Raw genomic sequence first — 56,832 nt, 5'->3', positions numbered from 1 at the left:
CCTTCAGCAGGTCGCTGTATTTGGTCTTCTGGGTGGCGTCGGAGGCGACGATGCCGGACCGGCCGAAGGCGTAGCCGCCGTTCGAGGTGAATGTGATGGCCGGGACGCCGACGACGCTCATCGAACCCGAGGAGACGAACCGCACGCCGTGGCCGGCGACGAACTGCTTGCGCAGCGCCGCCACCGGGTCGGCGGCGGGGGCCTGCGCCTGGGTCGATGTCTGAGCCTGCGCGGGGGCGGCGACAGCGGGCGCCACGAGCGCGGCCGTCGCGGCGCACGCCAGCGCCATGAGTGCTCGCTTCAAAGTGATTCCTCCCGTAAGTGCCCTCAAGATCATGAGGGCAGCCCAGAAATCATTGCGGCTCATGATCACAGGAAAGTAACGAAAATCCAGATTTCCTGTGAGTTTTCAGGTGGTAGCGCGGTATGCGAGCTGATTATCATTTCGCCACGAAAAGTTCGGACCTGAAAGGACGCCATGGAGGAGAAGGCGGCGGTCGAGGAGATTTCACGGCTCTATCCCGCCGTCCACCGGCGTCTGCGCGCGTCCGGCCGCCTCCTGCCGGGCGGTGACGTGACCGCCCGCATGCTGTCGGTCCTGCGTCATCTGGTGGCGTACGGGCCGCTCACGGTGGGCGACCTGGCCGAGCGCCTGCGGCTGTCGCGGGCGGCGACCACCGAACTGCTCGACCGCGTCGAGAGCCGGGGACTCGTCGCGCGGACGCGCGACCAGGGCGACCGGCGGCGCGTGTACGTCGGGATCACCGAGGCGGGCCGGGCCGCGACCGTGAGCGCGGGCCGCGACGACGCCGAGCGCGACGACGACCCGTTGGCGGCGGCCGTGCGCACGATGACCCCGCAGGAGAGGCAGGGGCTCGTGGACGGCCTGCGCGCGCTGCTGCGGGAACGGCCGGCGGGCGGCTGACGCGGGGCCGTTCCACGGGAGATCCGCGGGCGGCGGTTACGCTTCGGGCAGCGGGCACCGTAGGGAGGTCTTCATGGGAGGCAGGATTCGGGTCGTCGTCGCGAAGCCGGGGCTCGACGGGCACGACCGCGGGGTCAAGGTGGTGGCGCGGGCGCTGCGCGACGCCGGCATGGAGGTCATCTACACCGGACTGCACCAGACGCCGGAGCAGATCGTCCGCACGGCGATCCAGGAGGACGCGGCGGCGATCGGGCTGTCCATCCTGTCCGGCGCCCACATGACGCTGTTCGCCCGGCTCTTCGAGGTCCTGCGCGAGGAGGGCGCCGACGACATCGTCGTGTTCGGCGGCGGCATCATCCCCGAGGCCGACATCCCCGAACTGCGGAAGATGGGGGTCGCCAGGATTTTCACGCCCGGGTCCACCACGCAGGAGATCGTGGAATGGGTCCGTTCGGCGGTTCCCGCCATCGTTTAGGCATTTTGCCCAACCTTGCCGTACTCAAGAGTCATTGGCAAGGCTCCAGTGGGACCCGACGACGCGCCCACGCTCGTACGGGGACTAGGCTTCATGCGCGGAAACGCCGGGCGGGACGACGGCGCCCGGCCTCGGACATCAAAAGGGACGGACCCTCGTGGACCTGTTCGAACATCAGGCGAAGGAGCTCTTCGCGGAGTACGGCATCCCGGTGCCGCGCGGAATCGTCGCGCACACCGTGGAGGAGGCGCGGGCGGCTGCCGAGCAGCTCACCGGACGCGTTGTCGTCAAGGCCCAGGTCAAGACCGGCGGACGCGGCAAGGCCGGCGGCGTGAAGGTGGCCGACGACGCCGCCGACGCGCAGGCGAAGGCGACGCAGATCCTCGGCATGGACATCAAGGGCCACACGGTCCACAAGGTCCTGATCGAGGAGGCCAGCCAGATCGCGGAGGAGTACTACTTCTCCTTCCTTCTCGACCGTGCCAACCGCACCTTCCTCGCCATCTGCTCCGCCTCCGGCGGCATGGACATCGAGGAGGTGGCGCACACCGCGCCGGAGAAGGTGGCGAAGGTGCCGGTCAGCCCGCTGACGGGCGTCGACCGCGCCAAGGCCCGTGAGATCGCGGTGGCGGGCGGCCTGCCGCAGCAGGCGCTGGACGGCGCCGCCGAGCTGATCGAGAAGCTCTGGGCCGTCTTCGTCGACGAGGACGCCTCGCTCGTCGAGGTCAACCCCATGATCCTTTCGGCCGACGGCCAGGTGAAGGCGCTCGACGGCAAGGTCACCCTCGACGACAACGCGAACTTCCGCCAGGCGGAGCACGCCGCGTACGTCGACAAGGCCGCGGAGGACCCGCTGGAGGCCCGGGCCAAGGAGAAGCACCTCAACTACGTCAAGCTGGACGGCAACGTCGGCATCATCGGCAACGGCGCGGGCCTGGTCATGTCCACGCTCGACGTCGTGGCGTACGCGGGTGAGGAGTTCCCCGGCCAGCCCAAGCCGGCCAACTTCCTCGACATCGGCGGCGGCGCGTCGGCCGAGGTCATGGCGAACGGCCTGGAGATCATCCTGTCCGACCCGTCGGTGAAGTCGGTCTTCGTGAACGTCTTCGGCGGCATCACCGCCTGCGACGCCGTCGCGAACGGCATCGTCTCGGCCTTCAAGCTCCTGGAGAGCCGGGGCGAGGAAGTGACCCACCCGCTGGTCGTCCGTCTGGACGGCAACAACGCCGCCCTGGGGCGGCAGATCCTGGCCGACGCCGCGCTGCCGCGGGTCGAGCTGGTCGACACCATGGACGAAGCGGCCAAGCGCGCCGCCGAGCTCGCCGCGGTAGGTGCGTAATGGCTATCTGGCTCACCGAGAACAGCAAGATCATCGTGCAGGGCATGACCGGTGGTGAGGGCACCAAGCACACCCGCCGCATGCTCGCCGCCGGCGTCAAGGTCGTGGGCGGCGTGAACGCCCGCAAGGCCGGCATCACGCACGAGGGCCTGCCGGTCTTCGGCACGGTCAAGGAGGCCATGGAGCAGACGGGCGCCGACGTGTCCGTCGTCTTCGTGCCCCCGGCCGCCACCAAGGCCGCCGTCCGCGAGGCCATCGACGCCGAGATCCCGCTGTGCGTGGTCATCACCGAGGGCGTGCCGGTCCACGACACGACCGAGTTCTGGGCGTACGCCGTCTCCAAGGGCAACAAGACCCGCATCATCGGGCCGAACTGCCCCGGCATCGCCTCGCCCGGCGCCTCCAACGCGGGCATCATCCCGGCCGACATCACCACCAAGGGCCGCGTCGGCCTGGTGTCGAAGTCCGGCACGCTGACCTACCAGCTCATGTACGAGCTGCGCGACATCGGCTTCTCCACCTGCGTCGGCATCGGCGGCGACCCGGTCATCGGCACGACGCACATCGACGCCCTCCAGGCGTTCCAGGAGGACCCGGAGACCGACGCGATCGTGATGATCGGCGAGATCGGCGGCGACGCCGAGGAGCGCGCCGCGGCCTACATCGACGAGCACGTGACCAAGCCGGTCGTCGCCTACGTCGCCGGGTTCACCGCGCCCGAGGGCAAGACCATGGGTCACGCCGGCGCGATCGTGTCCGGCTCCGCCGGCACCGCCCAGGCCAAGAAGGAGGCCCTGGAGAAGGTCGGCGTCCGCGTCGGCCGCACTCCCAGTGAGACCGCCCGCCTGATGCGCGAGATCATGTCCGGCCGCTGATCGCGCGTACATCCGACCGTCGTCCGCGACCTTGCGCTGCCACCGCCTTGGTGGTGCGAGCGCAAGGTCGCGGACGTTTCCGGCCCGGCCGGTACGCGTGCCGATGCGTCCGGATTGCGTACTCCTCGGCGTGGCGACGTGGAGGGAGGCCGCGGGGCTGGGATGATGCGGTAGCGTGACGGGCCTTCTCGACCAGTTCAGGACCGCTCCCCGCGCCGTGCTCGGCCGCATGGGCGCCGGCGACGACGAGGAGACCCGCCGTCCGCTCCCCGTCTCCGGCATGCTGGCCGCGGTCGGGACGCTCGGTGTCGGCCTCGCCGTGCTCACCACGCTCACGCTCATCGGCTGGATGGCCGCGCCCCGCGGGCCGTTCGGCGAGGGCCTGCCCGGCGTCTTCCGTACGGCCTGCCAGCTCTGGCTCGCCGCCCACCACGCCGGTTTCGCGATCCCCGGCGGCCGGGTGGGCCTGCTGCCCATCGGGCTGATGATCCTGCCGGGGGTGCTGCTCTACCGGGCCGGCCTGTGGATGGCCCGGGACGCCGACCTGCGGGTGCGGATGCCGGCCCGGCTGCCGAAGGGCACGCCACGCGACGTCGAGAACGCCCGGCGCCGCGCCCAGCTCGCGCTGATCGCCCAGGCCGGCATCTCGCTGGCCGCGCCGTACGCGCTGCTCGCCGGGGTGATCGCCCTGGTCTCCAGCAACGAGATCATGCAGCCGTTCCTGGGGGAGGCGCTGGTCAGCCACCTGCTGCTGGCCTTCGTCACCGGGTCGGTGGCCACCGCCCGCACGATCGGGCCGTGGCGGTCGATGCTGCGCCTGCTGCCCGAGCGGCCCCGGGCACTCGTCTCCGGTACGGCCGTCGCGATCTCGCTGATGCTCGTGGCCGGGGCCGTACTGGTCCTCGGGGCCGTGGTGGTCAACTTCGCCCGGATCCAGCAGATGTCGGAGGTCCTCAGCCCCGGAGTGGTCGGCGGCCTGCTGCTTCTGCTCCTGGAGGTCCTCTACTTCTTCAACGCCGTGATCTGGGGCATGGCGTACATCTCGGGGCCCGGGTTCGCGGTGGGGGCGGGGACGCTGGTCGCGCCCACCGGGGTCAAGCTGAGCGCGGTGCCCATGCTGCCGCTGCTGGGCGCCCTGCCGTCGTCCGGCGCCGCGCCTCCCTGGGTCATGGGCGTGATCGCGGTGCCGTTCGCGGCCGGGGCGGTCGCCGGCGTGGTGACGGCCCGCGTCGCGCCGACCCCGTCGATCGAGGCCGCGCCGCTGTGGGGGTTCGTCTGCGGGATCACCTCCGGCCTCGTCGCGGGAACGCTCGCCGCGCTGTCGGGCGGCCCGCTCGGCGGGGCGGGCCTGGCCGCGGTGGGGCCGTCTCCCTGGGAGGTGGCGCTGTCGGTCACGCTGGAGGTCGGTGTGGCCGCCGGCATCTCGGCCGGCATCGCCAACTGGTGGCTGATCTCCCGCCGGCCGGCCACCCCGCCCGAGCCGGTGCGGAGGGCCGGAGCGGTGATCGCCAAGGCGGCCGGGCGGGTGCGGCCCGCCCGCGGCGCCCACCTGCCCGGCCACTGGCTGGACGCCACCGAGGCGGACACCCAGCCGATCCCGGTGATCAGGGACGACTGGACCGACGAGCACGCCGCGGCGGCGGCGGAGACCTTCGACGACATGGGCGCGCGGCGGGCCGGGGCCACCCCCCGGACTCCCGGCGACCCGCCTCCCGGCGACTCGCTTCCCGGCGTCCCACGCAAACCGGCCGCGAAGCGCGCCCCGAGCCCCCCGCCGAAGCCGCGCAAGGACATCGTGGACGAGACCGACGACCGCGGAGGGCACATCATCTACGTCGATCCCTACGCCTGGGACCGCGACTGATCCTCCCCGGGCCGCTCGGCGACGGCCGAGGCGAGGCGGTCCCGCAGGTCCGTCAGGCGGGCGATCTCGGCCTCCAGGGTGGCGATCCGGCGTTGCACGACACCGCTGCCGCCGGAGCAGCCGGGGCTGCCGTACGGCGGCAGCGTGTCGCCCTCAAGCAGGTCCAGGCGGTCGGCGCAGCGGGCGACGTCCTCGATGGTCAGGCCGAGGGCGAGCAACCGGCGCACCAGGCGGACGCGGGCGACGTCCCGTGGGCCGTACTCCCGTTGGCCTGACGACGTGCGCGGGGGCGGCAGGAGCAACCCGCGCTGCTCGTACAGGCGCAACGCGCGTGGCGTGGTCCCGGCCGCCGCCGCGGCGTCGCCGATCCGCATGAGACCTCCCGGCTGTGCTCAGACTTCTATGACGACCGTTCCCACGTGCCGTCCCTCGAACAACTCACGCAACGCCCGCGGCGCGCTTTCGATGCCCGTGATCCGGGTGTGCGGGAAGGTGACGGCGCCCGAGCGGAGCCAGGCGCCGAAGCGCTCCGTCCACTCCGCGCGGGTCTCGTCGTCGACGCCGGTGAGGCCGCGCAGCGTGATGTTCCTGGCGATGAGCTGGAAGGCGTCCAGCTCCACCGGGGCCGTCGTGCCGTCGGCCGCGGCCGACAGCTGCGTGGACAGGGTGCCGACCACGACGAGGCGGGCACCGGGCCGGGCCGCGGCGACCGCGGCCTGGAGTTGCTCGCCGCCGACGGTGTCGACGACCACGTCCACGCCGCCGGGCGCCGCCTCGGCCAGCCGCCCGCCGATCGGGGTCCCGTCGCGGAGCACCACCGCGTCGTAGCCGAGCTCGGCGGTCATGCGCTCGGCCTTTGCCGGCGAGCCCGTTGTGCCGATCACGCGTGCCGCGCCCAGCCGCCGGGCGATCTGGCCGGCGAGCGACCCGACGCCTCCTGCGCCGCCGGTGACGAGCACCGTCTCACCGCGGCGCAGGCGGGCGATCCGGGTCAGGGCGGCGTACGCGGTGACGCCCTGCGCCAGGTGCGCGGCCGGGTCGGGCAGGGCGTCGCCCAGCGGCGCGGACGCGGGGACCGCGGCGTACTCCCGCCAGCCCCGGAAGTGCGCGACCAGGTCGCCCGGCCGCAGATCGCCGCCGTCCGGGGCTGCGACGACCTCGCCGACGGCCGGGCCGAACAGCGTGTCCCCGGGCCGAAGCGGAGGGAAGGGCGTGCCCGGCACGCCTCCGGCGATCAGCGTGCGCAGCGAGGGGAAGACCTGGAACCAGCGGTTGCGCACCAGGACCTCACCGGCCCCCGGCACCGGCAGCGGGACCTCGGCGACGGTCAGATGCTCGGGGCCGGGAAGGCCGGACGGAACCTCGGCGAGCCGGATCTCCCGTGCGGCGCGGGGCAGGGGCTGGGACATGGGGACTCCCACGGTGTCGGAAGGGGACCGCTCGTGCGGCACACCCGCACGGCCCCGCGACGCTAACCCCTGACCCGCGCGTCAAAGGCAAGCGGGCACGGCGTGGTCGTCAGGCCATTTCGGCGAAGTCGGTCTCGGTCGTGCCGATGGTCTGGGCGACCGACGGCCGGGCCGCGCGGAGGTAGCCGTACCAGACGAGGGCCACGGCGACGGTGACGAGGAAGGCGAGGACCACGAAGTTCAGCGGCCAGGCCGGCCACGGCACGACGTTGACGTAGAAGACGTACGCCATGCCGACCACCGAGACGATCACGCACGGCCAGATGAGCGGGATCCGCACACGCTCCCGGCGCAGGAAGATCGGCGCGGCGAGCGCGACGACGGCGTAGGCCACCATGTAGCCGTACGTGCCGTAGGTGTCGACGTTGACGACGATCTCCATGCCGTCCACGCCGAGCGCGAAGAGCAGCGCGGTCAGTGCGACGGCGATCGGCGCCACCGCGAGGATCGCCCGATGCGGGGTCTGCTGGGTCCGGTGGGTCTGGCCGAGGGCGCCGGGCAGCACGCCCTCCTTGCCCATGACGAAGACGATGCGGCCGATCACGTTGATCGGGGCGACCACGACGGCGAAGAACGACGCCGTGACGCCGAGACTGAGCACCGGGCGGAACCAGCCGGGCATGCCGACGGCCACCGCGAGCTCGTCCAGAGGGTTGCCGCTGGTGCCGAGGTCGCCCAGCGCGCGGTAGCCCGCGACCTGGGTGTAGGAGGCGAAGATGTACAGCAGGCCGACGCCCGCGGCGCTCCACATGATGGCCCTGGGGATCGCCTTGAACGGGTTGCGCGCCTCGCGGCCGAGGGCGTCGGAGCTGGAGAAGCCGACGAACCCGAGGATCGCCAGCACCATGCCGACCGCGATGCCGTGCGGCGTGGCGCCGTCGAGGCTGAGCTGGCTGCTGTCGAAGACCGGCCCGTCCCCGGCGAGCAGCACGATGACCAGCATCGCCGTGATGATCGTGATGGAGATGACCTCCAGGACGAGCGAGATGCGCGCCGACATCCGGATGCCCCACACGGTGAACAGCGTGGCGAGGCCGCCGATCACCACCGCGAGCACGACGTTCCACAGCGTGTTGTGGATCGTCAGCCCGATCCCGTCCAGGAAGGCGTTGAAGTGGTAGACGGCGCCGGCGAGGGAGCCGGACGCGATGCCGAAACAGCCGATGATCAGCGTGATGCCGGTGACGTACGCGCCGAGCGGGCCGAGCCCCTGGGCGGCGTAGTTGTACAGCGAGCCGGCCGAGGCCCGGCGCTTGGCGAACTGGGAGATGCAGTAGCCGACGGCCAGGATGACCACGGTGGCGAGGGTGAACGACAGCCAGGACGCGTTGCCGGCACTGGCGAAGATTCCGGCCACGGAGAAGGCGATGACGGCGCTCGGGGCGATGTTGGCGATGGCCTGGGCGACGACCTCGCCGCCCGACATCGCCCCGCGCCGCAGCCCGTGCCCGTGGTGCGGGTGGGGGGCGGTGGTGTGTGTCATTGCGGGGTTTTCCTTGTACGAACGGGGCCTCGGCGGTCCGGGGCCAAGGCGCGAACGGGCGGCGGGGGCCCGGATCCGCGGCGGCGGATCCGGGCAGGGAAGCGTCGCAGGGAGACGCGTGACGGGGGACGCGGCCCGGGGAGGGTGTCAGGGGACGAGCAGCGTGCGCAGCGCCTCGCCGCTGGCCAGGGCGTCCAGGGCGTGGCCGGCCTCGTCGAGCGTCGTGCGCCTGCTGACGAGCTGGTCGAGCTGCAGGTGGCCGTCCATGTAGCGGTCGACCAGCGCCGGGATGTCGATCGCCGGGCGGACGCTTCCGTAGTTGGATCCGAGGATCCGCTGGTCGGCCTCCGCGAGGACCAGCGGGTCGAAGCGCGCGAGCGTGCCCTTGGGCGGCAGGCCCACGGCCACGGCCGCACCGCCCAGGCCGAGCATCTGGATGGCCGACTCCAGCGTGGCCTGGTGGCCGACCGCGTCGAAGGCGTAGTCGACGCCGTCCGGCAGGAGGTCGCGCAGCGCCTCGGGAGCGGTCGCGTCGGCGCCGGAGAGCTGGTCGGTGGCCCCGAGCGTCATGGCGAGCGCCGTCTTCTCGGCGCGGGTGTCGATCGCGACGATCCGTTCGGCTCCGGCCAGCTTGGCGCCCTGGACGACGGAGAGCCCGACCCCGCCGCAGCCGATGACCGCGACCGTGCTGCCGGGCAGGACGGCGGCCGTGTTGGTCACCGCGCCGACGCCGGTGGCCACCGCGCAGCCGACCAGGGCCACGGTGTCCAGCGGGGCGTCCTCGCGGATCTTGACGGCCCCGGACGCCGGGACCACGGCCTCCTCGGCGAAGGAGGAGACGCCGAGGTAGTGGTAGAGCGTCTCTCCGTTCCGGGTCAGCCTGCTGGTGCCGTCCTGGAGGACCCCTCCGGGCGCGACCACGGTCGCCGCGAGCTGGCAGCGTGCCTCGTGCCCGGACCGGCAGTACCGGCACCGCCCGCACGGGGCGACCCAGGACAGGACCACGTGGTCGCCCTCCGCGAGGCTGGTCACCCCCGGACCGAGCTCGGTCACCACGCCGGAGCCCTCGTGCCCCATCACCAGGGGGAGCGGGACGTCCCATTCGCCGCGGCGTACGTGCAGGTCCGAGCCGCAGACCCCGGCGGCGGCGATCCTCACGCGGACCTCGCCGGGGCCCGGAGGGGCGAGCTCCACCTGCTCGACCCGGACGGGCCGGTCGGCGGATTCGAATACCGCGGCGCGCATACTGCTCCCTTCCTCAGCCCGGGAACAGCCCTGCCGTCACCCGGTGTTACTGAAACAGGGTTCAGGCTAGGGACGCGGGCGTCGCCGCGGCAGCTGGCCAAATGTCCATCCACCTGCGCTCGGTGCGCCGATCCGATACTTCGCGCCCCTGGCGGGGCCGTGTCACGGTGACACTGCGTCAGTTCCGCGACGGCATGTCGCGATATCCGGAGAGGGGAGACACCGGGTGCTGGAGACGGCGGGCGACGTCGCGCAGCGGTTCCGGCTGCGCGTGCCGACCGGGACGACGGGCCTGGACCGCCCCATCCGCTGGACGCACATATCCGAGCTGGCCGATCCGACCCCCTGGCTGCGCGGCGGTGAGATGCTCCTCACCCTCGGCCTGGAGCTGGACAGGCCCGACGACCTGGCGGCGTACGCCGCGAGGCTGGCCGGGGCGGGGGTGGCCGTGCTCGGCTTCGGCATCGGGGTGCGCCACCCGTCCGTCCCGCCGGCGCTGGTCGAAGCCGCCGGGGAGCACGGCCTGGCCGTGCTGGAGATCCCCAGCGCCGTGGCGTTCCAGGACATCACCTACCACGTCAACGCCGACCTGCTGCGCACCGGAGCCGCGGAGGCGCGGCTGATCGCCGAGGGCGTGTCCAGCATGACGATGGTGGCGCGCAGCGCCGGGGCCCAGGGGGTCGTGGCGACGCTCGCCGCGCGCATCGAGAGCTGGGCCGTACTCATGGACCGGCACGGGAAGATCCACGCGGCCGTGGGCGCCGCCCGGGTGCACATCGACGACGCCCGGGCCGCGGCGCTCGGCCAGCGCTCCCGCATCCGGCATCCCGCCCTGACCGTGTACGGCGTGGGCGACCCGGTCCGGCCCCGAGCCCACCTCGTGGTCGCGCCCCGCCCGGACCGGATCACGCTGACCCGGGAGCTGGCGCAGCACGCCGCGCTCCTGCTCGACCTCGCCCTCAATCCCTTGAGCGGCGGCGACACCTGGGGCCTGGCCCGGGCCGACGCGGTGGACGCGCTGATGTCGGGCGACCCGGCGCTCGTCGCCCGGGTGTCGGCCCGGTGGAACCTGCTCGCCGGGAACGTCGCCGTCGCGCTGCTGCGCTCGCGGTCGCGTGCCGTCCCGCTGGAGGACAACGTGCTGGAGTGGTGCGCGGAGCTGGATCTGCCCCCGCTGGTCAGCTCGGAGTCGTCGCTGGTCACGGTGCTGCTGCCGGAGGACGAGCTGGGCCGGTGGACCGCGCGGGTGTCCGACGCGGTCGAGCGGGAAGGCGTTCCGGCCCGGTGCGGCATCGGCACTCCGCAGCCGCCGGTCTCCGGACTGCTCAGCCGGCGGCAGGCCGAGCAGGCGCTCGCGGTGGCCGTCGCGGACGCCCGTCCCGTGGTCGAGTTCGCCGGGCTGCCGACCCAGCGGCTGATCCTTCAGCACCTCGACCCGGCCGCGCGCGCGGCGCTCACCTCCCCGCTCCTGCCGCTGCTGGAGAACGACTCCACCCTGGTCCTGCTCCGCTCGCTGCGGGTCTTCCTGAGCGAGAACAGCAGCTGGGAGGCGGCGTCCTCGCAGCTCGGCATCCACCGGCACACGCTGCGCCAGCGGATGGCGCGGGTGGAGGAGCTGACCGGCCTGTCCGTCTCCGTCACCGAGGACCGCGTCATCGCCTGGCTCGCGCTCCAGGCGCTCCAGCTCGGCGACGCTCAGTAGGTCAGGCGGGGGCCGGGACGCCGGTGGGCCAGGCCACGCCCATCTTCCGCTCGAACGCCCGCATGAGCTGGTCGGAGCACTCCTGCTGGGCCGCCACCGTGCCCGCGCCCTTGCGGCACTCGTTGTACGCGTTGAGCTCCTGCGAGAAGTAGAGCTGGAATCCCGTGGTCACGATGCCCAGGACGAACGCGAGCGACGAGAGCACGACGGCCCCGGTCGCCATCCCGATCCCGCGCCGTTCGCGGTTGAGCAGGCGCAGGTCGCGGATCGCGATGAAGATCGCGAAAAGCGACAGCGCCAGCCCGGCCGCCGGCAGCATCAGCGTGAAGACCAGCGCCATGATGGCGAGCACGAGAGCCCTGCGCCCTCCGGTCGCAGGGGTCGGCGTCTGTAGGGGTGTTGTCACGGTCTCCTCGCTTCGCGTTCCGCATAGCCCGTCGTCAGTCGTGATGGCCGGCGCCCGATACGCTTTAGCTGCGTCGAGGGACGGCCCTCCACGCTCGACCACTCTCTAAGGAACCATCTCCCGGCAATCACCTGCAAAACGAAGGCAGCTCACGAAGGAGTTCCGCTCTGTCCTTCCGGCTCGTCGTCCTCGTCTCGGGTTCGGGGACCAACCTGCAAGCGCTGCTGGACGCGGCGGCAGACGACGCGTTCGGCGCGACGGTCGTGGCCGTCGGGGCCGACCGCACCGGCATCGAGGGCCTGGCCAGGGCCGAGCGCGCCGGCGTCCCCACGTTCGTCGAGAGGGTGGGAGACCACCCCACCCGGGAGGAGTGGGACGAGAGGCTGGCCGGGCGCATCGCCGAGCACAAGCCCGACCTGGTGGTCTCCGCCGGGTTCATGAAGATCCTCGGTCCTCGCGTGCTGGGCGCGTTCCCGGTCGTCAACACCCATCCGGCGCTGCTGCCCGCCTTCCCCGGCGCGCACGCCGTCCGCGACGCCCTCGCGTACGGCGTCCGCGTCACCGGCTGCACGGTCCACCTCGTCGACGCGGGCGTGGACACGGGCCCGGTGATCGCCCAGGAGGCGGTGCCCGTACGGGATGGGGACGACGAGGAGTCGCTGCACGAGCGCATCAAGACCGTCGAGCGGGGCCTCCTCGTCGAGACGGTGGGCCGCATGGCCCGCGAGGGCTGGACCCTGACCGGGCGGACCGTGCGCCTGGGGACGGGACGAGTCGCAGGACAGGCCGCAGAAGGCCCGACACCAGGAAGGACCACGAAGTGACCCGCATCGCCATCCGCCGTGCGCTGATCACCGTTTACGACAAGACGGGTCTCGAAGACCTGGCGCGGGGGCTCGAGGCCGCGGGCGTGGAGATCGTGTCGACCGGCGGCACCGCCGCCGCGATCGCCTCCTACGGCGTGCCGGTCACCAAGGTGGAGTCGCTCACCGGATTCCCCGAGTGCCTGGACGGACGGGTCAAGACCCTCCACCCGCGGGTCCACGCCGGGCTGCTCGCCGACGGCGCCAACCCCTCCCATGTCAAGCAGCTGGAGGAGCTGGAGATCGAGCCGTTCCAGCTCGCGGTGGTGAACCTGTATCCCTTCGCCGCCACGGTCGCCTCCGGCGCCTCCGACGCCGAGTGCGTCGAGCAGATCGACATCGGCGGCCCCGCGATGATCCGCGCCGCCGCCAAGAACCACGGCACGGTGGCCGTGGTCGTCGACCCCGCGGCGTACGGCGAGGTGCTGGCCGCGGTCGCCGAGGGCGGCTTCACGCTGACCGAGCGCAGGAGGCTGGCCGCCGCGGCGTACGCGCACACCGCCGCCTACGACGTCGCGGTCGCGTCCTGGTTCGCCGACGTGTACGCCCCCGAGGGTGACTGGCCGTCCTTCATGGGCGCGGCGTGGAAGCGCAAGGCCGCCCTGCGGTACGGCGAGAACCCCCACCAGGGAGCCGCCCTCTACACCGGTGGCAAGAACGGCCTGGCCAACGCTGAGCAGCTGCACGGCAAGGAGATGTCCTACAACAACTACGTGGACGCCGACGCCGCCTGGCGGGCCGCCTGGGACTTCGCCGAGCCGTGCGTGGCGATCATCAAGCACGCCAACCCCTGCGGCATCGCCGTGGGCGCCGACGTGGCCGAGGCGCACCGCAAGGCGCACGAGTGCGACCCGGTGTCGGCGTACGGCGGGGTGATCGCGGTCAACCGCGAGGTGACCCGCGAGCTGGCCGAGCAGATCGCCCCGATCTTCACGGAGGTGGTGGTCGCGCCGTCGTTCGCGGCGGACGCGCTGGATGTGCTCCGGGAGAAGAAGAACATCCGCCTGCTCGCCTGCCCGCAGGGGCCGTCGAACGCCGCGGAGTTCCGCCGCATCGACGGCGGCCTGCTCGTGCAGACGGTGGACCGGGTGGACGCGCCCGGCGACGACCCGTCCACCTGGGAGCTCAAGACCGGCGAGGCGGCCTCGCCCGAGGTGCTGGCCGACCTGGCCTTCGCGTGGCGGGCCTGCCGTTCGGTGAAGTCCAACGCGATCCTGCTCGCCTCCGGCGGCGCGACCGTCGCCGTCGGCATGGGCCAGGTCAACCGGGTCGACTCGGCCCGCCTGGCGGTCTCCCGGGCCGGCGAGCGCGCGGCCGGATCGGTCGGCGCCTCCGACGCGTACTTCCCGTTCCCCGACGGCCTGCAGGTGCTGGCCGAGGCGGGCGTGAAGGCGATCGTCGAGCCGGGCGGCTCGATCCGCGACGACCTGGTCATCGAGGCCGCCAAGGAGGCCGGCATCACGCTCTACTTCACCGGCACCCGGCACTTCTTCCACTGATCGAGAAGGCTGACGTACCGCCACAGAGGGGCGGCTGCTGGGATGGATGGGGTGAAAACGGCACGATCACCCTTGTGGGGCGGTTAGCCTGAAGCGCCCACCCCATCCTCCCCACGGAGTCCCTCCATGCCCCTTGATACGATCATGAGCTCCTTCGCGACGATGAACGGCGTGTGGAACAGCCCCATCGCGCTGCTGCCCATCGCCGCACTGGCCGCCTACTTCGGCTGGCGGATCGTGGAGTTCATCCCCTTCACCCGGCGGATCATCGAGCGCCGCGAGGGGGGACAGTAAAGCACCTGGAAGGACAGGGAGTGCCATGACCGCGCGGCTTCTGGACGGCAAGGCGACCGCCGCCAAGATCAAGAGTGAGCTGGCGGAGCGGGTGAAGGCCCTGGCGGCCCGGGGTGTCACTCCCGGCCTGGGGACGATCCTGGTCGGCGACGACCCGGGCAGCCAGATCTACGTCGCGGGCAAGCACCGCGACTGCGCGGAGGTCGGCATCACCTCCATCCGCAAGGACCTTCCGGAAAGCGCCACCCAGGCGGACGTGGAGGCCGCGGTCGACGAGCTGAACGCCGACCCGGCCTGCACCGGCTACATCGTCCAGTTGCCGCTGCCGCGTCACCTGGACACCCAGGCGCTCATCGAGCGCATGGACCCGGCCAAGGACGCCGACGGCCTCCACCCGGTCAACCTGGGCAGGCTCGTCCACATGGTCGACGCCCCGCTGCCGTGCACCCCGCGCGGCATCGTGGTCCTCCTCCAGGAGTACGGCGTGCCGCCCAAGGGCGCCGAGGTCGTCGTGGTCGGCCGGGGCATCACCGTGGGCCGGCCGCTGGGCCTGCTCCTCACCCGCCGCGCGGAGAACGCCACCGTCACGCTCTGCCACACCGGCACCCAGGACCTGGCGTCCCACGTGCGCCGGGCGGACATCGTGGTCGCCGCGGCCGGGGTGCCCCACCTCGTGACCGCCGAGATGGTCAAGCCCGGCGCGGCCGTGCTCGACGTGGGTGTCTCCCGCGTCGACGGGAAGCTCACCGGCGACGTGGCCCCCGACGTACGCGAGGTCGCGGGCTTCGTCGCCCCCAACCCCGGCGGAGTGGGGCCGATGACCCGGGCCATGCTGCTGGCCAACGTCGTCGAGGCCGCCGAGCGGAGCTGATCCACCGGTCTGATCGGCGGGATCGCCCCGGAGCCCCTCCGCGGCACCGGCCGTCCTCCCCGCCGGTCTACCGGGCTCTCCTCTTCGCGACCTTGTGCGTGGGGGAGTGATGGGCGGGGCGGGGCCGCCGAGCGGGGGGCAGGGGCGATTCGCGGGCGAGGTGCTTGGGACCCTGGGCGATCGCGGGCCGGGACGGCGGCTGCGCGGGCGCGTGCAGTTGCTGGGCGAGCCAGGGCAGGGCCTGGGGGGCCTCCCTGCTCCAGGTGGCGAAGTTATGGCCCCCGCTCGGCAGGATCAGCGAGGACGCCCGCATGGGCGCCTTCACCGCCGCCAGGAAGTCCATCGTCGCCCGGTAGTCGGACTCGCCCTCACGGCTGCTCGCCACCAGGACGGACACCGGCGGGGCCGGCAGGTGGGCCAGCCGCCACATCAGGTCGTTCTCGTCCCGGAGCCGCCGGTTCCCGCCGAACAGGTCGCCCGTCGTCATGTCCGTCAGGGCGTGGAAGTACCCGGACAGGGACGCCGCGGCCGAGAACGCCTCGGGGTGCCGCATCGTCAGCTTGAGCGCGCAGTAGCCCCCGGTGGATTCGCCGAGAATGCCCCAGTTGGCGGCTTCGGTGCCGACCCGGAACGCCGCGGCCATCGCCCGCGGCACGTCCGAGGTGAAGTACGTCTCGACCTGCGGCCCGCCCGGCACGTCCACACACTCGGTGTCCCGGGGCGGCGCGACCGTGGGGCGCATGAGCACCAGGACGGCCGGGCCGATCTCGTGGGTGAGGATCGAGGTCGCCGTGAGCGTGGGCAGATCGAGCCGGGTCACCAGGTTCTCCGCGTCGCCCGGATAACCGGTCAGCCCGAGGATCACGGGAAAGCGCCGGCCGGCGTACTTCTTGTCGAAATACTGCGGCGGCAGGTACACGTACGCCGGTGAGCTCAGCCCGGTCCTCGCCCCGGTGATCGTCACCTGCTCCAGGCGCCCCGCGGGCAGGCCGGCCTTCGGCCTGGTGACCTCGACCGGCCTGCTGCCGAGCACCCGGACGAGTCCCGCCCCGCCGGCCGCCGTACCCGCCGTGATCGCCGGCGCCTCGGCCGCGTTCGTGCCCAGCAGGTCGCCCCACGAGCCGAAGAACCCGAAGTAGGCGTTGAGCACGACGGCGACCGCGAGCAGCAGCAGGGTCTGGTCCGCGACCAGCACGCCTGCCCGTGCGGCGATCGAGCGCCAGGACGGCCCGCTCAGCCGGGGCCACAGCCAGACCGTCGCGACCAGTCCGCCGAGTGCGAGCGCGACGAACAGGACCTGAACTTTTGCCGCTGTGAGCTCCAACCCGGCCTCTCCTAAAAGTCCCCCATGGTGCCGGCTCTTGCAAAGGTACTCGCGAGACGTAAGGGAGCGGTTAAGGATCCGAATCCTTGCCCCCCGAGCGGATATCACCATTTAAGGTCTCGTCCCGTGAGCCGTCGGACACACATTTCCCGAAACGGGATAGCGCGTCCATGGGTGCCCGCAGCGGCGGCGTACGCCGCGCTGCTCATCGGCATCCTGGACATCGTCAAAGGCGTGTTCCCGCGTCTGCGCGGAAGCAGGATCAGCGAGATCGCGAGCGTCCTGCCGGGCAGCGTCACCACGCTGGCCGAGACGGCGTCGTTGCTGGTCGGGATCCTGCTCATCATGCTTGCCCACGCCCTCAGACGGCGTAAGGCACGGGCCTGGCGCGCGGTCGTGGTGCTGCTGCCGGTGGGCGCCGTGCTGGAGGGGCTGCGCTGGCGGCACCCCGTCGCCGCGTCCGTTTCGCTGCTCGTGTGCGTGGTGCTGCTGGTCAACAAACGGGAGTTCTACGCCCTGTCCGACCCGCGCTCGCGCTGGCGGGCGCTGTGGAACCTGCTGGTGCTCGGCGCGTTCGACGTCGTCATCGGATGGATCCTCGTCGCCGCGCACCACCGGACCGTCGCCGGCCACCCGAGCTTCGGCGACCAGATGCAGCACGTCGTGCTCGGCCTGTTCGGCCTGGAGGGGCCGATCGTGTTCACGTCCGAGCGCACCGGCGACGTGGTCTACTTCTCCCTCGCCGGGCTCGGCGCGCTCACCGCCGTCACCACGATCTACCTGGCACTCCGGCCGGAACGGCCGGTCGCCGCGCTCACCGAGGACGACGAGCGGCGCCTGCGGGCCCTGCTCGACCGGTACGGCCGGCAGGACTCGCTGGGATATTTCGCGCTCCGCCGCGACAAGAGCGTGATCTTCTCGCCCAGCGGCAAGGCCGCCGTGGCCTACCGCGTCGTCGCGGGGGTGATGCTGGCCAGCGGCGACCCGATCGGCGACCCGGAGGCGTGGCCCGGCGCGATCAGGAGATTCCTGGAGGAGGCCAGGCGGCACGCGTGGGTCCCGGCCGTCATCGGGTGCAGCGAGACCGGCGGCGAGGTGTGGACCAGAGAAGGCGACCTGGACGCGCTGGAGATCGGCGACGAGGCCGTCGTGGAGGTGGCCGGCTTCACGCTGGAGGGCCGGGCCATGCGCAACGTGCGCCAGATGGTCAAGCGGGTGGAGCGCCTCGGCTACACCTGCCAGGTGCGGCGGGCCGGCGACCTGAGCGAGGCGGAGCGCGAGCGCATCCGCAACGCGGCCGACTTCTGGCGCGGCACCGAGACCGAGCGCGGCTTCTCCATGGCGCTCGGCCGGTTCGGCGATCCCGCCGACGCCGGCTGCCTGGTGGTCACGGCCCACCGGGCGGCCGCGCCCGAGGGCGAGGAGACACCGGGCGGGGACATCCGGGCCGTCCTGCATTTCGTGCCCTGGGGGGCCGACGGCATCTCCCTCGACCTGATGCGGCGCGACCGTGAGGCCGATCCCGGGCTCAACGAACTGCTGATCGTCCGGGCCCTGCAGGCCGCGCCGGACTTCGGCGTGACCAGGGTGTCGCTGAACTTCGCGATGTTCCGCTCCGCGCTGGCGCGGGGGGAGCGGCTGGGGGCGGGACCGGTGCTGCGTGCCTGGCGCGGCATCCTCGTCTTCCTGTCCCGCTGGTTCCAGATCGAGTCGTTGTACCGCTTCAACGCCAAGTTCAGGCCGTTGTGGGAGCCGAGGTTCCTGGTCTACCCGACCGCCCGCGACCTGCCGCGCATCGGCGTCTCCGCGCTCCAGGCGGAGGCGTTCCTCACGCTGCCGAGCCTGGGCTGGGGGAGCGGCCTGCTACAGCGACGGCGCCGCCCGCAGGCCGTCCCCGACGCGGTCAGCGACGGCAGACGCCGGGGAGGTCGCAGAGCTTGGTGGCCATCGTCCGGGCGTCCTTGATCAGCGGCCGGAACTGGGAGACCGGAAGGCTCTTGGTCACCACGCCGGTCCTGACGTAGACCGCCACCGCGCTGCCCTTGCGGACGATGACGGAGCGGGAGCTGTTCTCGAAGAAGAAGCCGCCGACCCGGAGGGCCTCGTCACCGATATCGGTGCTCTTCCACTTGTACGAGTAACGGTTCGGGCCCCTGCCTCCCGTGCCGCACTTGTCCAGGTCGGCGCGTACGGACTGCATCGCCGCTCGCGCGGCCCGCTCCGACGGGTAGAGCACGACCTGCTCGCTCCGGTAGACGGTCTCCGCCACATAGGTGAACGTACGGCTCGCGCTGCGGCCGTCGCGGGCGGTCCTGCGGTCGCACGGGTTCACCTCAAGGGGCTTCTTCAGGCTGTCGGTGAGCTTCAGGTGCTCCCACGGCCTGCGCGGGCCGTTCACCTTGTCCTCCTCCAGCAGGAAACCCTTGGGCAGCGCCGCCGGACCCGCCGCCATCGCCTGACCCGTCGCCCGCGCGGCCGGAGCCGCCTGCGCCGCCACCGCCTGTCCCGTGCCGATCACGGACACCGCCGCCGTCGCCGCCAAGGACACCAGAACCCTGCGCATCACACGCTCCCTTCGCCGATCGGTTGACGTCCCGTTCGACGGGGCCTTCGCGCGTTTTGTTCGGCACGGTTGTTCGGCACGTTCGTTTCGGCAGGTCGCGCCGTCAATGTCTGTTCGCCAGGTCGCGGGCCTCGCGCTGCAGACGGTCGGCCTCATCGAGAAGATGAGCGGCCACCGTGCCGCAGCGTGTCTTCCAGGTGCCGATCTCGCCGCGTACCCGGTCGGTCAACGGGCCCGACCACTCCATGCCGGCGGCCATGCTCTGTACTCGATCGACCAGTTTTTCTACATCATTGGCTAATTCTCGGAGTTTGGCGGCCCTGTTCTCGAGTTCCTGCACCTCGGGCGGAGGTGGCACGTTTTCTCCTCTCGAAGCGCTTTATAAGAGGATAAGTTACAGGTAAGCTCCCGCCGCATGGGGGAAGGCGTCACGCGGAGCTTCAAGCCCGAAGAGCTTGAACGCTTGGCCGGCCTTATGGACGACCTGAATAGGTCGGCGGATGAGGTTTTTAAGCGTGCCTGGCCCCTTCAGGTGTCCCAAATGGTCAGTTCGCTGCGGGAAATGCCCGGCTGGGGGAGTGACACGGCCAAGGACCTGAGGCGGCGGGCGGCTATTGGACGGCTCCAGACCGGCGACCCGTTCGCCGGGCTCGTGTGGGCGGGATTTCCGCCGCTGGAAATCGTTGCGAATGGCGACAGGATCGACCCCGCCACGCTCATCTCCGTCAACTCGGTCGCGGACTGGGCGAACAAGACTGGAAATACGGATTTCCATCGCAAGCCCGGTGAGTCGCTGGACGACTACCTCACGCGGCTGAAGGCCGCCGCCGTCGCGCACGCCATCCCGGCCCTCGAACCGCACGAGGCGACGGTCGCCAACATCCTCAAGATCGTGGGTGATGTCCAGGGAGTCGCCACCACGGCCCCAATCGTCACCACCCAGGCCGTATCCCTCAGCCGCGTGCTGTTCAACAACCACGCCCTGAGGCCGGCGCTCAACGCGCTGGTCGATACCGTCGTACCGGCCAAGGAGAACGGTCTGGCGGGTGGAACTCTGTCCGCCAAGGCGAACGGACTGACGAAGAAACTGGTGCCACGCACCAGATCCGTCACCGCGCCGGGCACGGGCCTCGCTGGCATCACCCGACGGCTCTTCATGAAGAGCAAGCTTTACCGCGACTATGTGTCACTGCTTCCTCATCAGTTGGAGATGGACGGCGTTGCCAAGGCGGTGACAACGGGTAGAACACTCGCCGGGGCTCGAGTGAACAGCCTGCTCAACCTTGCTTTCGGCAACAACCAACTTGCCAAACTGCTGGGCGGCACAACTCACGCGGGTGTGAAGGTAGAAGTCTCCGGAGAGGCCAATCTGCTCAAGGTCTGGTCGGCCACCGCCGACCCGAAGAAGATGGAGGCCGCTGCCGCGATCCTGAAGGTCGAGCCCACCGCCCTCACCCGGCTGGGAACGGTGGCCCGGACCGCCGGCGCGTTCCGGGCGCTGGGCGTCGTAGGCTCGGTCGTCTCCACCGGCTACAGTGCGGCGAACGTCATCTCACAGGGCGATCCCAGAGAGGCCTTCAAGCGCAACGGCGCCGGCTATGTCGCGGATATCGCCGAGGTGGGCTTCAACGCCTCCCTCACCGCCGCGATGATCTGCCCTACTCCCGTCACCATTGGAGCTACCGTCATCACGGGCGCCGTTTACGTCGGCGCCAAAGTCGTCGAACACTGGGACGACATCGAGGCCGGTGCGAAGAAGGTGAGCAAGGCGATCGGCGACGGGGCCAAGAAGCTCCTCACGAGTCTCAATCCGTTCGGCTAGCGCAGGGAGATCGACTGTTGCCGTCCTTCGACAGCGCACGTGACCGTTTCCGGCTCGGCCCCGCCCATCTGAGGGTCCTGGGTTGTCTTCATGAGGGGAGGCCGGTCGCGGCCGACCTGATAAACGCTCGCAACGAGTTGCATGCCGTCGGTCTGATCAATCACGACGACGCCGTCATCCCCGAACTCGCCGATCTGACTGACGCCCTCGCCGAGCCGGTTGTGCTCGTCCAAATCGAGATCACCGGCGGACAGGGCATGACAAACCACGGTGCGGTCATCGGCAACGACGCCTGTTACGTGTACGAGGGGTGGCCGGGCGAACTGGAGTCCGAGTATGTCCGGACCGACCTCAGCACACTGGTGTGGTCACTCGCGCGGGCCGTGGGCCTGCGCGCCAGGGATGCCAAGCCACCGGCAGCGGCGGTCATCACCACGACGATCGGTGTCATGGACGCCGGATTCGTGGCGCTGGCCGAAGCGGACACCGACGACGTGGAGGAGGCCGCCGAACGGTTGCGTGCGGTGCTGGCCGCCGAGGGCGGGCTCGCCGATCCCGAACTGACGGTCTTCACCCACCTTCTGCTCCAGCTCAACGGCAACTGGCGGATGACCGTGGCGTGGAACAACCGTGAGGGCAGGGGCACCGATATCCGCGGCATCACCGTGCTCGATTGCGGCCCTCTCGGATACTGGCTGCGCGAGCGTCCCGTCGAGCCGATCCTGCCGGGGACGGTCACGCCCGACAGCGAGCTCCGGCTGGTGTTCACCGAGGTGCCACGCGTCTGGGAGCTGATCACTGAGCTCCTGCCCAGCGTCGATCAACTGCCTGCTCCCGTCGAACGGTGATGTGACATGTCTGGTTTCACCTTCGAGCTTGTGGCCCAAAAACCTCCTCGACCCGACCGGAAAACCACCTTTCTGCTCCTAACCGGCACAGCGGGGCCGTACGGGGAGGTGTCTTTGAGGATCACCACGTATCCCGAAGAAGCCACGCTCGTCGCCGAGGGGTTGCCGGAGGGGTCCATCTCTCATCCAGACAATCCCGCAGAAGGACTTATCGCCGTCGATGCGCAGACGCGACTGACTGTTGGCGGAGTGACGGCCACTGTCACCCAGAACCGGCGTGCCTTGCGGAAGGAAGGCCGCGGATTCGGCATCAGGCTGGGTGATCGGAAGTACACCTACCTCCGCCTGGACACCGGAGAGGAGGAACTGCGGGACAGCGAACGCGGTGCGGTCGTGCGGCAGCGTGGCCCGTACCGCGGATCGAGGATCGTCATGGTCGCACTGCCGGCAGCCGATGCCATCGACCTAGCTTTGGCTCTGCTCCTGCAGGCTGCCGACACCACCCAGTTGACTGTGCCGGGGATGATCGTTGCCGGCGTCATGTCGATCTTCAACAACGGGCAAGGCAACATGTAACGCCGCTGCGGCGCACTGGATGGTGCGGCCGCTGTCATGAGAGCCGCCGTTCAGGGGACTGCGACGCTCGCCGCACCGGGACTGCCGGAGGCGTCGATCGCCCATCCGAACGATCTGCGGCCGGGTTCGTCGTCTCCCCCGGCTGCTGCCGAGACGGGACCCGCCGTACGCCGGCCATGGGCCTTTCGGAACGCTCCATCGACCGCCGGGGGTGGGACGGCTTCCGCCCCCGGCGGCCGGTGTGCCGCCGGCTCAGGAGGCCCGGCGGCCCGCGCCGGTGCGCGGCTGCGGTTCCGGCTCGGCCGGCCCGGGCGCCCGCTGCGGCGGCACGACCGGCGTGGGCCGCACCAGGCCGAGGGCGACGACCTCGTTGGCGAGCCGGGTGCGCCGGTTGGTGCCCTCCGGGATCCGGAACTTCTGGTACAGCCGCAGCAGGTGCTGCTTGACCGCCGCCTCGGTCACCACGAGGTCGTCGGCGATCTCGCGGGCCGTCGCGGGCGCCACGAACGCCTCGTCGGACAGCGCGGGACGGCACAGCGAGGTGAGGACGTCGACCTCCCGGCGGGTGAGCTCCGGCGCGGCGGCGCGGCGCAGCTCGACCTCGGGGGCGAGGTCCTCCCGCGGGATCCCGCCGACCCGGGCCCGCGCGGCCCCGAAGGAGACGACGTCGCCGTCGTCCAGCACCCTCCTGGCGATCGGCCTGCCGTTCACCCGTGTGCCGTTGCGGGACAGGCCCAGGTCCACGACGTACAGGTAGGGCCCGCGGCGGACGAATTCGGCGTGCAGCCGTGACACGCTCGGATCCGTCAGCCGGATGTCCACGCCTCGGCCGCGGCCGATCGTGGTGACGTCGGGGCGCAGCGGCACCACCTCGCCGCTGTCCTCGATCCGTATGAACGGCCCCTCCACGGCAGTTCCTCCCCAGGTAGCCCGCCGTTACTTTCCCTATAGCTGCGGCTTACCCACCCGTGGCGAGGGGGAATCGCCTTTGCCACGAGCAGAATCAATCGTGGAATTGGTCTGGACCTCTGAGGGGCGGTTTACCTGCTCACGGGTAGACTTCGGGCGGAGATAAGTGGAGGAAACACTTATGGCGGACAAGCCCACCAAAGGCCTCGCCGATGTCGTCGCCGCGTCCACAGCGCTCAGCGACATCGACGGCAAGGCCGGCCGTCTCTTCTACCGGGGATACGACATCCACGACCTGGCCGGTCACGCCACCTTCGAAGAGGTGGCCCACCTGCTCCAGCGCGGCACGCTGCCGACCCGCGGGCAGCTCGCGGACTACAGCGCGGAGCTGGCCGAGGGCCGCACCCTGGGCGCGCTCGTCGAGAGCAACGTCTCCGAGGTCGCCGGGAAGCAGGCGCCCATGGAGGCGCTGCGCACCCTGGTCTCGCTGGCCGGGGCCGACGACCCGGACAAGGACTCCAACGCCGCCGACGCCAACCGCCGCAAGGCCGCCAGGCTCACGGCCCAGCAGCCGGTCCTCGTCGCCCGCTACCACGCGGCCAGGACGGGAGCGGACATCCCGGAGCCCGATCCCGAGCTGAGCACCGCCGCGAACTTCCTGCTGCAGATCACCGGCCGCCGCCCCGAGCCGCGCGAGGTCGAGATCTTCGACACGTGCCTGGTGCTGCACGCCGACCACACGATGAACGCGTCCACCTTCGCCGCCCGCGTGTGCGCCGCGACGCTGTCCGACATGCACTCGGCGATCGTCGCCGCCATCGGCACGCTCAAGGGCCCCCTCCACGGTGGGGCGAACGAGCAGGTCATGCGTACGCTGGAAGCGCTGGACCCACGCGGGGTCGCGCAGGCCGTACGGGACAAGCTGGCGGCGGGCGAGAAGATCATGGGATTCGGGCACCGCGTCTACAAGACCGAGGACCCCCGGGCGACGCACCTGCGGCGGATGTCGCAGGAGCTGGCCGAGGCCTCGGGCGACGACACCTACTACCGGATGTCGCGGGAGATGGAGGAGGTCGTCTTCGCGGACAAGCACCTGTACCCGAACGTGGACTTCTACGCGGCGACCGTCTACCACTACCTCGGCATCCCGACGGACCTGTTCACGCCCGTGTTCTCGGTCAGCCGGATGTCCGGGTGGACCGCCCACGTGATCGAGCAGCACGCCGACAACCGGCTGATCCGGCCGGACAGCGAGTACATCGGCGAGCGCGACCAGAAGTGGGTGCCCATCGGCGAGCGGTGACAGTGAGGAACGCGCCGAGGACCGTAGTGGCAGGCATGGGAGAGACGTGAGAACGAGAGAGAGCACGGCCTGGGGGCCGTACCTGCTGGTGGCGGCGGGCGCGGCCGCCGGGCTGTGCGCGATCGGCCTGGGTGTGCCGGTGCCCGCGGGCGGTGCGATCATGGGGTGTGGCTTCCTCGCCGGATCCCTCGTCCGGGTGACGGTCTCGGAACGGCGGGCGGGCGCGCTCGCGGTGCGCAGCAAACGGATGGACGCGCTCACGCTCGCGGCGTTCGGAGCGGCGCTCGTCATCGGCTCGCTGCTCATGCTGCTGCGGCTGCACGACTCGTAGGGACACGACCTCGTCGCGGACTTACCACACCCGTCCGATAGCCTCAACGGCCAGTGAGCCTCAAAAAGGACGTGCTGGCCAGTTAAATCAGAAGGGGAACCCCACGCATGCCCAAGATCAAGGTAGCGGGCCCGGTCGTCGAGCTCGACGGCGACGAGATGACCCGGATCATCTGGCAGTTCATCAAGGACCAGCTGATCCTTCCCTACCTCGACGTCGACCTGAAGTACTACGACCTCGGCATTGAGCACCGCGACGCCACCGACGACCAGGTCACGATCGACGCCGCCAACGCCATCAAGCAGTACGGCGTGGGCGTGAAGTGCGCGACGATCACGCCGGACGAGGCCCGCGTCGAGGAGTTCGGCCTGAAGAAGATGTGGAAGTCCCCGAACGGGACGATCCGCAACATCCTCGGCGGTGTCATCTTCCGCGAGCCGATCATCATGTCGAACATCCCGCGGCTGGTGCCCGGCTGGACCAAGCCGATCGTCGTCGGCCGTCACGCCTTCGGCGACCAGTACCGCGCCACCGACCTGAAGATTCCGGGCGAGGGCACGCTGACGCTGACGTTCACGCCCAAGGACGGCAGCGAGCCGATCGAGCTCAACGTCTTCGACTTCCCCGGCGCCGGCGTCGCGCTGGCGATGTACAACCTGGACGAGTCGATCCGCGACTTCGCCCGCGCCTCCATGCGGTACGGCCTCAACCGCGGCTACCCGGTCTACCTGTCGACCAAGAACACGATCCTCAAGGCGTACGACGGCCGCTTCAAGGACATCTTCGCCGAGGTCTACGAGACCGAGTTCAAGGCCGACTTCGAGGCCGCCGGGATCACCTACGAGCACCGCCTGATCGACGACATGGTGGCCGCCTCCCTGAAGTGGGAGGGCGGGTACGTCTGGGCCTGCAAGAACTACGACGGCGACGTCCAGTCGGACACGGTGGCGCAGGGCTTCGGCTCGCTCGGCCTCATGACCAGCGTTCTCATGACCCCCGACGGCCGCACCGTCGAGGCCGAGGCGGCGCACGGCACGGTGACCCGGCACTACCGGCAGCACCAGCAGGGCAAGCCGACCTCCACCAACCCGATCGCCTCGATCTTCGCGTGGACCCGCGGCCTGCAGCACCGCGGCAAGCTCGACAACCAGCCCGAGGTCATCGACTTCGCCGAGAAGCTGGAGCAGGTCTGCGTCGAGACCGTCGAGGGCGGCCAGATGACCAAGGACCTCGCGCTCCTGGTCGGCGGCGACGCCGAATGGCTGACCACGCAGGACTTCCTCGCGGCGCTCGACGAGAACCTCAAGAAGAAGATGGCGCTGTAACACCGCTTCACCGGCAGGGGGCCGCCCGGAGACGTTCCGGGCGGCCCTTCCGCATCCCGAGGGTTGGGCGGCGCGCGAGAGCCGCGGACATGGCGACGTGCTCGATCCTCCGCCGCTCAGGTGGTGGAACCGCCGGTTGCCAGTGGAGGAACGAAGTCCAGCCATTCGATATGGGGCTTGTAACCCGACCACGAGTCGTTGTGACGGATTTTCTCCTTGACCAAGATCTTGCCCGGCCGACCGTCGAGGCCGACGATCCTGAACGTGACCGTGGGCATCTTCGTGGCGGCGTCCGAGGGCCGCGGCACGGACCGGCGTTCCGTGACGACGTGGTCCTCGTCGTACCAGCCCTGGAAGGCGCCTGGTAGCCGGTGGGCGATCTTCCCGGTCGCGGTGTCGACGATCTGGAGCGGCGCCTTGCCCTCGCCGGCACTGACGAACCACCGGCCGGAGGGCGAGAAGAGGGAGGTGATGTGCCCGCTGAGACGGCCGATCCCGCGATAGACGCGGGTTCGCCGGCCATCCAGATCGTAGACGGCGATGCCTGCGTCGTCTTTCAGCATCGACAGCACGCCCGTGCCGTCGCCGTTCCAGAAGAACCGGCCGTCACGGTCGCTCTCCCCGGCGCCGATCGACCACGTGTCGCCTGCCTCGACGAGCTTGGGCTTGCGCTCACGCACGTCGACGGTGATGAATCCGATCGCCCGGTAATCCGAGCCCTTCTTCCGGTACGCGGTGAGCAGCAGTGTCCGGCCGTTCGGCGACCACTGCGCGGAGGTCGCCCTGACCGGCAGCTTCACGGTGTGGTCCCTGTGGTGGACGCGGTCGATCAGCACGATCCGGTCCGCCGGGAGGTACTGCCGGTGATCCGGCACTCCCGCGGCCCATCGGCCGCCTTTGGCGACCGGAGTCTGCCGGTAGGGGGTCTTGAGGAACGTGTTCCCCACCCGGAGACAGCTGACATTCGAGTTGTCCGCGTCCTCCGTGAGGACGTACGACTCCAGCCGGGGCAGGCGACCGCCCGCATCGTCGAGTTGGGCCGACGTCCCGGCGAGTTCGATCCACCGGCCCTGTTTCGCCATGTGTCCCGCAGGTGCACTTTGTGGCTTCTGGTTCGCCTGTGGCGTTGCCAGTGGCAGATTCACGGCGACGATCAACGCCGTCATGAGCTTTCGTACATGCCGGCCTCGTTTCGGATCCGCTCGTTGCGGTTGTCTCTCGGCTTGAGATGCATGGCCGGATCCAGTGGTTCACATGGCCGGCGCTGAACCCGGCCGGGGAGGCCCGCATCTAACGGGGGTCGGGTGGTGAGGGGTGAGGGGAATGGCGGGGAGCCTGTCGCCGGAGGATCCGGAGCGGTTGGGGGAGTTCTGGCTGGCGGGTCGGCTCGGCGCGGGTGGTCAGGGGGTCGTGTACGAGGCGTATGACCGGCAGGGGCACCGGGTGGCGGTGAAGGTGCTGCACGGCGACGCGGCGGCTGATCCGGAGCTCAAGGAGAGGTTCGGCCGGGAGGCGGCCGCGGCGCGGCGGGTGTCGTCGTTCTGCACCGCCCGGGTGATCGAGGCGCGGTTGGACGGGCCCAGGCCGTACATCGTGAGCGAGTACGTGGCGGGGCCGAGCCTGCGGCGGGCGGTGCAGGACGGGCGGGTCTTCTCCGGAGATGACCTGCACCGGCTGGCCACGGCGATCGCCACCGCCTTGACGGCGGTCCACGAGGCGGGGGTGATCCATCGGGACCTGAAGCCGGACAACGTGCTGCTGGGTCCCGACGGCCCTCGGGTGATCGATTTCGGGATCGCGCGGACGTTGGAGATGTCGCTGACGAGCACGGGCCTGGTGCGGGGCACGCCGACGTACATGGCGCCGGAGGTGTTCACCGGGCAGCGGGCGGGGACGGCGGCCGATGTGTTCGCCTGGGGCGGGATCGTGCTGTTCGCCGCGACAGGCGCTGATCCGTTCAAGGCCGAGAGCCTGGGCGGGGTGATGCACCGGGTGCTGTCGGTCGATCCGGACCTGAGTGTGTTGCCGGGGTCCCTGCGCGCGTTGGCGGGGGCGGCTTTGGCCAAGGAGCCGGGTGAGCGGCCGACGGCTCGCGAACTGCTGATGGCCTTGATCAGCGGGGGGAGCGCGGTCGACACGGCGCTGTTGCTGGCGCGGGGCAGCCGGGCGGCAGGAGCGTTGCACGCGGATGGGCATGATCCCGCCCTGGGAACGCTGGCCGAGGAGGCATACGGCGCGCTCGGCGTCGCCGAGCGCGACCTGGTGCCGGAGGTGTTCCTACGTCTGGTGGCGATCGGTCCCGACGGGGAGCTGACCACCCGCAAGGTCTCCGAGGACGAACTGCCGTCGAACGCCGGAGAGGTGTTACAGACCTTCGCTTATGTGCTGTCGCGGCGGGACGGGGAGGTCGGTCTGGCTCGTCCGGCGTTGTTGCGGGCGTGGCCGAGGTTGCGGTCCTGGGTGGCCGACGAGCGGGACGGCCTGGCCGTGCACGCGGGGATCCGCGGGCAGGCGCGGCAGTGGGCCGGGCACGGGCGGCGGGACGGCGACCTGCTGCAGGGCAGCCGGTTGGATTCCGCGGTGGGGTGGGCGGCCACCGGGCGGCGTCGCCTGACCCTCAATGCTCTCGAGCGCGAGTTCCTGGACGCCTCCACCGCACTGACCCGGCGCAGGGCCCGCCGCCGCCGGATGCTCACGCTGGCGCTGGCCGTGCTGCTCGTGCTCGCGCTCGCGGGCGGCGGCCTGGCCGCCTACCAGGGCAACCAGATCGCCGCCCAGCGCGACCGGGCGCAGGGCCGTGAAATCGCGCTCCTCGCCGGGACCCTGCGCACCAGCGATCCCACCACTGCCATGCTGCTCAGTGTCGCCGCCTGGCGGCTCGACGGCGGGGCCGAGGCCCGCTCCGGCCTCATGTCGTCGCTCTACCGGCCGGAGACCGCCGTCTTCCGTGAGCCGGCGACGAGAGAAGAACCGGTGAGAGCGTTGAGCGCCGACGGTGCGCGGCTGCTCAGCGTCTCCCCGGACGAGATCCGGCTCTACGACGTGTCGCGGCAGCGGTTGATCCGGCGCGTCGCGACGCCGGAGATGAAAGGTGAGTTCCTGGAGAGGGCGGCCCTCAGCCGGAGCGGCCGGTTCGCCGCCGTGGTGACCGCGGAACGGGTCAGGGTGTGGGCGCTCGAGACGGGCCGGTTGCTGGGGCGGCTCAACGCACCCGGTATGAGGATGGGAGGGGACGTCGGTTTCGGCGATGACGAGTCGAAGCTCGCTCTCGCGGAGGACAGCAACGCCTTCGTCTGGGACTACGCGAGCGGCACGACCTATGGCCGTGCAGGACACGGCGAGTGGCGGGGCTTCCCGCAGCCCGCCGTGTCCCGCACGGGACGGCTCGTCGCGGTGAGAAACGACCAATACGACCGGATCGACGTGCGGCGGATCCCCGGCGGCGCCCCGGATCCGAGATTTCGGAAGGCCTGTCCCCGGACGGTGAGGGCGGTCGCGTTCAGCCCGGACGGCAAGATCCTGGCGTGTGCCGGGCGAGAGATCGCCCTCGTCTCGACGAGCACGGGTGAGCGGCTCCCCCTCCTGCACAGCGACTATGGGAAGTGGTCGTGGCCGGAGAACGGCGGGATGTCGAGGGGGACGTTGCGGTTCAGCGACGACGGCAGCCTCCTGGTCGGGGTCGGCGACCGCACGATCCGGGCCTGGCGAGTCTCCGACCAGCTGGAGGTCTTCGGATACAAGGCGGGCGGCGACGTGTCCGACGTCGGGGTCGACCCGGATGGGCGGACCCTTCGCTACCTGCTGGACGATTCCGTGATCACGGTGGATTTCCGGCCGGGCGTGACCGTCACCCGCGTGCCGGGCCCGATCACCACGACCGGGCTGAGCCCCGATGGCCGCTGGATGTCCGTGCAGGGCGAAGAGGGCCCCATCCGGATCTGGGACGTACGGCGACGCCGCTTCGCCGGATCGCTCCCCGGCACCGGCGATTCGAGCGTCCCGGTCGTGTTCGACCGGGCGGGCCGGACCATGATCACCCAAGTCGACGTGGGCAGCGGCAAGTACGCGCTGCAGGCGTGGGACGTCGCCACCCGCACACGGCTGTGGCGTTTCCGGATGCCTGGGGACGAGAGAGTGGACGGCGCGGCCTTCAGTCCCGATGGCAAGATCTTCGCGGCGTCCTTCATGGGCGTCAGCGAGGCGACCACGCCGTCCCTTCACCTCTGGGACGCCCGGACCGGGAGGGTGATCCGGAGTCTGAGTCTCGAGAGACGCCGGGAGTTGTACACAGGTTCCCTCGACTTCAGCCCCGACGGCAGGACGCTCGTCGCCAGCGCGGGACTCCTCATCGACTCGCGCTCCGGCAAGCAGGTCGGCTCGTCGTTCAGCACCTCGTCTCACGACGCCAGCCTCGACGTCGTCGCGGTCAGCCCGGTGGGCGCGCTGCTCGCCGTGGGCGGCGCCGCGGGGCGGATCGCCCTGTGGCAGACGTCGGCACGTGGGCCGGCCCTCCTGCCGCCGGTGCTCCGCAGCAGCGCGGGCGATATCTCCTCCGTGGCCTTCTCTCCCGGAGGCGACGTCCTCGCCACCCATAGCGGAACGGGAACCGTGGAGTTCTGGGACGTGCGGACGCGGCGACGGCTGGGCGGCGCGATCGCGCTGTACGAGGACACGGAGGTCCTGGAGAGCAGCATGGCGTTCGCCCCTGACGGTTCCTGGCTGTACGTCGCGGACTACAGCGGCGAGATCTTCGAACTGCCGATCGGCGCGGAGCGGGTGGCGGCGGCGGTGTGCGCACGGGCGGGACGGACGCTCACGGAGCAGGAGTGGGCCCGCTACCTGCCGTCGCTGCCCTATCGCAACGTCTGCACGCGCCCGAGTCCCTGACCCGGCCCCCGAGCATCGCCGGCGGGACCGGCACGCACCGGGGGGCCGCCGCGTGGGATCGCCTGATCGTCAACGGCACCAGGCACGCCCGCGTGGTGACCGGCGGCCGGTCGGCTGCGAACACACGGCGATCTTTCTGCAATCCGAGACCGTAAAGTTGGGCTGTCCGATTCATTGCCCAACCGTGGGGAACGGGATGCCGCAGATCGCGCCGTTGCAACCGGGGGATCCGACCAGGCTCGGTCCCTTCGTGCTGTCCGGCCGTCTCGGCGAGGGCGGGCAGGGCGTGGTCTACTTCGGCCAGGACCAGGCCGGTGAGCGGTCCGCGGTCAAGCTGCTGCACGTCAAGTTCTCCGGCGACGCGACCGCCAGGTCCCGCTTCGCTCGGGAGTTGCGCGCCGCCCAGCGCGTGGCGAGCTTCTGCACCGCCCGGGTCCTTGCGGCCGACCTGGAGGGCGACGCGCCGTACATCGCGAGCGAGTTCATCGACGGGCGGTCGCTGCGCGAGGCCGTCGAGGCGGACGGGCCCCTGACCGGCTCGGGCCTGGAGCGCCTGGCGGTCGGCACGGCCACCGCGCTCACCGCGATCCACCAGGCGGGCATCGTCCACCGCGACTTCAAGCCCGACAACGTGCTGCTGGCCGTGGACGGCCCCCGGGTGGTGGATTTCGGCATCGCCCGCATCCTCGACTCGACCGCCACGATCACCAGCCGGGCGATCGGCACGCCCGCCTACATGGCGCCCGAGCAGATCTCCGGCGGCAAGGTCGGTCCTCCGGCCGACGTCTTCTCCTGGGCCTCCACGATCGCGTACGCCGCGACCGGCGACGTCGTGTTCGGCGGCAACTCGATCGCGGTCGTGCTCAACCGCATCCTCAACCACGACATCGACACCGGGATGCTGCCCGAGCCGCTCGGCGGGGTGGTCCGGGCGTGCCTGCGCAAGTCGCCGGACGAGCGGCCGACGGCCGACCAGATCCTGCTGCGCCTGCTGGGCCGTGCGGTGTCGGGCGACGCGTCGGCGGTCGTGCTCTCCGAGGGGGCCGCGCACGCGGCCGACCCGGACGCCACGCGCCTCGCGCGCACGGGTCCGGGCCGCGTCGCGGCGACGGGCGCGGGCCCCCTGCACGCAGGCGGCGCGCGGACCGGAACCGGCGCGCGGACCGGAAGTGGTGGGCCGACCGGAAGTGGTGGGCCGACCGGAAGTGGCGGGCCGACCGGAACGGGCGCGCGGACCGGGACGGGGAGCCGCGCCGGGAACGACATGCCGACCGGGGCGTCCCTGTCGTCCCTGTCGTCCCTCTCGCCCCTGTCGTCCCTGTCGTCCTCCGGTCCCACCGCCCCCAGGTTCGCCGGCGTCCCGTCCCAGGGCACGGACCACGGCGGTCACGGCGCCGTACGGCCCGGCGTGGGGGAGCCTGTGCCGGCCGGGGCAGCGCCGACCGGGCCCGTGTCAGCCGGAACCGTGTCAGCCGGAACCGTGTCAGCCGGGACGGCGCCGGCGCGGCGGCGCGGGAAGGGCCCTCTCGTTGGCGCGCTCGCGGCCGTGCTCGCCGTCCTGGCCGCCGGGGGCGTGATCCTCGCGAGCAGGACCGGCTTCGCGTTCGGCGGCGCGTCCGGGGACGGCGGCACCGGCGACGCCGTCGTCTCCCCGGGACGCTCCCCGCGGCCGAGCCCGACGTACGCCTCGGTGTACGAGAAGGCGCTGCGGACCAAGCGGCTGACGATCGGGGTGCGGTGGGACGTGCCCGGGGTCGCCCTGCTCCAGGGCGGCGGGTTCAGCGGGTTCGAGGTGGACCTCGCGACGTCCATCGCCAAGCGCCTCAAGGTTCCCGCGACGGGCATCACCTTCCGCAAGATCGGAGTCGGCGACCGGGTGCGGGCGCTGACGGACGGCGCTGTGGACATGGTCGTGGCGACCTACTCCTACGACGACAACCGCGACGACCCCGTCACCTTCGCCGGGCCGTACTACACGGCCCACGCCGACCTGCTGGTGCTCGCCGGCTCGGGGATCAAGAGGCTGAAGGACCTGGAGGGGCGAAGGATGTGCGCGCCCAACGGCAGCACCACGACGCGGCTCGTGGCGGACAAGGTGGACGTCGAGCAGGTCCGGGCGGGCAACTACGCCCAGTGCATGAATCTGCTGACGAGCGGTGAGGTCGACGCCGTCCCGGGCGACGACCTCATCATCGCGGGCTTCGCCGACCGGGTGACGAGCCTGAAGCTGTCGGTGCTCGGAGTGCGGCTCACCGACCAGCGCTACGCGGTCGGCCTGCCGAGGAAGGACGTGCGCACCTGCCGCGCCGTCGAGGAAGCGATCACCGGCATGTACGGTGACGGCACGATGCGGGGCCTGCTGCGCAAGCACTTCGGCAACGTCGACTTCGATCCCGAGCAGGACGCTCCGCGCAAGCTCGCCTGCGGCTGAGCCTCCGGCCGGGCGGGCGGGTCAAGGCCGGCGTTCGAGCTGGGCGATGGCGTCGTTCGCCCACTGCAGCGTGGTGCGGGTCTGCCGGATGCCGAGGTCCAGGGCGAGGTTGCCGAACTTGACCCCGGAGGTGCCCTCCGGGACGGGTGAGGCGTGTTTGGCCGCCCAGAGGGCTTCCAGCTCGGCCAGCTTCCGTTCCACGTACGCCTTCAGGCGCTCCAGCACGTCCAGCGCCTCGCCGGGGTCGAGCAGCGGGAGCAGGAACGCCTGCAGCGCGACCTCACTGCGCGCAGGACCCGTCGGGTCGTGCCCGACCAGCCAGGCGCGCAGCTCCGTGCGGCCTTCGGACGTGATCGAGTAGATCTTTCGCCCGCGCGCGCCCTCCGCCTCCACCGTCACCAGCCCGTCCGCGGTCATCTTCGCCAGCTCGGGATAGATCTGGCTGTGCCCCGCCTGCCAGACGTGGGCCACCGATCTCTCGAACGCCTTGGTCAGGTCGTAGCCACTCGCGGAGCCGTAGGCCGTCAGAAGACCGAGAAGAGCGATGCGCAGGGACATGCCGCTCACTATACCTCTGGGTTGACATGTCAGATCTTACATGTCACCTTCGACACATGCGATCCAGAAACGGACTCCTCCTGTTCGCCGTGCTCGGCGGCATGTTCCTGGCGATGCTCGACCAGACGATCGTCGGCACCGCGCTGCCGAGGATCACCGCCGAGCTGGGCGGCACGGGCCTCTACACCTGGGTGGTGACCGCCTATCTCCTCACCTCGACCATCACGGTCCCGCTGTACGGCCGGCTCTCCGACGCGTACGGGCGCAAGCCGCTCCTGCTGGTCGGGGTGGTCCTGTTCCTGCTCGGCTCGATCCTGTCCGGGGCGGCGCAGAGCATGGGGCAGCTCATCGCCTTCCGCGGCGTGCAGGGGCTCGGCGCGGGAGCGCTGCTGCCGCTCTCGCTGGCGCTGGTGATCGACCTGTTCCCGCCGGAGCGCAGCGGGCGGGTCCAGGGCGCCCTCGGCGGCGTGATGGCGCTGAGCTACATCGCCGGGCCGTTCCTCGGCGGCCTGTTCACCGACCACGCGAGCTGGCGCTGGGCCTTCTACGTGAACGTCCCGATCGGCGCCGTCCTCGTGGCCATCATCGTGTGGCGGCTGCCGTACCGGCCGGGGCACGGCGGGGCGCGGCCCGACTACCTGGGCATCGCCGTCTTCAGCGCCGCGATCAGCGCCCTGCTCGTCGGCCTGACCGAGAAGGGGATCGACGGCCACACCTGGACGAGCGGGCCGGTCGCCGGGCCGATCGGCGCGTCGCTCGCGCTGCTCGTGGTGTTCGTCCTCGTCGAGCGGCGGGCCGCGGAGCCGATCGTGCCGCTCCACCTGTTCACGAACGGCACGTACTCGCTGGTCAACGTCGCGTCGTTCTTCACGGCGTTCTGCATGTACGCCGGGGTGGTCTTCCTGCCGCGCTACTTCCAGGAGGCGCACGGCCTGAGCGCCACCTCCTCGGGGCTGCACATCTACCCGCTGATGCTGGCGATGGTCGTGGGCAGCGCGGTCACCGGCGCGCTCATCTCGCGCACGCGCCGCTACAAGCCGTGGCTGGTGATCGCGCCCGTCTTCCTCGTCGCGGGCACCGCGCTGTGCGCGAATCTCGAGGTCGGCACCTCGACCCCGCTGCTCGTCGCCTGGATGGCGCTGATCGGGCTCGGGATGGGGCCCATGCTGTCCGGCCTCACCGTGGCGATCCAGACGTCCGTGCCGCCCCGGTTCATCGGCACGGCCAGCGCGAACCTGACGTTCTTCCGGCAGATCGGCGGTTCGGTCGCGCTGGCGGTCGCCGGCACGGCGTACGGGTCGGTGGTGACGCGGGAGGCGCCCGCGCACGGCCTGCCCGCGGCCCACGCCGCCGCGACCGCGACCGTCATCCCCTGGCTGGGGGTCGTGGGCGCGGTCGTCGCCCTCCTCGCGCTCGCCCTGCTGCCCCGGGGCGAGGTGCGGCTCGACCGGCCCGCACCGCAGCAGGACCTCGTCGCGGCGTGAGGCGGCAGCTCAGTGGCGCCCCGAGCGGCGTGTCGGACGGTGCGCGGGGCCCGTCCGGCACGGTTGAATTGATCTCAAGCGTTCGGGGGAGCGGCAGTGGGTCGTAGGGTCGTCACGGGTTTGGTCTGTGTGTTCGTCGCCGGAGCGCCGCAACCGGCGCTCGCCTTCTCGGGGGAGGCACCCCGGCCGGCGCCGGTGAAGGGTCAATGGGGCACGGCCGATCTCGCGGTCGGCATCACCGCCTCGCCGAAGGTGGCGCAGCCGGGTCAGCCGCTGACCTACCACGTCACTGTGCACAACAAGGGCCCGGGGGACGCCGTGCTGCCGACACTGCGGGTCCGGCTGCCCAAGGACTTCCAGATCGTCAACGTCGGCGTGGCGGAGTGCGAGCCCGGCCAGGCGCGCAACCGGGTCGTCTGCCGCTCGTCCGACGACGTCCTGCCGGGCGGCTCGGGCGACATGACGATCACGGGGGTGATCGCGCCGGGCGCGCACGGCCCGCTGCGGGCACGGGCCGACCTGACCTCCGAGGTGCTCGACCAGGACGAGACCGACAACACGGCCGAGGCGGTGACCAGGGTCGACGAGGGGGCCGACCTGGCGATGCGGTTCCGCTCCTCGACCAGGTTCATCCGCCCGGGCCACTGGTTCTCCGTACGGGCGGAGGTGCGCAACCGGGGGCCGCGCGTCGTGCGGGACGCCTACGTCTTCTTCCAGCCGCGCGAGGCCCGGCTGCTGTCCGCCAGGGGCGGGCGCTGCCGGGGGAACCGCCAGTTCGTGGGGTGCTCGCTGCCGCCGATCAGGTCGGGGTCGCGCGGGCTGCTCGAACTCGTGTTCCGGGTGCCGTCCCGGGCCTCGCACGCCGTGGCCACGATGGCCACCGTCTACTCGCGCCGCTACGGCGACCGCCGTCCGGCCAACAACAAGGCGAGCGTACGGGTGGCCCTGCGCCGCGCCTGACCGGCGACGCACGGGGGGTCAGCCGGGCGTTCAGGCGGGCATCGGGGCTCAGGCGGGCATCGGGGCTCAGGCGGGCTTCGTGGAGGCGGTCCAGGCGTCGGCGACCATGTCCCGCAGCGTCGTGTGGGCCGGCTTCCAGCCCAGCTCGCGCTGGATCTTCTCCGAGGACGCCACCAGGACGGCCGGGTCGCCGGGACGGCGCGGCGCGACGGTGGTCGGGATGGGGTGCCCGGTCACCTCGCGGCAGACGTCCACGACCTCCTTGACCGAGAAGCCCGTGCCGCTGCCGAGGTTGTAGATCCGGTGCTCGCCGGGCGTGCAGGCGTCCAGGGCGAGCAGATGCGCGCGGGCGAGGTCGGCGACGTGGACGTAGTCCCGGACGCAGGTGCCGTCCGGGGTCGGGTAGTCGGTGCCGAAGACGCTGACCGACTCGCGCTCGCCGAGGGCCACCTTCAGGATGTTGGGGATCAGATGGGTCTCGACCGTGTGCCGCTCGCGGAACCCGCCGTACGCCCCGGCCACGTTGAAGTAGCGCAGGCTGACCGCGCCCAGGCCGTACAGCCCGGCGAAGGCGGTGAGCGTGGTGTCCACGGCGAGCTTGGACGCGCCGTAGGGGTTGGCCGGGCGGGTCGGGTCGGTCTCCAGGATGGGCGTGCGCTCCGGCTCGCCGTAGGTGGCGGCGGTGGAGGAGAACACGATCCGGTTCACCCCGGCCTGCCGCATGGCGTCGAGCAGCGCCAGCGTGCCGCCGAGATTGTGCGACCAGTACAGCCCCGGCTTCTCGACCGACTCGCCCACCAGCGACTTGGCCGCGAAGTGGAGCACGGCGTCGAACCCCTCGGACAGCACGCCGCCCGCCTCGTTGATCGACGCCTGCACGAACGCGGCCCCGGGCGGTACGGCGTCGGCGTGCCCGGTCGACAGGTCGTCGAGCACCGTGACCTCGTGCCCCTCCTCCAGGAGTTGCGCCGCCACGACGCTGCCGATGTACCCGGCTCCACCAGTAACCAGCAGCTTCACTGTTTGCTCCTGTTCAAAAGTGTTGGATTATGTACGTCCAGGGCCTAGCTTACGCGCTTCCCATGAGGAGCGGGTTAAATGCCACCAGTACCGCAATCTCAGCGAGTAACAGGAGATTGCGACGACCGGCCTGGCCTGCCTGACACCCGAACGGACTGATGACGTGAGCAACGTCGCGGTGACCATCGCCCTGGTCCTGATATTCATCCTGATCGGCGGTTTCTTCGCCGCGGCCGAGATGGCGATGGTCTCGCTGCGGGAGAGCCAGATCCGCCGCCTGAGCCGCGACGAGGGACGCCGCGGCGCGCGGGTGCAGAAGCTCGCCCGCGACCCCAACCGCTTCCTGTCCGCCATCCAGGTCGGGGTGACCGTGGCGACCGTGCTGTCGGCAGCGCTCGGCGCCGACGCGCTGGGCCCGCGGTTCGCCCCGGTCCTGGAGCAGTGGGGCCTGCGGCCGAGCGTGGCCGCGCCCGTCGCGTTCGTGGCCGTCACGCTGGCCATCTCGTACGTGACCCTGGTGCTCGGCGAGCTGGCGCCCAAGCGGCTCGGCCGGCAGCGGGCGGAGAGCCTGTCCCTCATGACCGCTCCGCTGCTCGACCGGATCGCGACGCTGTCGAGGCCGGTGATCTGGCTGCTGTCCAGGTCGACCAACGGCGTCGTACGGCTGCTCGGCGGCAACCCGTCCGCCGACAGGGCGGCCATGACCACCGAGGAACTGCGCGACATGGTGGTGGGCCACACGGAGCTCACCCAGGACGAGCGCGACGTGATCGCCGAGGTGTTCGCGGCGGGCAAGCGGCAGCTCAGGGAGGTCATGCTGCCCCGCACAGAGGTCGAGTTCATGGCGGCGGACACCCCGCTCGCCGAGGCGGCCGTGCTCGCCGCCGCCATGCCGCACTCCAGGTTCCCCGTCTACCGCGACACCTACGACGACGTCATCGGGTTCGTCCACGTGCGGGACCTGCTCGACCCGGTCCGCACCGGGCGGCTGGAGCCGATCAGCGACGTCGTGCCGATCCGCCCGGTCAAGCTCGTGCCGGCGAGCAAGCGGGTCCTCGCCACGCTCGCGGAGATGCGCGACGAGGGCCACCACCTCGCCATCGTGGTGGACGAGTACGGCGGCACCGACGGCATCGTGACGCTGGAGGACCTGGTCGAGGAGCTCGTGGGCGACATCCGCGACGAGTACGACGAGAGCGGCGACGCCGTACGGGTGATCGCCGGAGACGTGGAGGTCGAGGGGCTGGTCAACCTGGACGAGTTCCAGGCGCAGACGGGCGTACGGCTGCCCAGCGGGCCCTACGAGACCCTGGGCGGATACGTCATGGCCTTCCTCGGCCACCTGCCCCAGCGCGGCGAGGTGGCCGAGGCGCCGGGCGTCACGCTGACCGTGACGGAGATGGACGGCCGCCGCGTCTCCCGCGTCCGCGTCACCCGCAATCCCCCCGAGGCCGCGGCGCCGGCGGCGACCGCCTGAGCCCGGGCCGCGTCTGTCGCGGGCAGCCCGCGACTCCTGACAGAATTGCCGTATGGCTCTTGCTCGCGTCCTGTCCGGTATCCAGCCCACTGCCGACTCGTTCCACCTGGGCAACTATCTCGGTGCGATCCGGCAGTACGTCGCGCTGCAGGACACCCATGAGGCCTTCTTCTTCATCGCCGACCTGCACGCGCTGACCGTCGCGCCCAAGCCCGAGGAGCTGCGCCGGCGCACCAGGATCGCCGCCGCCCAGCTTTTCGGCGCGGGGCTCGACCCGGAGCGCGCCGCGGTCTTCGCGCAGAGCCATGTGCGCGAGCACAGCGAGCTCGCCTGGTATCTGATCTGCCAGACCGGCATGGGCGAGGCCGGGCGGATGACGCAGTTCAAGGACAAGTCCGCGCGCTACGGCGAGAGCTCGGCCAGTGTGGGCCTGTTCACCTACCCGATTCTCCAGGCGGCCGACATCCTGATCTACCAGGCCGACCAGGTGCCGGTCGGGGTGGACCAGAAGCAGCACCTGGAGCTCAGCCGCGACCTCGCGCAGCGCTTCAACAGCCGCTACGGCCAGACGTTCAAGGTGCCGAGCCCGTACATCCTCAAGGAGGTCGAGAAGATCACCGACCTCCAGGACCCGACCGCCAAGATGTCCAAGTCGTCGTCGAGCCCGCAGGGCATCCTCGACGTGCTGGAGGAGCCGAACGCCCTGCGCAAGAAGATCATGCGCGCGGTGACCGACACCGGCAGCGACGTCGTCGCCGACGAGGAGAACAAGCCGGGCGTCACCAACCTGCTGCGGATCCTGTCCGCGCTGACCGGCACGCCGATCCCCGAGCTGGAGACGCGGTTCGCCGGGCAGGGATACGGCACCTTCAAGAAGGAGGTCGCCGAGGCCGTCGTCGAGACGTTCTCCCCGATCCGGGAGCGTACGGAGAAGCTGCTGGCCGACGAGGCCGAGCTCGACCGGATGCTGGTCGCGGGCGCCGCCCGGGCCCGCAAGGTGGCCCGGGAGACGATGGAGCAGGTCCGCGAGCGCCTCGGCCTGCTCCCCACGTCGCACTTCGAGTGAACCGCGCCTGAGACCGCGGCCCGCCCCGGGCCGCGGTCGCCGCGCGCATCGAGACGCCTTCTCCGGGTACACCATGCCGATGGGGATGGCGATGGTCGACCAGGTCACGCGGCGCGTCGACGAAGTCAGGGCGTGGGGCCGGATGTGGATCGAGCGTGACCGGATCCGCTTCCCCTGGCTCGACCACCTCATCCGCACGGTGCAGCGCTACCAGGTGCAGGCGGGGGACCGGCTGGCGGGCGCCATCACCTACTTCGCCTTCCTGTCGTTCTTCCCGCTGATCGCGCTGGCGTTCGCCCTGTTCGGGTATGTCGTGACGATCCGCCCGGACGCGCTCGCCACGCTCACCGAGGCGATCAACAGTCAGCTTCCCGGCCTCGCCGGGCAGCTCCACATCGACCAGCTCGCCGGGGCCCGGGGCCGGGCCGGGCTGATCGGTCTGCTCGGCCTGCTGTACGCCGGGCTGGGCGCGATGGACGCCCTGCGCGGGGCCCTGCGCACCGTCTGGATGACCTGCGAGCCGCCGCTCAACTACTTCGTCGGCAAGCTCCGCGACCTCGTCGCGCTCGTGCTCATGGGCCTGGCCATGCTGGCCTCGGTGATCGCGAGCGGGTTCGCTACCGGGGCCACGAGCACGGTCGCCGGATGGCTCGGCCTGGGTTCCTCGCCGCTGGCCGGCTTCGGGGTCTGGCTCGCAGGCGTCGCCGCGAGCCTCGTCGCCGACCTGCTGCTCTTCCTTGTCATCCTCGGCTGGCTGGCCAAGCCGTCGCAGCCGTTCCTCGTCGTGCTCAAGGGCGCGCTGCTGGGCGCGGTCGGCTTCGGGGTGCTGAAGCAGCTCGCGGCGCTGATCCTGTCCGGCACCCTGCGCAACCCGGTGTACGGCACGTTCGCGGTGGTCGTGGGGCTGCTGCTGTGGATCAACCTGTCGGCCCGCGTGATCCTCTATGCCGCCGCGTGGACGGCGACGGCCACGCTCGGCCCGCCGCCGGAGCCCACTCCGCTTCCGTCCCCCGCGACCACGCCCACGACCGGCCCCGCCTGACCGCGCCTGGCCGCGCCTGGCCTGCGACGCCTCACGCCGGCGGATGGAGACCTGGGCCCGCTGGGAGGAGGTCAGCCGCGCCGCCGAGCACGCCATCCCCGCCCCGCCTGCGCGCTAGTCGGCGTCGCCGGGCGCCTTCCGGCGCCTGCGCAGGCCGTACGCGCCGAGGGCGAGGGCCACGAGGGCGCCGCCGCCGATCAGCAGGGGGGTGGTCACGCCCGCCCCTTTCGAGGCGGGGTCCTCTCCGCGCGCCCTGGCCGCGCCCGGCGTCGGAGAGGGCCGTACGGCCAGGGGAGAGGAGGAGGGCTTGGCGTCGGGCGCCGGCGCGACCAACTGGCCCACGGGGGCCGCCTTGCCCCTCGCGGCGAAGCCCCAGTCGAGCAGCTTGGAGACCTCCTCCCAGAAACCGCCGGGGTGATGCATGATCACGACGAGGATGGTGTGGCCGTCACGCCGGGCCGCGCCCACGAAGCTGCCCAGGGCCTTGGACGTCCAGCCGTTCTTGACGCCGAGCATGCCCTTGTAGCTTCCGAGGAGCCGGTTGTGGTTGGCCATCTCGTAGTAGGCGGGCGCGGGCGACTCGCTGGCCTCGGAGTCGTCGCGGCGCTTCTTCTTTTTCTTCTTCAGGTAGTCCTTGGGCGCGGGGAACTTGGCGACCTTGGTGCTGATGTACTCGCGGAAGTCCGGGATCGCCAGCCCGGCCCGCGCGATCAGGGCGAGATCGTAGGCCGAGCTGCGCTGGCCGGGGGCGTCCAGGCCGTTCGGCGTCTTGGCCACCGTGTCGTACGCCTGGAGCTTGCGCGCCTCCGCGTTCATGTCGGCGAGCGTCTTCTTCAGGCCGCCGTTCGCCTCGGCGAGCGCGACGGCGGCGTCGTTGGCGGAGACCATGAGGAGCGCCCGCATGAGGTCGTCGATCTTGTAGATCGGCTCGGGGACGATGCCGACGGCGCTGCCCTCCACGTTGCACGCCTCGTCGCTCGGCTTGATCTTGCGGTCCTTGTCGAGCTTGGGGATCAGCGTCACCGCCGTCAGCGTCTTGAGCGTGCTCGCGGGCAGGTAGTGCCCGTGCGGGTCCTTGGCCGCGAGCACCGCCCCGGTGTCGGCGTCGGCCACCAGATAGGCGCTGGCCTCGGTCTTGGGCGGGGGTTTGACCCCGGCGGGCGCGATGATCCCGTGGCCGGCGAGCAGGTCCCCGCCGACGGTGCCGTTCCCGGTCACGGCCGTGCCGGTCCCGGTGCCGTTCGTGCCGGTCCCCGTGCCGTTCCCGGTCATGGCCAGGCCGGTTTCCCGCGGCGCCAGGTCCGGTACGGCCCGCGCGCCCGCGGCGGGAGGGGCGCCGAGCAGCGCCGTCGTCAGCACCCCCGCCGTCGTCATGGTCGCGGCGAGGGCCCGCAGGTTCGTCCCCATAGGTCGTTCAGCCTAGCCTTGACTGCCTTCGCACGAAGCGACATATGCCCCATATGCCACAGCGCCACTCAGGTGGCCGCCCGATACTGTCAGCATGACGAGACGTGTATCGATCTTTCTCGTGGCACTCGCCGCTTTCATGATCTTCGAATGGATCAACCTCGGCTTCAACCTCGCCGACGGGCACGAGACGTCCTTCTACGTCGTCCACGGCGTGCTCATCGCGGTGAACATCCTCCTGGCACTGGCGCTCGGGGCCGTCGGCGTGCGGGGATGGAAGAAGGGTAGGGCCTGATCAGGAAACGACCCTGCCCGATGTGACCTGAGTGTCCACAGGGACAGAACGTGATGGAGGCAAGCTTTGGCGATCGACTTCAACCCCTCGCGTGGCGCGACGCTCGGCGTGGAGTGGGAGCTTCAGCTCGTCGACAGGCTCACGCGTCATCTCCGCCAGGACGCCAAGGAGGTGCTCGCCGCGGTTCCCGACCTCAGTGAGGGTCAGCGACCCAAGGCCATGCACGAGCTCATGCAGTCGCAGGTCGAGATCGTCACCGACGTCTGCCACACCGTGGCGGAGGCGGTGCAGGACCTGAAGAAGAGCATCGGCCGGCTGACCGAGGCCGTCGAGCCGCGCGGCATCGCGCTCGCCTGCACGGGGACCCACGCGATCAGCGACTGGCGCGACGCGGTCTACGCGCCCAGCCAGCGCTACGTGGAGCTGGTCGAGGAGATGCAGTGGCTCGCCTGGCGGATCCAGACGTTCGGCGTGCACGTCCACGTGGGCGTCAAGGAGCGGGACAAGGTCGTTCCGATCGTCAACGCCCTCGCGGCGTATCTGCCGCACTTCCTCGCGCTCACCTCCTCCAGCCCCTACTGGGGCGGGCAGGACACCGGGCTGGCGTCGAGCAGGGCCATCGTCTTCGGCTCGCTGCCCACGGCCGGGCCGCCGCACCTGCTGGCCGACTGGGCCGAGTTCGAGGAGTACATGGACACGCTGCTGCGGGCGGGCACGATCCGCAGCATCAAGGAGGTGTGGTGGGACATCCGGCCGCATCCCGACTTCGGCACGATCGAGATCCGGATGTTCGACGGCATTCCGACGCCGCGCGAGGTGGGGATGGTGGCCGCGCTGTCCCAGTGCCTCGTGCAACAGTTCGACCAGCAGATCGACCGGGGATACACGCTGCCGCATCCGGCGGCGTGGGTGGTGCGCGACAACAAGTGGCGTGCCACGCGGTACGGCCTCGACGCGGACGTCATCACCGACGACCATGGCTCCACGGCGCCGATGCGCGACGTATTGTATGAACTTCAGCGTGAACTCGAACCCGTCGCCGAGCGGCTCGGCTGTGCCGACGAACTGGCGGTCGTGACCGAGGTGCTGGAGCAGGGGAGCTCATCCGAGCGCCAGCGGGCGATCCTCGCCGATGGAGGGACCCTCCAGGACGTGGTCGACGCCACGGTAATCGAGCTCGCCGAGGACAGGTTCGTCACCTCGAACCCCAACCGCGAGATCGGACAATCAGCCACCTGACGGGGTAGGCCTGATATGTCCGGCAACAGTGCCTCAGTTCTGACAACGTGCGGAGGCCGGTGTAAATACTGGGCAATCCGCCGTATCGGAGGGTCGCGGCATGGAAGGATTGTGAATGAAGGGTCGGTGGAGGCGAGGCACGCCCGCTCGACCCTTTTGGACTTTTACCTGACTTTTCGTGATCATATGGACGATCCGGCGATCCGTGGCGGGACGGCTCGCCGGAGAAGGGAAGACCCGTGGCCACCTCATCGAAGCTCGCAACGCCGGACGCGGCCGTGCCGGGAAGCAACGACCTGGCCGGGCAACTGGCGGAATTCCTTCGCGGGCACAACGATGAGCTGATCGAGTTCCGGCGCGACGTACACGCGCACCCGGAGATCGCCTTCAGCGAGCATCGCACGACCGAGAAGATCGCTGAGCGGCTGACGGACGCCGGGCTCACCCCGCACCCGCTGTCGCGCGGCACCGGCCTGTGGGTGGACCTCGGCCGGGACGAGGGCCCCACGGTCGCCCTGCGCGCCGACATCGACGCGCTGCCGATGGAGGACGAGAAGGACGTCCCCTACCGGTCCACGAACCCGAACGCGTGCCACGCCTGCGGCCACGACGTGCACACGGCGATCGTCCTCGGCGCGGGGCTGTTCCTGGCGGCGCAGGCCGACGCGGGAGCGCTCCCCGGCCGGGTACGGCTGATCTTCCAGCCCGCCGAGGAGGTCGCGGGCGGCGCGCTCGAGGTCATGCGCGACGGCGGCCTCAACGAGGTGGACCGCATCTTCGCGGTGCACTGCGACCCGCGCCTCGACGTCGGTCACGTCGGCCTGCGGACCGGCCCGATCACCGGGTCCTGCGACAGCCTGCGCATCCGCGTCGCGGGTCCGGGCGGGCACACCGCCCGGCCGCACCTGACCGTGGACCTCGTCTACGCGCTCAGCAAGATCGTTACCGAGTTGCCGGCCGCGCTGTCGCGTCGCGTGGACCCCCGCTCCAGCCTCAGCCTCGTGTGGGGCCAGATCGCCGCGGGCTCTGTGGCCAACGCGATCCCGGACGTCGGGATCGCCCAGGGCACGGTCAGGTCGCTCGACGAGGATGCCTGGCACCAGGCCCCCGACCTGGTCAAGGCCCTGCTCGACTCGGTCGCCGGCGCGTACGGCGTGGACGCCGAGATCGACTACCGGCGCGGCACGCCGCCCACGGTGAACGAGGCCACCAGCATCCAGATGCTGCACGACGCGGTCACCCAGATCGTCGGCGAGGGGGCGGCCGTGCCAACGCCGCAGAGCCTCGGCGGCGAGGACTTCTCCTGGTACCTCGAGTCGGTGCCCGGCGCGCTCGCCCGGCTGGGCACCCGGCCGCCGGGGGCCGTCGACGAGGTCGACATCCACCGGCCGCAGTTCGACGTGGACGAGCGGGCGATCGGGATCGGCGTCAAGGTCCTCGCCGCCACTGCGCTGACCGCGCTGTGGGGCGGCGCCCGTTGAAACGCGTCCACCGAACCGGCCGAGCCCGCTGAGCCGACCGACCCGCTGAGCAGTACGCCGCCGTGCCCGACGTCTCCCCCCTGCGTCCCGAGGACCCCCGTCGCCTCGGGACCTACCGCCTCGACGGCCGCCTCGGCGTGGGCGGCCAGGGGGTCGTCTTCCTCGGCGCCGGCGCCGGCGCCTCGGGCGAGCCGGTGGCCGTGAAGCTCCTGCACGCCCGGCTCGACGACACCTCCGCCCGGCGCGGCTTCACCCGCGAGATCGAGGCGGTGCGCCGGGTCGCGCCCTTCTGCACCGCCCAGGTCCTCGACGCCGACCTCGACGGCGACCGGCCGTACATCGTGAGCGAGTACGTCGACGGCCCGTCGCTGCGCGAGCACGTGACGGCGGCGGGCCCGCGGACGGGCGGCGACCTCGACCGGGTCGCCGTGGGGACGGCCACCGCGCTGGCCGCGATCCACCGGGCGGGGGTCGTCCACCGCGACTTCAAGCCGGGCAACGTGCTCCTCGGCTCGGACGGGCTGCGGGTCGTCGACTTCGGCATCTCCCGGCTCGCCGACGCCACCGCGACGACCGGCAATCCGGTGGGCACCCCGGCCTACATCGCGCCGGAACAGCTCGAAGGGCTGCCGGCCGGGCCCGCGGCGGACGTGTTCTGCTGGGCGCTCACACTCGTCTACGCGGCGAGCGGCCGGCACGCCTACACCGGTGACACGTACGCGGCCGTCATGGCCCGCATCCTGTACGGCACGCCGGACCTCGGGCCGCTCACCGGCCTGCTGAAGGACCTCGTCGTAGCGTGCCTGGCCGCGGACCCGGCCCACCGGCCGGACGCCGGACAGGTGCTGAGCGCCCTGCTCGACCGTGCCCCGGACCGGCCGGGCCCGGCCGTGCGGGGGCTGACCACGCAGGATCTGACCGCGCCTGGTCCCACCGCGCCTGGTCCCACCGCGCCGGGTCCCACCGCGCCGGGTTCTACCGAGCCAGGTCTCACCGCGCCTGGTTTCACCGCGCGGCCATGGCGCGAGCCGGAGAGCGCGCGGCCCGGGGACCGGACCGGCACCGAGCCGACCAGACCAGAGCCGGCCAGACCAGAGCCGGCCAGGCTGGAGCCGGCCGGACCCGAGCGAACCGGCGACCGGCTGACGGAGCACGACGGGACCGGTGGACGCCGTCGGGGGCGAGCGCGCCTGATCGTGCCGGCCGCCTCGCTCGCCGTGGTCGCCGTTCTCGCCGCGCTGGGCGTCGCGTGGGCACTGGCGGCCCGCGGACCCGAAGCCCCTGACGGCACGTGGATGGGCGCCGCCCGCCATCCCTCGGCCGGCCGCTTCTTCCCGGTCGAAATCCGTCTGTCCGACCCCGCGCGGATGAGGTGGGGCGCCGACTTGCACTGCTCCGGCCGTCTCACCCCGTCGGGCGGGTCGGGCGAGGTGCTCGTGCTGACCCTCGACCAGGTGAAGGGCGACGCCTGTTATCCGGGAAGAGTCTCGATCACATGGCGGGGCGGGAGCGCGGCGGACTTCGAGGTGACGCGCGAAGGGGAACAGTCCGCCCGATACTCGGGATCTCTTACCCGTACGAATTAACTCAAATGGGATAAATCTGTCAGAGGCTTTGTGCGGCGCGTTCTCCCGCAGGGGGTATCGGGCAGGTGGGGCCATTGCGGGTTGGAGGTCCGATTGCGGGCATTCCGGGCGGCGATGGCGGGCGCCGTCGCCGCCGTCGTGACCGCCGCCGCGGGATGCGGCGGCGGGCTGGAGACCGCGTCCCCGCGCACCGCCCCGCTGCGTGTCGGGTTCGCGTACGACATCGGAGGCAGGGGCGACAGGTCGTACAACGACATGGCGGCCGCCGGGCTCGACGAGGCGAAGCGGAATCTGGGGAACGTGCGGACGCGGGAGGAGGAGGGCGTGCCCGGCGAGTCCGCGGCGGCCAAGGAGCGGCGGCTGCGCGCGCTCGCCCAGGCCGGGTACAACCCGGTCATCGCGGTCGGCGACTCGTACGGCCAGCCGTTGGCGCACGTCGCGCCGAAGTTCCCCGCGGTGCGGTTCGCGATCGTCGACAGTGCCACGCCGTCCGGCCCCAACGTCGCCAACCTGATGTTCGCCGAGAAACAGGGCGCCTTCCTGGTCGGCGCGGCGGCGGCGCTGAAGTCCCGCACCGGCGAGGTCGGCTTCGTCGGCGGCCCCCGGACGCCCCTGGTCAAGAGGTTCGAGGCCGGCTTCGTGGCCGGCGTGCGGCACGTGAACCCGCGGGTGAAGATCCGGATCGCCTATCTCAGCGGGAAGGAGGACCTGAGGAGCTTCGACCGCCCGGAGGCGGCGGAGGAGGCGGCAGGGAAGATGTACGCGGACGGTGCCGACGTGGTCTTCCAGGTGGCGGGCGCGTCCGGCGCCGGGGTGTTCAGGGCCGCCAGGAAAGCCGGCGCGTGGGCGATCGGCTGCGACTTCGACCAGGCGGTGAGCGCGGACCCGGCCGTGCGCGGGGTGATCCTCACGTCGATGCTGCGGCGGATCGACGTCGCGGTCTACGACTACCTCGCCGACGTCGCCGACCGGACCGCCACCAGCGGCCGGACCGTGTACGACCTGAAGCTCGGCGGCGTCGACTACGCCCTGACCGGCGGCCACATCACGGACATCCAGCCGAGGCTGGAGCAGCTCAAGCAGGAGATCGTCCACGGCAGGGTCAAGGTTTCCCCAGGCTGACGCCCCGGTCACGGTGTGGACTGGGCTCAATAACGGACATGTTGCGGACTGGTGTGCGGGTTTGGTCTATGCAGGTCAAACAACTATCTTCCGTGCAGGGTTGCCGTGCGTTCCTGCGTGCGTGCGACGAGAGTCAGACGGGCGGGGAACGGAAGGGGAGTCACGACCTTGCTCCGCAATCGAGTTAGCAGACTGGCCGCCGCCACCGCGGGTGGCGCCTTGCTCATGGCCGCCGCCGCGTGTGGGGGCGGCGGCGACGACACCGCCACGACCGGGGCCTCGGCCGGCGCGTCCTCCGCGCCCGCCGCCTCGCAGACCAAGGTCGGCCTGGCGTACGACATCGGTGGCCGCGGCGACGGCTCCTTCAACGACGCGGCCGCGGCCGGCCTGGACAAGGCCGAGTCGGAGCTCAAGGTCCAGAAGAAGGAGCTGGAGGCGACCGCGGGCGAGACCGACGCCCAGAAGGAGGAGCGGCTGCGGCTGCTGGCCTCCGGGGGCTACAACCCGGTCATCGCGGTGGGCTTCGCCTACTCGGGCTCCGTGGCGAAGGTCGCCAAGGAGTTCCCCGAGGTCAAGTTCGCCATCGTGGACGACGACGCCGCGAAGGGCGACAACATCACGAACCTGATGTTCGCCGAGGAGCAGGGGTCGTTCCTCGTCGGGGCCGCGGCGGCGCTCAAGTCCGAGAAGGGCAACGTCGGCTTCGTGGGCGGCGTTGACGTGCCGCTGATCCACAAGTTCGAGGCGGGCTTCGAGGCCGGCGCGAAGGCCGTCAAGCCGGACATCAAGATCCAGAGCAAGTACCTCACCCAGCCCCCGGACTTCGGCGGCTTCGGTGACCCGGCCAAGGGCAAGACGGCCGCGCAGGGCATGTACGACGCCGGCGCGGACGTGGTCTACCAGGCGGCCGGCGGCTCGGGCGCGGGCGTCTTCGAGGCGGCCAAGGCCGCGAAGGCGATGGCGATCGGCGTCGACTCCGACCAGGCGGCGCTCCCGGCGTACGCCGACTTCAAGGACGTGATCATCACCTCGATGATCAAGAAGGTCGACGTGGCGGTCTTCGACTTCCTGAAGAACTACACCACCGGCGCGGTCAAGTCGGGTCCGGCCGTCTACGACCTCAAGGCGGGCGGCGTGGACTACTCCACGACCGGCGGCAAGATCGACGACATCAAGTCGAAGATCGACGAGTACAAGCAGAAGATCATCAACGGCGAGATCACGGTCCCGACGTCCTGACCTGCGCAATCGAGGGGCCCGGAGGCACCCGCCCCGGGCCCTTTTGCTCTACTCTCACTATCACTTGACCGTCACCGGGCACTCCGCGAGGAGGAGGCCGACATTACCGCCGCGACCGTTACGGAACCCGCAGTAGAGCTCACCGGGATCACCAAGAGGTTCCCGGGAGTCGTCGCCAACAGCGACATCCACCTCCGCGTCGCCAGAGGGCACATCCACGCCATCGTCGGCGAGAACGGCGCGGGGAAGTCCACGCTGATGAAGATCCTGTACGGGATGCAGCGCCCCGACGAGGGCGAGATTCGCGTCAACGGGTCGCCCGTGGGCTTCCACACCCCCGCCGACGCCATCGCCGCCGGCATCGGCATGGTCCACCAGCACTTCATGCTGGCCGACAACCTGACCGTGCTGGAGAACGTGGTCCTGGGCAGCGAGCCGCGCCGCGGCGGCGTCGCCCTGGACTTCGCCGCCGCGCGTAAGAAGATCAAGGAGATCTCCGACGCGTACGGCCTGGGCGTACGGCCGGACGTGCCGGTCGAGGACCTGGGGGTCGGCGACCGCCAGCGGGTGGAGATCCTGAAGGTGCTCTACCGGGGCGCCCGCATCCTGATCCTGGACGAGCCGACCGCCGTGCTCGTGCCCCACGAGGTGGACGAGCTGTTCGACAACCTGCGCGGCCTGGTCCGCGAGGGGCTGACGATCCTGTTCATCTCTCACAAGCTGGACGAGGTCCTGCGGGTGGCCGACGAGATCACCGTCATCCGGCGCGGGACCACCGTGGCGGCCGTGAACCCCAAGGACGTGACCTCCCGCAAGCTCGCCGAGCTCATGGTCGGCAGCGAGCTGCCCAGCCCCGAGACCCGCGAGTCGACCGTCACCGACGTCGTCGCCCTGTCCGTACGCGACCTGACCGTGCGCACCGGCGACGGGCGGCCGGTGGTCGAGAACGTGAGCTTCGACATCCACAAGGGCGAGGTGCTCGGCATCGCGGGCGTCGAGGGCAACGGCCAGGCGGAGCTCGTCGAGGCGATCATGGGCATGCGCCCCAGCGAGGCGGGCGCGCTCACGCTCGCCGGCGCCGACATCTCCCACTGGTCGACGCTCAGGCGGCGCGCGGGCGGCATCGGCTACATCCCCGAGGACCGCCACCGGCACGGCCTGCTGCTGGAGTCGCCGCTCTGGGAGAACCGCATCCTCGGCCACCAGACCCGCCGCCCCAACGTCAAGGGCCCGTGGATCGACCGCGCGGGCGCGCGGGCCGACACGCGGCGCATCGTCGAGGAGTACGACGTGCGCACCCCCGGCATCGACGTGGACGCGGCCACGCTGTCCGGCGGCAACCAGCAGAAGCTGATCGTCGGGCGTGAGATGAGCGGCGACCCCGTGCTGCTCATCGCCAGCCACCCCACGCGCGGCGTGGACATCGGCGCGCAGGCGGCGATCTGGGACCACCTGCGTACGGCACGCGCCGCCGGGCTGGCCGTGTTGCTGATCTCCGCGGACCTCGACGAGCTGATCGGCCTGTCCGACACGCTCAAGGTGATCCTGCGGGGCAGGATCGTCGCCGACGTCGATCCCGCGAACGTGACCCCCGAGCAACTGGGCTCGGCGATGACCGGCGCCGGGGAGGGCGTATGAGCAGGCGTACCGGTGCGGGCCGCGCGGCCCGCACGGCGGCGACCCCGGGGGAGGGAACGGAATGAACGGGTTCCTCGACCGGATGCTCGGCCGGGTGCGGCTGGGCGGCTGGCTCGCCGTCGCCGCGCCGGTCATCGCGGTCGTCTTCGCGGTGCTGATCACCTCGGTGGTCCTGCTCGTCGCGGGCAAGGCGCCCGTGGAGGCGTTCACCACCCTCGCGGACTACGGCACCCAGCCGCGGTCGATGGTCATGATCCTCAACACCGGGGTCATGTACTACATCTCCGCGCTCGCGGTGGCCGTCGGCTTCCGGATGAACCTCTTCAACATCGGCGTGGACGGCCAGTACCGCCTCGCGGCCGTGGTCGCCGCCGGGCTCGGCGGCGCCGCCGTGGTGCCCGGCGTGCTGAACATCGTCCTCGTGGTCGTCGTCGCGGTGGTCGTCGGCGCCCTGTGGGCCGCGATCGCCGGCCTGCTCCGGGTCTACCGGGGCGTGAGCGAGGTCATCTCGACCATCATGCTGAACGCGATCGCCACCGGCCTCGGGTCGTGGCTGGTCAGCGAGCACTTCGGCGTGCTGACCGGCAACGACCTCGGCACCAGGCCGATCCCCGACGACGCGCACATGCCGGGCATCCCGCTCATCGCGGGCACGCCGGTGCTGGTCAACGGCTTCATCGTGGTCGCGGTCCTGCTCGGCGTCGCGTACTGGGTCGTGCTCAACCGCACCCGGTTCGGCTTCGAGCTGCGGGCGACCGGCAAGTCCGAGTCCGCGGCGGTGGCGAGCGGCGTCAGCGTGAAGAAGATGATCGTCGTCACGATGGTCATGTCGGGGGCGGTCGCCGGTCTGATCGGCATGCCGGAGCTGCTCGGCGCCTCCTACAAGTACAGCAACAACTTCCCGGCCGGCCTCGGCTTCACGGGCATCGCGATCGCCCTGCTCGGCCGCAACAACCCGGTCGGCATGGCGGTCGGCGCGCTGCTGTGGAGCTTCCTGGAAAACTCGTCCAACCAGCTCCAGCTGCTCGACATCTCCAAGGAGATCGTCCAGATCATGCAGGGCGTCGTCGTGATCTCCGTGATCATCGCGTACGAGCTGGTCCACCGCTACCGGATCGTCGCGGAGCAGCGCAGGGTCAGCCGCGAGCTCGCCGCGCCGCAGGAGGCGCCGAAGGCGGAGGCGGCGGCATGACAGAGCCGGACGGAATCGAGGAGCCGGACGGAATCGAGGAGACGGCATGACGGCGACGGACCTCCCGGTCGAACGCCCGGTCGAGACGCCCCCGGCGCGGCGCTTCCGGCTGTCGGCGCCGGTGCTCCTGCTCGGCCTGGCCGGGCTGGTGGTGCTGCTGTCGATCGCGCGGCTGGTGACCGGGGCCAACGACATCACCTCGGCGGGCACGGTCAGCGCCGCGCTCGGCCTCGCCGTGCCGATCGGGCTCGCCGGTCTCGGCGGCCTGTGGTCGGAGCGGGCCGGCGTGGTCAACATCGGCCTCGAAGGCATGATGGTGCTCGGCACCTGGTTCGGGGCCTGGGGCGCCCTCCAGTTCCACAGCCCCTGGGCGGGCGTGGTCGCCGGCGCCGTCGGCGGGGCGCTGGGCGCGGTGATCCACGCCGTCGCGACCGTGACCTTCGGCGTCGACCACATCATCTCCGGCGTGGCGATCAACATCGTCGGCGTCGGCTTCACCCAGTACCTGTCCCAGCTCGTCTTCGACGGCATGCCGGGCGGCGGGACGAAGAACTCGCCGCCGCTGCCCAAGATGGGCACGGTGAGCCTGGGCTTCCTCGACGACCCGCTGCGGACCGTCGAGGCCAAGCACTGGTTCGTGCTGTCGGACTTCGCGGGCGTGCTGCGGGGCATCACCCAGGGCGTGTCCTGGTTCACGATCCTGGCGATCCTGCTGGTCCCGCTGTCGTTCTACATCCTGTGGCGCACGCCGTTCGGCCTGCGCCTGCGGGCGTGCGGCGAGCGTCCGGTCGCGGCGGAGTCGCTGGGCGTCAACGTCTACCTGTACAAGTGGGCCGCCGTGATCATCTCCGGTGTGCTCGCCGGGCTCGGCGGCGCGTTCCTGTCGCTCGTGGCCGCGGGCATCTACCGCGACGGGCAGACGGGCGGGCGCGGCTACATCGGCCTCGCCGCGATGATCTTCGGTAACTGGCGTCCCGGCGGGCTCGCCGGGGGCGCGGCGCTGTTCGGCTACACCGACGCGCTCCAGCTCCGCCAGGGCGGCATCTCGGTGCACGCGCTGCTCCTCGTCGTCGTGCTGCTGCTCGTCGCCGTGGCGGTCTACCAGCTCGTACGGCAGCGGCGCGGGGTCGCGGCACTGGTCACCGGGGTCGTGGCGATCGCGGTGTTCGTGGTGTTCGCCGTGACGGACACCGTGCCGGAGCAGTTCACCTCGTTCACCCCCCACCTGACCACGCTGCTGGTGCTGTCGCTGGCCTCGCAACGGCTGCGCATGCCGGCGGCCGACGGCGTCCCGTATCGAAGGGGGCAGGCGAAATGAGCATCGACTGGGAGGCGCTGCGGGTCGCGGCCCGCGAGGCCATGACCCACGCGTACGCGCCGTACTCGAAGTTTCCGGTGGGGGCGGCGGCGCTCGTCGACGACGGCCGGGTCGTGACCGGCTGCAACGTGGAGAACGCGTCGTACGGCGTGGGGTTGTGCGCCGAGTGCGGGCTCGTCTCGGCGCTGCACGCGAGCGGCGGCGGCAGGCTGGTGGCCTTCACCTGCGTGGACGGCCACGGCGAGCTGCTGATGCCGTGCGGCCGCTGCCGCCAGCTGCTGTTCGAGCACGGCGGGGGAGACCTGCTGGTGGAGACGCCCGACGGGCCGATGCGGATGGCGGACTTCCTGCCGTTCGCCTTCGGGCCCGAAGATCTGTCGCGATAAGGGGGAAGCGTGGGGTTCGACGCGATCGAGGTCATCATCGCCAAGCGCGACCGGGGTGAGCTGCCGACCGCCCAGATCGACTGGGTGATCGACGCGTACACGCGGGGCGAGGTGGCCGACGAGCAGATGTCGTCGCTGCTGATGGCGATCCTGCTCAACGGCATGAACCGCAGGGAGATCGCGGACTGGACCCAGGCCATGATCAGGTCGGGGGAGCGGATGGACTGGTCCTCCCTCGACCGGCCCACGGCCGACAAGCACTCCACCGGCGGGGTCGGCGACAAGATCACCCTGCCGCTGGCTCCGCTGGTCGCCGCCTGCGGCGCGTACGTGCCGCAGCTGTCCGGGCGGGGCCTCGGGCACACCGGCGGCACGCTGGACAAGCTGGAGTCGATCCCCGGCTGGCGGGCGTCGCTGTCCAACGACGAGATGCTCGCCGTGATCCGCTCGGCCGGGGCGGTCGTCTGCGCGGCGGGCGCGGGCCTCGCGCCGGCCGACAAGAAGCTCTACGCGCTGCGCGACGTCACCGGCACGGTCGAGTCGATTCCGCTGATCGCCTCCTCGATCATGTCCAAGAAGATCGCCGAGGGCACGGGGTCGCTCGTGCTCGACGTGAAGGCCGGCTCGGGCGCGTTCATGAAGAACGTGGACGACGCCCGCGAACTGGCGCGGACGATGGTCGAGCTCGGCACCGACGCCGGAGTGCGCACGGTCGCCCTGCTGACCGCGATGGACCGGCCGCTGGGCCTGAAGGTGGGCAACGCGCTGGAGGTCGAGGAGTCCGTCGAGGTGCTCGCCGGCGGGGGCCCTGCCGACGTGGTCGAGCTCACCGTACGGCTGGCCAGGGAGATGCTGGAGGCCGCCGCCGTCCCGGGCGCCAGGGACCCCGAGGAGGCGCTGAAGGACGGCTCGGCGATGGACGCCTGGCGGCGCATGATCGTCGCCCAGGGCGGCGATCCGGACGCGCCGCTGCCGAAGGCCGCCGAGTCGGCCGTGGTCACCGCCCCCGCCTCGGGCACGCTGCGCACGCTCGACGCGCTCAAGGTCGGCGTGGCGGCCTGGCGGCTCGGGGCCGGCCGGGCCCGCAAGGAGGACCCGGTGTCGGCCGGCGCGGGCATCGTCCTGCACGCCAAGCCCGGCGAGACGGTCCGCGCCGGAGCCCCGCTGATGACCCTGTACGCCGACGAGGCGGCCAGGTTCGACCGGGCCCTCCAGGCTCTGGAAGGCGCGTACGAGATCGGCGACGGGGACGGCGTCGCCCTGCTCCCGCTGGTGATCGACCGCCTGACGGCCTGAGGTCAGGGGGATCGGGTCAGCGGGGGATCAGCAGCGCGCCCATGCCGACGAACAGGCCGCCGGTGAGCATGTCGAGCCTCTTCCTCAGCCGCCGGTAGCCCCTGGTGATCCACGGGCTGCCGGCCAGGAACGCGACGGCGGAGAACCAGGCGAAGGCGATCGCCAGCATCGCGCCGAGCGTGACCGCCCGCATGACGAGGTCCGTACGGTGCGGGAGCAGGCTGGCGAACAGGGCGCCGAAGAACACGAGGGCCTTGGGGTTGGCGAGGTTGGTCAGCAGCCCGGCGCGCCACTCGCGCAGCCTGCCCGGACGGTGCGCGGCGAGCGCCGGCGCCGCGTCGTCGTCGGCCGGGGACGCCTGCCTGCGGGCGGCGCGGATGGTCGCCACTCCGAACGCGACGAGGAACAGGGCGCCGGCGACGCGGGCGGCGGTGTAGAGCCACTCGAACCGCTGGACGAGCACGGTGACGCCGAACAGACCGGCGACCGCCCACACACCGATGCCGGTGACGACGCCCGCGGCCGCCCGCACGCCGCTGCGCCGCGACCCGGCGGCCGAGTATCTGAGCACGATGAGGAAGTCGGGGCCCGGGCTCATGACGACCAGAATCCAGACGCCGAGCAGGGGAAGCAGCGGCAACCACGACATGGCGGGTCCTTCCTGGCCGGGCTCGGCCGGCCGTGGACGGGTTCGACCGGCTCAGCCGGCCACGGGTGAGGCGATGACGACCGTGACGTCGGCCGGGCCGTCGCCGGTGCGGTAGCGGTGCGGGCGGTCGCCGGCGAAGGCCAGCAGGTCGCCCGGCCCCAGGAGGCGCGGGTCGTCGTCCGGGCCGGCCGTGACCTCGCCCGCCGCGACCAGCAGGTGTTCGACGGTGCCGGGCGCGTGCGGGATGCCGTCGAGGTCGGTGTGCGGGGGCATGCGCAGCCGCCACAGCTCCAGGCTGTGCCCGCTGCCGATCCGGCGCAGCAGTTCGCGTGTCGGGCCGTCGGTGGCCGCGGGCGTCGAGGGCAGGTGGACGGGACCGGCGTCGGTGTCCCTGGTCAGCAGGTCGGTCAGGGGGATGTGCAGGGCCAGGGCGACCGCTTCCAGCGTCTCGATCGTCGGATTGCCGGTGCCCGCCTCGAGGCTCGACAGCGTCGCCTTGCCGAGACCGGCCCGGCGGGCGAGCTCGGCCGCGCTCATGCCGCGCTGCCGACGGCGCAGCCGGATCTGCGCGCCGATCGCCGCCGCCGCCCCGCTCATGACGGCATCTTCGACGGAACCATATGTTCACTATACCGAACGAGCGTCGGCGTCGTTCGCCGTGAGGGCGTCGCCGAGGGGCGTGCGGTAGTACAGGACCGACCGCCCGGCCCGGCGGCGCCGTACGAGACCGGCGTCGAGGAGCACCTTG

The 56,832-nt window shown here is 71.3% G+C and carries 53 protein-coding genes (2 of these 53 running past the window's edge); 35 read left to right on the top strand and 18 right to left on the bottom strand.

All coding sequences use genetic code 11. The features are described 5' to 3' along the window. A protein-coding gene (locus ABZ857_RS01965; RefSeq protein WP_357035937.1) for a hypothetical protein crosses the window boundary here: on the bottom strand, positions 1-304 show its start. The gene continues 602 nt to the left of window position 1, outside the view; only the first 304 of its 906 coding nucleotides appear in the window; it begins with the start codon at positions 302-304; its stop codon lies off the left edge, out of view. Between the two features lie 174 nt (positions 305-478). On the opposite strand from ABZ857_RS01965, the gene ABZ857_RS01960 reads away from it, so the two are divergent. From ABZ857_RS01960 to ABZ857_RS01940, 5 genes are all read left to right on the top strand, one after another. Next, positions 479-925, top strand: a complete 447-nt coding sequence (locus ABZ857_RS01960) for a MarR family transcriptional regulator (protein WP_357035934.1) — start codon at positions 479-481, stop codon at positions 923-925. Positions 926-998: 73 nt separating this feature from the next. After that, positions 999-1,400, top strand: coding sequence for a cobalamin B12-binding domain-containing protein (locus tag ABZ857_RS01955; protein ID WP_357035931.1), 402 nt, complete (start codon positions 999-1,001; stop codon positions 1,398-1,400). A 157-nt stretch (positions 1,401-1,557) separates the two neighbouring features. Further along, positions 1,558-2,739 (top strand): ADP-forming succinate--CoA ligase subunit beta, encoded by a 1,182-nt coding sequence (gene sucC, locus ABZ857_RS01950; RefSeq protein ID WP_357035928.1) that lies wholly within the window; start codon positions 1,558-1,560, stop codon positions 2,737-2,739. Then, positions 2,739-3,614: a succinate--CoA ligase subunit alpha gene (gene sucD / locus ABZ857_RS01945; RefSeq protein ID WP_357035925.1), complete on the top strand. Its 876-nt coding sequence runs from the start codon at positions 2,739-2,741 to the stop codon at positions 3,612-3,614. Before sucC ends, sucD begins: the two co-directional genes overlap by 1 nt. A 175-nt stretch (positions 3,615-3,789) precedes the next feature. Beyond that, positions 3,790-5,478 (top strand): DUF6350 family protein, encoded by a 1,689-nt coding sequence (locus ABZ857_RS01940; RefSeq protein WP_357035922.1) that lies wholly within the window; start codon positions 3,790-3,792, stop codon positions 5,476-5,478. On the opposite strand, the gene ABZ857_RS01935 is transcribed toward ABZ857_RS01940, so the two are convergent. The 4 genes from ABZ857_RS01935 to ABZ857_RS01920 all read right to left on the bottom strand — a co-directional run bounded on the left by ABZ857_RS01935 (position 5,457) and on the right by ABZ857_RS01920 (position 9,675). Next, on the bottom strand, positions 5,457-5,852 hold the full coding sequence (locus ABZ857_RS01935) for a MerR family transcriptional regulator (RefSeq protein WP_357035919.1): 396 nt from the start codon (positions 5,850-5,852) through the stop codon (positions 5,457-5,459). The genes ABZ857_RS01940 and ABZ857_RS01935 overlap by 22 nt on opposite strands. Positions 5,853-5,870: 18 nt before the next feature. Next, positions 5,871-6,887 carry an NADP-dependent oxidoreductase gene (locus ABZ857_RS01930; protein ID WP_357035916.1) on the bottom strand — a complete coding sequence of 339 codons (1,017 nt, stop codon included), beginning with the start codon at positions 6,885-6,887 and terminating at the stop codon, positions 5,871-5,873. A 109-nt stretch (positions 6,888-6,996) separates the two neighbouring features. Next, positions 6,997-8,430, bottom strand: coding sequence for an APC family permease (locus ABZ857_RS01925; RefSeq protein ID WP_357035914.1), 1,434 nt, complete (start codon positions 8,428-8,430; stop codon positions 6,997-6,999). 147 nt (positions 8,431-8,577) lie between these two features. Next, positions 8,578-9,675 carry a Zn-dependent alcohol dehydrogenase gene (locus ABZ857_RS01920; RefSeq protein WP_357035911.1) on the bottom strand — a complete coding sequence of 366 codons (1,098 nt, stop codon included), beginning with the start codon at positions 9,673-9,675 and terminating at the stop codon, positions 8,578-8,580. Positions 9,676-9,901: 226 nt separating this feature from the next. Here ABZ857_RS01920 and ABZ857_RS01915 point away from each other — a divergent pair, with 226 nt between their 5' ends. After that, positions 9,902-11,377, top strand: coding sequence for a PucR family transcriptional regulator ligand-binding domain-containing protein (locus ABZ857_RS01915; protein ID WP_357035908.1), 1,476 nt, complete (start codon positions 9,902-9,904; stop codon positions 11,375-11,377). Between the two features lies 1 nt (position 11,378). Here the strand turns inward: ABZ857_RS01915 and ABZ857_RS01910 are convergent, their stop codons facing one another. Then, the gene (locus ABZ857_RS01910) at positions 11,379-11,783 is read right to left on the bottom strand and encodes a hypothetical protein (protein WP_357035905.1); all 405 of its coding nucleotides are present in this window, start codon (positions 11,781-11,783) and stop codon (positions 11,379-11,381) included. Positions 11,784-11,950: 167 nt separating this feature from the next. Between ABZ857_RS01910 and purN the strand changes: the two genes are divergently transcribed. The 4 genes from purN to ABZ857_RS01890 all read left to right on the top strand — a co-directional run bounded on the left by purN (position 11,951) and on the right by ABZ857_RS01890 (position 15,310). Beyond that, on the top strand, positions 11,951-12,607 hold the full coding sequence (purN, locus tag ABZ857_RS01905; protein ID WP_357036223.1) for a phosphoribosylglycinamide formyltransferase: 657 nt from the start codon (positions 11,951-11,953) through the stop codon (positions 12,605-12,607). Continuing rightward, entirely contained in the window at positions 12,604-14,145 is a 1,542-nt protein-coding gene (purH, locus tag ABZ857_RS01900) for a bifunctional phosphoribosylaminoimidazolecarboxamide formyltransferase/IMP cyclohydrolase (protein ID WP_357035902.1), read from the top strand. The genes purN and purH overlap by 4 nt, the downstream gene beginning before the upstream one ends. 126 nt (positions 14,146-14,271) lie before the next feature. Then, complete coding sequence (locus tag ABZ857_RS01895; protein WP_179155248.1) at positions 14,272-14,439, top strand: hypothetical protein; 168 nt, start codon at positions 14,272-14,274, stop codon at positions 14,437-14,439. A 25-nt stretch (positions 14,440-14,464) separates the two neighbouring features. Continuing rightward, positions 14,465-15,310 (top strand): bifunctional methylenetetrahydrofolate dehydrogenase/methenyltetrahydrofolate cyclohydrolase, encoded by an 846-nt coding sequence (locus ABZ857_RS01890; protein WP_357035898.1) that lies wholly within the window; start codon positions 14,465-14,467, stop codon positions 15,308-15,310. A 67-nt stretch (positions 15,311-15,377) separates the two neighbouring features. On the opposite strand, the gene ABZ857_RS01885 is transcribed toward ABZ857_RS01890, so the two are convergent. After that, a complete protein-coding gene (locus tag ABZ857_RS01885; protein ID WP_357035895.1) occupies positions 15,378-16,634 on the bottom strand; it encodes an alpha/beta hydrolase-fold protein in 1,257 nt (418 codons plus the stop codon). A 174-nt stretch (positions 16,635-16,808) separates the two neighbouring features. On the opposite strand from ABZ857_RS01885, the gene ABZ857_RS01880 reads away from it, so the two are divergent. Beyond that, complete coding sequence (locus tag ABZ857_RS01880) at positions 16,809-18,599, top strand: phosphatidylglycerol lysyltransferase domain-containing protein (protein WP_357035892.1); 1,791 nt, start codon at positions 16,809-16,811, stop codon at positions 18,597-18,599. Here ABZ857_RS01880 and ABZ857_RS01875 read toward each other — a convergent pair. Then, entirely contained in the window at positions 18,538-19,197 is a 660-nt protein-coding gene (locus ABZ857_RS01875) for a hypothetical protein (protein WP_357035889.1), read from the bottom strand. The two genes, ABZ857_RS01880 and ABZ857_RS01875, sit on opposite strands and share 62 nt — an antisense overlap. Before the next feature lie 103 nt (positions 19,198-19,300). Further along, the gene (locus tag ABZ857_RS01870) at positions 19,301-19,555 is read right to left on the bottom strand and encodes a hypothetical protein (RefSeq protein ID WP_357035886.1); all 255 of its coding nucleotides are present in this window, start codon (positions 19,553-19,555) and stop codon (positions 19,301-19,303) included. 57 nt (positions 19,556-19,612) lie between these two features. On the opposite strand from ABZ857_RS01870, the gene ABZ857_RS01865 reads away from it, so the two are divergent. Continuing rightward, positions 19,613-21,019, top strand: coding sequence for a hypothetical protein (locus tag ABZ857_RS01865; protein ID WP_357035883.1), 1,407 nt, complete (start codon positions 19,613-19,615; stop codon positions 21,017-21,019). On the opposite strand, the gene ABZ857_RS01860 is transcribed toward ABZ857_RS01865, so the two are convergent. Beyond that, positions 21,016-21,252 (bottom strand): hypothetical protein, encoded by a 237-nt coding sequence (locus tag ABZ857_RS01860; RefSeq protein ID WP_357035880.1) that lies wholly within the window; start codon positions 21,250-21,252, stop codon positions 21,016-21,018. The genes ABZ857_RS01865 and ABZ857_RS01860 overlap by 4 nt on opposite strands. A 24-nt stretch (positions 21,253-21,276) precedes the next feature. Between ABZ857_RS01860 and ABZ857_RS01855 the strand changes: the two genes are divergently transcribed. Both ABZ857_RS01855 and ABZ857_RS01850 read left to right on the top strand, forming a co-directional pair. Then, positions 21,277-21,867 (top strand): hypothetical protein, encoded by a 591-nt coding sequence (locus tag ABZ857_RS01855; protein WP_357035877.1) that lies wholly within the window; start codon positions 21,277-21,279, stop codon positions 21,865-21,867. Between the two features lie 6 nt (positions 21,868-21,873). After that, complete coding sequence (locus ABZ857_RS01850; protein ID WP_357035874.1) at positions 21,874-22,443, top strand: hypothetical protein; 570 nt, start codon at positions 21,874-21,876, stop codon at positions 22,441-22,443. A 252-nt stretch (positions 22,444-22,695) separates the two neighbouring features. Here ABZ857_RS01850 and ABZ857_RS01845 read toward each other — a convergent pair whose 3' ends face one another. Then, positions 22,696-23,352, bottom strand: a complete 657-nt coding sequence (locus ABZ857_RS01845) for an FHA domain-containing protein (RefSeq protein WP_357035871.1) — start codon at positions 23,350-23,352, stop codon at positions 22,696-22,698. A gap of 181 nt (positions 23,353-23,533) precedes the next feature. On the opposite strand from ABZ857_RS01845, the gene ABZ857_RS01840 reads away from it, so the two are divergent. From ABZ857_RS01840 to ABZ857_RS01830, 3 genes are all read left to right on the top strand, one after another. Then, a complete protein-coding gene (locus ABZ857_RS01840) occupies positions 23,534-24,655 on the top strand; it encodes a citrate/2-methylcitrate synthase (protein WP_357035868.1) in 1,122 nt (373 codons plus the stop codon). Positions 24,656-24,701: 46 nt separating this feature from the next. Further along, entirely contained in the window at positions 24,702-24,986 is a 285-nt protein-coding gene (locus ABZ857_RS01835; protein WP_357035866.1) for a DUF3017 domain-containing protein, read from the top strand. A gap of 107 nt (positions 24,987-25,093) precedes the next feature. Beyond that, entirely contained in the window at positions 25,094-26,311 is a 1,218-nt protein-coding gene (locus ABZ857_RS01830) for an NADP-dependent isocitrate dehydrogenase (protein ID WP_357035863.1), read from the top strand. A gap of 116 nt (positions 26,312-26,427) precedes the next feature. Here the strand turns inward: ABZ857_RS01830 and ABZ857_RS01825 are convergent, their stop codons facing one another. After that, positions 26,428-27,393, bottom strand: a complete 966-nt coding sequence (locus ABZ857_RS01825) for a hypothetical protein (protein ID WP_357035860.1) — start codon at positions 27,391-27,393, stop codon at positions 26,428-26,430. A 241-nt stretch (positions 27,394-27,634) separates the two neighbouring features. On the opposite strand from ABZ857_RS01825, the gene ABZ857_RS01820 reads away from it, so the two are divergent. Beyond that, positions 27,635-31,198: a serine/threonine-protein kinase gene (locus ABZ857_RS01820; protein WP_357035857.1), complete on the top strand. Its 3,564-nt coding sequence runs from the start codon at positions 27,635-27,637 to the stop codon at positions 31,196-31,198. 196 nt (positions 31,199-31,394) lie between these two features. Further along, the gene (locus ABZ857_RS01815) at positions 31,395-33,629 is read left to right on the top strand and encodes a serine/threonine-protein kinase (protein WP_357035854.1); all 2,235 of its coding nucleotides are present in this window, start codon (positions 31,395-31,397) and stop codon (positions 33,627-33,629) included. Positions 33,630-33,650: 21 nt separating this feature from the next. Here ABZ857_RS01815 and ABZ857_RS01810 read toward each other — a convergent pair whose 3' ends face one another. Continuing rightward, on the bottom strand, positions 33,651-34,187 hold the full coding sequence (locus ABZ857_RS01810; protein ID WP_357035851.1) for a PadR family transcriptional regulator: 537 nt from the start codon (positions 34,185-34,187) through the stop codon (positions 33,651-33,653). Positions 34,188-34,243: 56 nt separating this feature from the next. Between ABZ857_RS01810 and ABZ857_RS01805 the strand changes: the two genes are divergently transcribed. Both ABZ857_RS01805 and ABZ857_RS01800 read left to right on the top strand, forming a co-directional pair. Next, positions 34,244-35,671, top strand: coding sequence for an MDR family MFS transporter (locus ABZ857_RS01805; RefSeq protein ID WP_357035848.1), 1,428 nt, complete (start codon positions 34,244-34,246; stop codon positions 35,669-35,671). Between the two features lie 96 nt (positions 35,672-35,767). Continuing rightward, the gene (locus ABZ857_RS01800; RefSeq protein ID WP_357035845.1) at positions 35,768-36,631 is read left to right on the top strand and encodes a CARDB domain-containing protein; all 864 of its coding nucleotides are present in this window, start codon (positions 35,768-35,770) and stop codon (positions 36,629-36,631) included. A 66-nt stretch (positions 36,632-36,697) separates the two neighbouring features. Here the strand turns inward: ABZ857_RS01800 and galE are convergent, their stop codons facing one another. Further along, positions 36,698-37,651 carry a UDP-glucose 4-epimerase GalE gene (gene galE / locus ABZ857_RS01795; RefSeq protein ID WP_357035842.1) on the bottom strand — a complete coding sequence of 318 codons (954 nt, stop codon included), beginning with the start codon at positions 37,649-37,651 and terminating at the stop codon, positions 36,698-36,700. Positions 37,652-37,814: 163 nt separating this feature from the next. Here galE and ABZ857_RS01790 point away from each other — a divergent pair, with 163 nt between their 5' ends. The 3 genes from ABZ857_RS01790 to ABZ857_RS01780 all read left to right on the top strand — a co-directional run bounded on the left by ABZ857_RS01790 (position 37,815) and on the right by ABZ857_RS01780 (position 41,236). After that, on the top strand, positions 37,815-39,128 hold the full coding sequence (locus ABZ857_RS01790; RefSeq protein ID WP_357035839.1) for a hemolysin family protein: 1,314 nt from the start codon (positions 37,815-37,817) through the stop codon (positions 39,126-39,128). A gap of 52 nt (positions 39,129-39,180) precedes the next feature. Continuing rightward, positions 39,181-40,194 (top strand): tryptophan--tRNA ligase, encoded by a 1,014-nt coding sequence (gene trpS, locus ABZ857_RS01785; protein ID WP_193202322.1) that lies wholly within the window; start codon positions 39,181-39,183, stop codon positions 40,192-40,194. 79 nt (positions 40,195-40,273) lie between these two features. Further along, positions 40,274-41,236, top strand: a complete 963-nt coding sequence (locus ABZ857_RS01780) for a YihY/virulence factor BrkB family protein (protein WP_357035836.1) — start codon at positions 40,274-40,276, stop codon at positions 41,234-41,236. Positions 41,237-41,350: 114 nt separating this feature from the next. Here the strand turns inward: ABZ857_RS01780 and ABZ857_RS01775 are convergent, their stop codons facing one another. Further along, on the bottom strand, positions 41,351-42,643 hold the full coding sequence (locus ABZ857_RS01775; protein ID WP_357035833.1) for a D-alanyl-D-alanine carboxypeptidase: 1,293 nt from the start codon (positions 42,641-42,643) through the stop codon (positions 41,351-41,353). Between the two features lie 94 nt (positions 42,644-42,737). Between ABZ857_RS01775 and ABZ857_RS01770 the strand changes: the two genes are divergently transcribed. The 11 genes from ABZ857_RS01770 (at position 42,738) to ABZ857_RS01720 (ending at position 55,435) form a co-directional block, all read left to right on the top strand. Continuing rightward, positions 42,738-42,938 (top strand): hypothetical protein, encoded by a 201-nt coding sequence (locus ABZ857_RS01770; RefSeq protein WP_357035830.1) that lies wholly within the window; start codon positions 42,738-42,740, stop codon positions 42,936-42,938. 66 nt (positions 42,939-43,004) lie between these two features. Next, positions 43,005-44,177, top strand: coding sequence for a glutamate--cysteine ligase (locus ABZ857_RS01765; protein WP_357035827.1), 1,173 nt, complete (start codon positions 43,005-43,007; stop codon positions 44,175-44,177). Between the two features lie 296 nt (positions 44,178-44,473). Further along, a complete protein-coding gene (locus ABZ857_RS01760; RefSeq protein ID WP_357036220.1) occupies positions 44,474-45,658 on the top strand; it encodes an amidohydrolase in 1,185 nt (394 codons plus the stop codon). A 62-nt stretch (positions 45,659-45,720) separates the two neighbouring features. Beyond that, positions 45,721-47,244 (top strand): protein kinase, encoded by a 1,524-nt coding sequence (locus ABZ857_RS01755; protein ID WP_357035824.1) that lies wholly within the window; start codon positions 45,721-45,723, stop codon positions 47,242-47,244. A 93-nt stretch (positions 47,245-47,337) separates the two neighbouring features. Further along, entirely contained in the window at positions 47,338-48,366 is a 1,029-nt protein-coding gene (locus tag ABZ857_RS01750) for a BMP family ABC transporter substrate-binding protein (RefSeq protein WP_357035821.1), read from the top strand. A 225-nt stretch (positions 48,367-48,591) separates the two neighbouring features. Then, entirely contained in the window at positions 48,592-49,605 is a 1,014-nt protein-coding gene (locus ABZ857_RS01745) for a BMP family ABC transporter substrate-binding protein (RefSeq protein ID WP_357035818.1), read from the top strand. 102 nt (positions 49,606-49,707) lie between these two features. Beyond that, a complete protein-coding gene (locus ABZ857_RS01740) occupies positions 49,708-51,243 on the top strand; it encodes an ABC transporter ATP-binding protein (protein ID WP_357036217.1) in 1,536 nt (511 codons plus the stop codon). A 61-nt stretch (positions 51,244-51,304) separates the two neighbouring features. Continuing rightward, entirely contained in the window at positions 51,305-52,435 is a 1,131-nt protein-coding gene (locus tag ABZ857_RS01735; RefSeq protein ID WP_357035815.1) for an ABC transporter permease, read from the top strand. A gap of 46 nt (positions 52,436-52,481) precedes the next feature. Beyond that, the gene (locus tag ABZ857_RS01730; protein ID WP_357035812.1) at positions 52,482-53,753 is read left to right on the top strand and encodes an ABC transporter permease; all 1,272 of its coding nucleotides are present in this window, start codon (positions 52,482-52,484) and stop codon (positions 53,751-53,753) included. Beyond that, entirely contained in the window at positions 53,750-54,139 is a 390-nt protein-coding gene (locus ABZ857_RS01725; RefSeq protein WP_357035809.1) for a cytidine deaminase, read from the top strand. Before ABZ857_RS01730 ends, ABZ857_RS01725 begins: the two co-directional genes overlap by 4 nt. Positions 54,140-54,148: 9 nt before the next feature. Further along, complete coding sequence (locus tag ABZ857_RS01720) at positions 54,149-55,435, top strand: thymidine phosphorylase (protein WP_357035806.1); 1,287 nt, start codon at positions 54,149-54,151, stop codon at positions 55,433-55,435. 16 nt (positions 55,436-55,451) lie between these two features. Here the strand turns inward: ABZ857_RS01720 and ABZ857_RS01715 are convergent, their stop codons facing one another. The 3 genes in view from ABZ857_RS01715 to ABZ857_RS01705 are tightly spaced (at most 51 nt apart) and all read right to left on the bottom strand, a layout consistent with a single transcriptional unit that may run on beyond the window. Next, the gene (locus tag ABZ857_RS01715) at positions 55,452-56,084 is read right to left on the bottom strand and encodes a LysE family transporter (RefSeq protein WP_357035804.1); all 633 of its coding nucleotides are present in this window, start codon (positions 56,082-56,084) and stop codon (positions 55,452-55,454) included. A gap of 51 nt (positions 56,085-56,135) precedes the next feature. Further along, positions 56,136-56,681: an XRE family transcriptional regulator gene (locus tag ABZ857_RS01710; RefSeq protein ID WP_357035801.1), complete on the bottom strand. Its 546-nt coding sequence runs from the start codon at positions 56,679-56,681 to the stop codon at positions 56,136-56,138. A gap of 30 nt (positions 56,682-56,711) precedes the next feature. Further along, positions 56,712-56,832, bottom strand: partial view of a winged helix-turn-helix domain-containing protein gene (locus tag ABZ857_RS01705; protein WP_357035798.1) — the end only. 860 nt of this gene lie beyond the right edge of the window; 121 of the gene's 981 nt are visible here — the last part of the coding sequence; its start codon lies beyond the right edge, outside the window; its stop codon occupies positions 56,712-56,714.

It is taken from the genome of Microbispora sp. NPDC046933, assembly GCF_040644635.1.
Taxonomy (GTDB): domain Bacteria; phylum Actinomycetota; class Actinomycetes; order Streptosporangiales; family Streptosporangiaceae; genus Microbispora.
Note: the sequence above shows the minus strand (reverse complement) of the source record. Positions and strands in the feature narration are given on the sequence as shown.

Coding starts and splice junctions, on each gene's coding strand:
- ABZ857_RS01960 (WP_357035934.1), top strand. CDS start 479: ATGGAGGAGAAGGCGGCGGTCGAGGAGATTTCACGGCTCTATCCCGCC.
- ABZ857_RS01955 (WP_357035931.1), top strand. CDS start 999: ATGGGAGGCAGGATTCGGGTCGTCGTCGCGAAGCCGGGGCTCGACGGG.
- sucD (WP_357035925.1), top strand. CDS start 2,739: ATGGCTATCTGGCTCACCGAGAACAGCAAGATCATCGTGCAGGGCATG.
- ABZ857_RS01935 (WP_357035919.1), bottom strand. CDS start 5,852: ATGCGGATCGGCGACGCCGCGGCGGCGGCCGGGACCACGCCACGCGCG.
- ABZ857_RS01930 (WP_357035916.1), bottom strand. CDS start 6,887: ATGTCCCAGCCCCTGCCCCGCGCCGCACGGGAGATCCGGCTCGCCGAG.
- ABZ857_RS01925 (WP_357035914.1), bottom strand. CDS start 8,430: ATGACACACACCACCGCCCCCCACCCGCACCACGGGCACGGGCTGCGG.
- ABZ857_RS01920 (WP_357035911.1), bottom strand. CDS start 9,675: ATGCGCGCCGCGGTATTCGAATCCGCCGACCGGCCCGTCCGGGTCGAG.
- ABZ857_RS01895 (WP_179155248.1), top strand. CDS start 14,272: ATGCCCCTTGATACGATCATGAGCTCCTTCGCGACGATGAACGGCGTG.
- ABZ857_RS01890 (WP_357035898.1), top strand. CDS start 14,465: ATGACCGCGCGGCTTCTGGACGGCAAGGCGACCGCCGCCAAGATCAAG.
- ABZ857_RS01875 (WP_357035889.1), bottom strand. CDS start 19,197: ATGCGCAGGGTTCTGGTGTCCTTGGCGGCGACGGCGGCGGTGTCCGTG.
- ABZ857_RS01865 (WP_357035883.1), top strand. CDS start 19,613: ATGGGGGAAGGCGTCACGCGGAGCTTCAAGCCCGAAGAGCTTGAACGC.
- ABZ857_RS01855 (WP_357035877.1), top strand. CDS start 21,277: ATGACAAACCACGGTGCGGTCATCGGCAACGACGCCTGTTACGTGTAC.
- ABZ857_RS01850 (WP_357035874.1), top strand. CDS start 21,874: ATGTCTGGTTTCACCTTCGAGCTTGTGGCCCAAAAACCTCCTCGACCC.
- ABZ857_RS01840 (WP_357035868.1), top strand. CDS start 23,534: ATGGCGGACAAGCCCACCAAAGGCCTCGCCGATGTCGTCGCCGCGTCC.
- ABZ857_RS01830 (WP_357035863.1), top strand. CDS start 25,094: ATGCCCAAGATCAAGGTAGCGGGCCCGGTCGTCGAGCTCGACGGCGAC.
- ABZ857_RS01825 (WP_357035860.1), bottom strand. CDS start 27,393: ATGGCGAAACAGGGCCGGTGGATCGAACTCGCCGGGACGTCGGCCCAA.
- ABZ857_RS01820 (WP_357035857.1), top strand. CDS start 27,635: ATGGCGGGGAGCCTGTCGCCGGAGGATCCGGAGCGGTTGGGGGAGTTC.
- ABZ857_RS01815 (WP_357035854.1), top strand. CDS start 31,395: ATGCCGCAGATCGCGCCGTTGCAACCGGGGGATCCGACCAGGCTCGGT.
- ABZ857_RS01810 (WP_357035851.1), bottom strand. CDS start 34,187: ATGTCCCTGCGCATCGCTCTTCTCGGTCTTCTGACGGCCTACGGCTCC.
- ABZ857_RS01805 (WP_357035848.1), top strand. CDS start 34,244: ATGCGATCCAGAAACGGACTCCTCCTGTTCGCCGTGCTCGGCGGCATG.
- trpS (WP_193202322.1), top strand. CDS start 39,181: ATGGCTCTTGCTCGCGTCCTGTCCGGTATCCAGCCCACTGCCGACTCG.
- ABZ857_RS01780 (WP_357035836.1), top strand. CDS start 40,274: ATGGGGATGGCGATGGTCGACCAGGTCACGCGGCGCGTCGACGAAGTC.
- ABZ857_RS01775 (WP_357035833.1), bottom strand. CDS start 42,643: ATGGGGACGAACCTGCGGGCCCTCGCCGCGACCATGACGACGGCGGGG.
- ABZ857_RS01770 (WP_357035830.1), top strand. CDS start 42,738: ATGACGAGACGTGTATCGATCTTTCTCGTGGCACTCGCCGCTTTCATG.
- ABZ857_RS01745 (WP_357035818.1), top strand. CDS start 48,592: ATGGCCGCCGCCGCGTGTGGGGGCGGCGGCGACGACACCGCCACGACC.
- ABZ857_RS01735 (WP_357035815.1), top strand. CDS start 51,305: ATGAACGGGTTCCTCGACCGGATGCTCGGCCGGGTGCGGCTGGGCGGC.
- ABZ857_RS01730 (WP_357035812.1), top strand. CDS start 52,482: ATGACGGCGACGGACCTCCCGGTCGAACGCCCGGTCGAGACGCCCCCG.
- ABZ857_RS01725 (WP_357035809.1), top strand. CDS start 53,750: ATGAGCATCGACTGGGAGGCGCTGCGGGTCGCGGCCCGCGAGGCCATG.
- ABZ857_RS01715 (WP_357035804.1), bottom strand. CDS start 56,084: ATGTCGTGGTTGCCGCTGCTTCCCCTGCTCGGCGTCTGGATTCTGGTC.
- ABZ857_RS01710 (WP_357035801.1), bottom strand. CDS start 56,681: ATGAGCGGGGCGGCGGCGGCGATCGGCGCGCAGATCCGGCTGCGCCGT.